Below are 57,671 nucleotides of genomic sequence, written 5' to 3' on the forward strand. Positions count from 1 at the left end.
CTGGGAAGCAGCCAGTTCCAAGCCTGGGCGATCATTCTCTTCCTTTCCGTTAATGAGCGGGTGATTTCCAACGAATACAATCGCTGTATCTGCCGCTTGCGCAGCGGCTATCGCCTCCGCCAAGCCATCCGATACCGACTCTATACGGAAAGTCGTATGGTTGGAGTCTGTGGCGCTAAGTGCAGGAGTTGCGGATTCCATCACCTTTAAGGAGCCTTCCGTTCCTGCGATCACTGGCTTACCGTTCCATGTGGTCCACAGATGCTCCCCTGTTTCCACAGGAGTCAGTCCAAAGACCTCTTTAACATACCAGCCATACGCTTCAGCAGCCGTCACGCGAAGCGTCTCCTCATCGCTCGTCACATAGGTACCCAGATGTTCATCATGCAGTGTCACGCTGCCATAGCCCCAATCTGTCATGGTCAATACCGTTGGCTCTCCATCCTGGGACAAGCGCATATCGCCAGAAGAATTAACTATGAGCTTCGCGCCATCAGTCGATGCTGTCAAGGTCACACGATCTTTGGCATCGGAGTACACGACACGTTCCTCCGCGCCCCTGCTTTCCAACTTGGCACGAATCGCCTCCAGCGGTGTAACCCGGTAAGGCAGCGTACCGGAATACCAGTCGCGGAACACCTCATTGCCATGCAAACCAATGACCGCTACTTTGCCACACTGGGCAGGGTTCAATGGCAAAAGTTCCTGCTCATTTTTGAGCAGTACGATCTGCTCCCTCGCCGCACGCAACGACAATGCACGGGCTTGCTCTGTCATTAAAGCCTCCTCCCCGATGGAGGCATAGGGATTGTCTGCCGCCGGATCAAATTCCCCCAAACGAAAACGAACACGGAACGTATGGAACAATGCCCGATCCAAGTCCTCTTCTTGTAGCGAGCCCTGCTCCAAAGCTTCTCGAATCGCCTGCTTGGAGAGCTCTGCATCATCGGTAATGCTGTCAATTCCAGCGCGAATAGATTCAGCCACGCCCGGCGTATGGGAATCGTAATATTGATGGTCGTTTACAATCCCCATCACATCACCCGCATCACTTACGACAAAGCCGTCCATTCCCCATTCGCCTCTGACAATATCGTTAACACCATGGTATAACGTAGCAGGCGTCCCGTTAATCAAGTTGTAAGAAGTCATCATCGACTGGGCTCCGCCCTCCGTAAAAGGCTTCTCAAATGCTCTTAGATAATATTCTCGCAGGTTTCGTGGGTCTATGCTGGAGGAGCCAATACCCCGGTCCACTTCATTATTGTTACCTAGAAAATGTTTTAACGTCGCAACCGCTTTCAAATATACCGGATGATCACCCTGTATCCCTTTGACTAACTCCTTCGACAATTCTCCCGTCAAATACGGGTCTTCGCCGTAGGCCTCCTCATTCCTTCCCCATCTTGGGTCACGCTCCATATCCACTGTAGGCGCCCACAGGGTAAGACCGTTCAATTTTGGATCACGACGATAGTAGACACGCGCCTCATCTGCAATAACAGAGCCGATCTGACGCATTAACTCCGTATCCCAAGTACAGGCCAAACCCACAGGCTGAGGAAATGAAGTGGCCTCCCCCAACCAGGCTATCCCGTGTGCTGCTTCCGTACCGTGCTTGTAAGCTGCAACTCCCAAACGGTCAATGGCCGGCTGGTATTGCAGCATAGATTCGATCTTTTCCTCTAAGGTTAGTCGCGACACGAGATCCCGTACACGCTCATCTAGTTGAATCTTCGGATCTTGAAATAAATATTCGATACCCGTTGTTTCATGACTCAAATCCGTCATCTCCTTAGCTTCATTAAGATGATAAAAAGTTATGCACGAAAGCGCTTTAATATATCATAACGAAAAAGGAGTACACCAGCAACAATACCGAAAACATCCTAAATTGGATGAAATACAAACCGCGGCATACGAGAAAAAAAGTTACAATTTCTTTTTCTTATATAAAGCTAAAAATGATATTTTTTGGTATAATCAGGATATATCATTGAAGGAGGAAGCGCTGATGAAAAATACCGGAATGACACGGCCTCTGGATCAGCTGGGGCGAATTGTACTCCCTAAGGAAATGCGCACCACTATGGATATCAATATCGGTGATTCGCTTGAATTCTTCGTAGATGAAGAAGGATTTGTATTAAGGAAATACACGGGTGTCTCCTGCAAATTTTGCGGCGCAGTGGATCATTTAACTTATTTTCGGGACAGCTTTATTTGCGCTGATTGCATCCAGTTATTAAAGAACGATGAACATGTACATGCCACAAGCAATGATGCCATCCAAGCTCAAGAACATACCAAATCGAACCAAGCCAACACTACCTGGCAGCCCAAGCATTCCAGAGTGCAACAAGGTGAAATGGTAAAAAAGCTCCGCAAGCTGATTCAGGAGCATCCGAACCTGCCACAAAAAGTGTATGCAGAAATGCTCGATATTTCCCAAGGCCGTGTGTCCCAACTGAAAAAGCTGCTCTAAACCTTCTAAAAATTTTTTTCCCAATATCATATACGATGTACTCGAAAACCTACTTATTTCACTGTAACTACAATGGCCAGGTGTAGAGTAAGGTGCATATCTGTGGATGTGTCCCTTATTCTATACCTGGCCTTTTCCTGCTTCTCGCCTCTATCAATGTGACAATAGTCACATACTCTCAATGTCTACGTATATACAATATATAGATCGAAATAATTGGTTATCACTAGATATCATCAATATGTTGTTTTTGTGAAAAATATATATTTTTTACTATATGGAGGGTTTTACGATGAAGGTGCTGGAGGAACATCAATTATACGACATCGGTGAGCGAGTCATTGGGGCACAAGATCTGGACATGCTGCGGGAGAATGCAAATTTAAATGGAGAATCGTTTAGCGGTAAAATGAGCAAGCTTGGCTCGGAATATGCCAAATGGTATGCGCGCCTGCGTGTACTTCCGCCTGAATTAACAGACGCGATTGACCATGGGTATGTATATGTTCACGATTTGGACCAATATGCGCTCGGAACTACAAATTGTATCTTTATCCCATTTGGTCGTTTACTACAAGACGGTTTCAATACAGGCAATGGCTCTGTACGCACACCACAAACAATTATGTCTGCTATGGCACTGGTCGCCATCATATTCCAGTCTCAACAAAATAGCCAATTTGGTGGTGTCTCTGCCAATAAAATAGATTGGGATCTAGCTCCATACGTTGCTCGTTCCTTCCGCAAACATCTGCGCAAAGGACTCCGGCTGTTCGAGGAAGAGCTAGACTCCCGTTGGTCTGACGACGAGCTGCATTTAGCCAATACTCACTTGCAAGAGGTCTGCCCTCGTTCATACTCATTTGCCTATGAGGAAACGGAAACAGAAACCCGGCAGGCCGCCGAGTCGCTCATTCATAACCTGAACACGATGAGCAGTCGGGCAGGGGGGCAAATTCCGTTCACTTCACTGAATTACGGGATGTGTACGTCTGCTGAAGGTCGGCTTGTTTCGCAATCGCTGCTGGAAGCCACGATTCGCGGACTGGGCAGCGGGGAAACTCCTATTTTCCCACAACATATTTTCCAATGTAAAAAAGGAGTCAACCAGGCAGAAGGCGATGTCAACTACGATTTGTTCTTAAAAGCGGTAGAATGCTCCAGCAAGCGGATGTATCCCAACTTTGTGAATGTGGATGCTACCTTCAATCTGCCCTATTACCGCGCAGATGACCCGGATACCATCATTGCCACGATGGGCTGCCGTACCCGTACCATTTCTGACCGTTTCGGCAGAAACCGCCAGAGCGGCAAGGGTAATCTCTCATTTAATACTATTAATCTGGTACGGCTCGGGATTGAATATGGTATTTGCACAGGCAAGCGTCTGACACCTGACCGTGACCGCTTTGACGCGAGACTGGAAGAGGTTATGCGAATTGCAGTAGACGGTCTAATCCACCGCTATCATATCCAGACCAGCCAGCCAGCCAAAGCCTCGGACTTTATGATGCGCGAAGGGGTATGGGAAGGCGGAAAAGAACTGGCACCTGATGAGAAGGTGGGAAGCGTCCTAAAGCACGGTACGCTTTCGATCGGATTTATCGGGCTGGCTGAGTGTATGAAAGCATTATACGGAAAACACCACGGAGAGGATGATTTTGTATACCGTGAAGCACAGCGAATCATCACCTCCATGCGCGTGTATTGTGATCGAATGAGTGAACATCACAATCTAAATATTACACTGTTCGCGACACCTGCCGAAGGGCTGTCGGGCAAGTTCACATTGCTGGATCAACGTGACTTCGGAGTTATTCCTGAAGTAAATGACCGGGAATATTACACGAATTCCTTTCATATTCCGGTGTATTACAAGCTCCCGGCTGCTCGTAAAATCAGCTTGGAGGCTCCGTTCCATAATCTATGTAATGCGGGTGCAATTTCATACATTGAGCTGGACGGTAATGCGCGGAATAACCCGGAGGCGTTTCTTAAAATTGTTCAATATGCGCTGCATCAGAACATTGGCTACTTCTCCATCAACCATCCGGTGGATCGTTGTACGGAATGCGGCTATGAAGGGATTATCGGGACAAGCTGTCCTCAATGCGGCACAGATGAGGAACACACGCATTTTCAGCGTTTACGTCGGGTAACCGGATATCTGACAGGTGATTATACCGTTCGTTTTAATGCTGCCAAGCAAGCGGAAGTTCGCGACCGGGTGAAGCATAAGTGAATTTGTGCGGCTATATTCCAGAATCTCTGAATGAAGGATACGGCCTGCGCACCGTCGTATTCATTAGTGGTTGCCGCCATGCCTGTCCCGGCTGCTTTAATCCAGCTTCGTGGAACTTCCGCGCAGGGGAGCCATTCACGCCCGAGCGTCAACAGGAGGTCATCCGTGATATCATGGATAATCCGCTGTTGGACGGATTGACTCTCTGCGGGGGAGACCCTTTTTTCTCAGCAGCAGAATGCTCGCAATTTGTACGTGACTTCCGCGCGGCTTGTCCCGACCGAACCGTCTGGGCCTACACAGGCTTTGTCTACGAAGATCTGTTCATGGATCAGGAGCGACAGGAGCTGGCGCTATTGTGTGACGTGATTGTAGATGGCCGTTTTGTTGAACAGCAAAAAGATCTGACCCTCCCCTTTCGGGGCAGCCGTAATCAGCGCCTGATAGATGTGAAAGCCAGTACTCAAGCAGGTTACACCGTTTCATTAGCTTAAAGGCGATGTTCTATTTAGCAAGATGCTATACCAAAGACAAGTCCCCCACGATGGGTTGGGCTTGTCTTTTTTGCATATAACTAACAGATTCCACTCCAGTTTCTATTACTGTTTCTATTGCACATCCTGTGAGTTTCACTTATGATGGTGAACAAGTATACGAGTGCATAATTATTCGTCATACCTTAATCTTATAGTTTGGAAATAGGTGTCTTTTCTATTCAGATCAGACTTAAAAGGGAAGCCGGTGCAAATCCGGGACGGTCCCGCCACTGTAAACGGGGAATGTTCAGCTGCTCATACACCCACTGGTCCACAGACCGGGAAGGGATGCTGAACGTCATGATCCGTAAGTCAGGAGACCTGCCTATTTTAACAACATCGCAGTACCTACGGAAGATAGGGAGGTGTTAAGAGCAGTCGCCGTATTTTTGAATTTTAATCGCGGAGGCATTCTTTCCCCTACTTATTTTTAGCCTTGGGGACAGAATGCCTTTTTTGGTACGTAAAAATAAACTGGCTACCACTTAGGAGGAAACCTACATGTCCATTAACGAACGATCTACATTGTCCGGTTTGACTAGCAGTAATCTGGGATATCCGCGTATCGGCGGGAACCGGGAATGGAAGAAAGCACTGGAGCGCTTCTGGCAGGGTAGTATTAACGAAAGTGAACTGCATAGTGAGATGAAAAGATTGCGTCTGGAGCATCTGAGCAAGCAACGTGACAAAGGGATTGATCGCATTCCTGTCGGAGACTTTTCCTATTACGATCATGTGCTGGATACATCTGTGATGTTCGGTCTCGTACCCGAACGGTTCAACTATCGTCCTACAGGTCCGGTTCCTCTGTCTGTGTATTTCGGGATGGCACGTGGGCAGAAGGGAGCTACCGCCAGCGAAATGACCAAATGGATGAATACCAATTACCACTACATCGTTCCCGAATTGGAAAATGCGGCTCCAGTGCTCACTGAAAATAAGCCCTTACTCGCTTATCGTGAAGCAAAGCAGGAGCTAGGTATTGACGGTAAACCGGTTCTCATCGGTCCCTACTCATTTGTTGTTTTATCCAAAGGCTATGATCGTAAGGATCTGGCCTCTATTATACGAACCTTCCTGCCTTTATACGCCCGAGTCCTGTCCGAACTAGCAGCAGAAGGCGTACAATGGGTCCAAATCGATGAACCTGTCCTGACCACCTCATTCCCAGTAGAGGATCTGGATATTATTCAGGAGGTCTATGAAGCTTTGACCCAAGCTGCTCCCTCCTTAAACATCATGCTGCAAACCTACTTTGGTAGCCTAGATCATTATGAGCGTCTGACTGAACTTCCGGTCCAGGGACTGGGTCTTGATTTTGTCTATGATGATGGCGAAAATCTCCAGCATATATCGCGACATGGCTTCCCCAAAGGGAAAACGCTGGGTGCTGGTGTCATTGATGGGCGCAATATATGGCGCAGCGACCTGAATGCCGTGGCTGCGCTGTTGGGCCAGTTAGCAGAACAAATCAATGCAGAACAGCTTATCGTGCAGCCATCGTGCAGTCTGCTGCATGTGCCGGTCAGTCTGGAAGCAGAGCACAAGCTGGACCGAGAGCTGGTGCATGCACTAGCCTTTGCCGATGAAAAGCTGGATGAAATCGCAGTCTTGACGGCTGCACTTGGTAAGCATGATCCATCCGCACTTGCCAAGCTTGAGCAAAGTGCGGAAGCGGTAGCCCGCTTCAACAGCTCAGCGGCAAGGGTACAGACAGCTGCCGATTTGGCCGACCTGTTGGCAAAGGAGCCACTATCACGCAGCGTTCCTTTCGCCGAGCGCCGCATAATTCAGCAAAATAGGCTGAAGTTGCCCCCACTGCCTACGACGACCATCGGCAGCTTCCCGCAAACTGCTGAGGTTCGCAAGGCCCGTCTGCACTATCGCAAAGGAGAATGGTCTGCCGAGCAATATCGGACATTCATCCAGCAGCAGATCAAGGAATGGATTGATATCCAAGAGGACATTGGCATAGATGTGCTTGTACATGGGGAATTTGAACGGACCGACATGGTTGAGTTTTTTGGCGAAAAACTAAAAGGCTTTGCTTTTACACAAAACGGATGGGTGCAATCCTACGGTTCCCGCTGTGTTAAACCGCCGATTATTTACGGAGATGTGTCATTCGATCAACCAATGACTGTGGAAGAGACGGCATTTGCCCAATCGTTAACCTCCAAGCCAGTTAAAGGAATGCTTACAGGCCCTGTGACCATTTTGAACTGGTCCTTTGAACGTAATGATATTCCACGCAGGCAAGTTGCTTTGCAATTAGCTCTGGCATTACGGGCAGAGGTAGAGGCACTCGAACAAGCGGGTATTAGCATGATTCAGGTGGATGAACCCGCAATTCGCGAAGGGCTCCCGTTGAAAAAAGAACAACAGCAGGACTATCTGGATTGGGCGGTTCAAGCCTTCCTTGTGACCACGGCCACTGTTGAACCTGCGACCCAAATCCATACACACATGTGCTATTCCGAATTCCAAGATATGATCCAGTCCATTTCAGACATGGATGCCGACGTGATTTCTATTGAAACCTCTCGTAGTCATGGTGAACTGATTGTTAGCTTTGAGGATCAGGTGTACAACAAAGGCATCGGTCTGGGCGTGTACGATATCCACAGCCCGCGTATTCCTGATGAATCAGAAATGCTAAGCATGATTCAGCGTGCCTTGCGCGTACTGCCAGCAGATTTGTTCTGGGTTAATCCAGACTGTGGGCTGAAAACCCGCACCAAGGAGGAATCTGTCGCCGCGTTGCGGCAAATGGTACAGGCGGCTCAAGCAGCCCGAGCCGTGCTGTCTGTATCCAACTAATATTTTTATCGTATCCAATCACGTTATTATATCCATCATATCCTATTCCCTTTTCGGTCTTTCTATTAGAGACCGGAAGGGAGTTATTTATTCCAAGTCATATAATGTATATAAACCTTGAATATGCTCGATTTTTAGCTGCTTCAGATGTATACCTAAGCCATGCTCTCGATCCCAGGAACAATTAAAATTCAAATATAGTTCATCCTTTTCCGATGAGTCGGAAATCAGTATAGATATAAGCTGCATTCGATCCAGCAATTGCTCTGGTCGCTCCACATAAGGCGCATATTCATTAGGGTTCTCTCCCCATGAGCTGTATGCCTTCCGATACTTTTCCACGATGTCTACATAATGATGGTATATGGACTCCAATACTTGAGGATGGATCGCTGACGAACATGCCATATACTTCTCCCATGTCTTTCTCTGAGGTTCCGTAGGTTCTTCTATAGCCTGTGCCTGTTCTTCAGAGTCGGCTCCCACGATAAATTCGACTTCTACCTCCGACGGATGCCCGCAAAAATCAAGATGTACCACACCACGCAGTACAACCTCCTCCGACACATCCCAAGTCTCATCATCCTGTTCCAATTCCCTATACCAGTGCTTCCAGTCCATCCTTTATCCACCTCTTTATAATAGGTAATCTTTAGCTCTATTGAACACTTTACAATCTATCATTTTAATGAATGAAATTAAAGTAACATTCTGTGGGTGTTTCCAGCCAGAAATCGAGGAATTTCCAAATAAAACTACTTTATTCTACAAGATTTGCTATTCGTGTAAGCCTTCAAGAAAGAAAACCGGCCCATTCTGACCCGAATATTTTATTATTAAAAATTTAGTACCTTGCATTAATCAGTACATGATGTTAAATTATACCTGACTACTGATTTATAATTAGTACCCGTGACAAATTATGCACAAACACACGTTTCTTCCCCTTATTCCGAACGACACCTATGAATTATGATTACATCAGGAAGGGAGCATCGCTCGTGAATGTGAACATCCAATTCAAAAAAGGGGTACTGGAACTATGCGTTCTAGTTCTAATTGGACGTAGAGACCGCTATGGCTACGAATTGGCTCAAGCCGTCTCCCGTCATATCGAAGTAGCAGAGGGAGCCCTATATCCACTGCTTCGCCGTCTGGTATCCGAGGGATACTGCACGACGTATTTACAGGAATCGACCGAGGGCCCGCCCCGTAAATATTACCGGCTGACCGATACCGGCAGCCATTATACAAGATTACTTACACGGGAATGGAATGATTTTGTCCATCATGTCGCAAGCCTACTGAAGGAAGGAGATCCTGATGAATAGAAAACAGTTTCTTACAGAGGTGGAGCAGCGCCTATCTCCTCTCCCTGCAGAGGTACGCCATGAGTTGCTTAGTGATTTGAGCCAGCATTTTGACTACGGCTTGGCCAATGGAAAAAGCGAAACTGAAATTGCCCATGAGTTGGGGAACCCAGAGGATATTGCCCGAGAAGCATTGGATGTTCCCAATGTAGGCTGGAACGCTTCCCCTCCACTTCGCCAAGGAAGCTTCGCACGCAATCTTTTTACTTTCTTAGGGCTGCTGTTTCTCAACTTGTTGATTTCCATCCCGATTCTAGCTACCCTATGGGCGGTATGGGCTTCATTAACCGCAGTGGCGGTCAGTTTCGTTGCAGCCCCTCTACTCGCCGTCACTGATTATGCGCTCAACAGCACCTTTTACCCAACCAAATTCTTCTTCTCCATCACGTTAACAGGTATGGGGCTATTGCTGCTGCCTGGGGTACGTTATCTCCTACTCCTTATGGTAAAGGGCACAGTGCGATACTGGAAATGGAATCAGACTACCCTGAGGGGAGCTTACTAACAACATGAATAAAAAGTGGTTTATTGCAGCTGGATTGTGCATTGTCATCGGTGTAGCCGGAATGGTGGTCTACGGTGCTCCATGGAATCAACAAGTAATGAAAGAAACAACAGCTATAAATAAAAAATGGACAGTCACACGTGGTCAGCTTCAAAACCTGAAAGTGGACAGTTCTGATGATGTTTCTATTTTGTTCACTCCTGGCTCTGGCGACCAAGGTACGATACGCATTAGCGGAGAAGTTCAGACAAAAGTAGCCGACCAGATTCATAATGCCCGAATTGAGAACGGTAAGCTTACCATTCAATCGAAGCCGGCCCCTTCCTTGTCATTCCTTTCGTTTACCCCTGATTTGGATCAAACGATTACTGTAGAGATGCCTGCTGGGGAAACACTAGCTGATCTGCAGGTAGATACACATTCAGGAAATGTAAAACTTCAAGATGCCTCCGTGGAGAATACTTCTATTACTGCTACCTCAGGCACTGCCGAGATTACAAACCTCCGAAGTACCCACCTGATCGCAAATCTAACATCCGGTAACTTTATAGCCAATCAGCTTACAGCAGATATGGAGCTAAAGCTTACTTCAGGAGATGTCACCATCCGCGATTATAGCGGTAACGGCCTTCTATCCCTAACCTCAGGGGAATCTAATATTACGCAACGCACCGTATCCAACTTGGAAGTGAATTCTGATTCCGGTGATGTAAATATTAAGCAGGCTCTCGATTTTAAAGGTGTCTATAATGTCCACTCTGACTCTGGAAGCATAAACACTCCCGAATCTGTGCCCGGCGCCGCGAGCGTGATTAAGGTCGAAACCACTTCAGGGGATATTGATATTTCCAAATAGGAGGCTACTACATAATGTCTCATCAGGCGAAGTTTGGTTCAAGGGGGTTAACCTAGTATAATGTAACCATGTGCTCAGATGCACAACCACGTTATATATTGATAAGGAGGAGACTGGATGGAACTTAAAAACAAAACAGCCATTATTACAGGAGCCAGCAAAGGAATTGGTAAGGCAATTGCCGAGACCTTGGCCAAGGAAGGCGTTAATCTGGGGTTAATCTCTCGCACATTGACCGACCTACAAAAGCTGCAGGATTCACTGGGAAGTACATACGGTGTGAAAGTGGTGAGTGCTGTTGCAGATATATCGGATCGTACACAGGCCGCTGCTGCTGTAGCTTCACTGGAGCATGAACTGGGTGCCGTCGATATTTTGATCAACAATGCAGGCATCGCCACCTTTGGCACAGTCGCAGATATGGACCCCGAAGAGTGGGAACGTATTATTCGCGTAAACCTGATGGGAACCTATTACGTCACACACGCTGCTCTTCCAAGCATGCTGGCGCAACAGAGCGGAAATATTATTAATATTTCCTCCACAGCAGGGGAACGAGGTTTTGCAACAGGCTCGGCATATTGCGCATCCAAATTTGCCTTGATGGGCTTCACGGAAGCACTGATGCAGGAAGTTCGCAAATCCAACATTCGGGTCACCGCGCTGACACCAAGCACGGTCAATACAGAATTGGCGGTAAATGCGGGATTGAATATTGGTGACGAGGACCGCATGCTTCAGCCGCAGGATTTGGCCGATCTGACATTAGCTGCATTGAAGCTGCCACCACGGGTTCAATTAAAAGTAGCCGGCATTTGGACAACCAACCCACAGTAATTCGACATGACATCTTAGATTCATTGGCTGCACCAAGCTCCGGCAGACGTAATTGTTCGTCATGCCGGAGCTTTTTTAGGATAGCTATACCAAAACAAACTGTAATATAAGCGCTTTGTACTTCCAACATACATAATACAATTCCTGCAACCATAAGCGCATTCCAAGAAAGGGGAAAAATGATGAAGAATACAGGAATGACACGACCACTGGACCATTTGGGACGCATTGTGCTACCCAAAGAACTGCGCACTTCTATGAATATTAATATTGGAGATGCCCTCGATTTTTTTATTACACCAGAGGGACTGATGATTCGTAAGTATACGGGGGTTTCTTGTTATTTTTGTGGTGCCGTTGATCATCTAAGCTATTTCAGAGATCATCTGATATGCAAGAGTTGTATTGAAAACCTGAAGAGTGATAATCCCTCCAGTCATTTGAGTGAAGCACGTCCTGCCCAGCCGAAGAAAAGAAGGAGCTACAGAAATCAGAATGAGCTTCTGAATAAACTAAAGCAGCTCATGGAGGAGTATCCTAATGTCTCTCAAAAGGAATTAGCCGAAATGCTGGAATTATCTCAAGGACGCGTGTCACAGCTTAAAAAGCTACTCCTTTGAATCTTTCCGTCCACCTCGTTTGTTAAAATAATAAAAAAAGAGCCTGACGGCTCTGGGATCATTCATTATTACGCAATGTCAGACTGCTCCATAATCGGGACTCGATAGGCAAGCAGGGACTCGTCTATTACAGCAGAAATAAACGTTGCTTCTATTTCAGGCACCAGTCTAAGCGCATAGTTCCATGCGTTTTCCTCAATTTGCAGCGCAAGCCGTTGCCGGGTCCCGCTCCTGTTCTCTTGCTCCATCGCATCGGAGAGACGCTCTAATTCAGTATCGGCGGCGTGCCCGATCTCATGCGCAAGCACAACCGTAAAATATTCCTCAACTCGATCTGCGCTGCCGAACATCTGTAAACATTGTGTTTCGATAACATCCGTATACATGGTAATGGCATGAGCATGCATGGCATATTTGCCCCCAATCAGCCGTTCACCAGGAAAACGTTTCTCCAGCTTCACTGTTACGCCTATAGCAGCTCGTTCCAAAAGCTCAGCGACAATGCGCTCTGCCTGATCTCTCTCCAACTTAGCTTCGCTCCTCAAACCAAGATATATAAAGTTATATTTACGATATAACTTATGAAATTATGAATGTACTCATACAATACACAGTACGATATTATACCTTTTTACAAAGGAGAATACCATGCCGGAAGATTATTATTTAGGCTGGGGAACGCTTGCCCTTATTAATGCTGGCTTGGCACAGTCCAAAAATCGGAGCAGGCTTAACTGGTTTATGCTCTCACTGCTCATAGGGCCGATCGCGACCCTATTGATCGTTGTATGGGATAAACCGGAGTCCTGATCCAGCAATCAGTCTCCCGTTAGATTATCCAGAATGAAAAGGACAGCCTTGCGGCTTCTGCGGCAGCGCTACATCTGTTGTTGGTTTAGCCTGTCTCGTCATATAGGGTTTTTCCTGAACTCCGAAATTCGGCTTCACAAGCCGATTATCATAAGAACTATGAAAAATATGCGTGGTTGCTGGGGATAATGGTGGGATCAGCCACGTCCAATTACCTGTCAGCGCGCGACCAGCCTTGGCTTCCCGTTCCTCAAACAACTTGAATTGTGCCGCTGCGGTATGATGGTCGACAATGCTAACCCCCGCTTTTTTAAAAGAATGCAGCACAGCAATGTTCAACTCTACCAGCGCCCGATCACGCCAAAGCGTTGTTTCACTCGTCGTATCCAGCCCCATCAGTTTGGCCACCTGTGGCAACATATTATAACGGAAGGTATCCGCAAAATTACGGGCACCGATTTCTGTCCCCATATACCAGCCGTTAAACGGAGCTGCTGTATAGATGATACCGCCAATCTCCAGTGTCATATCCGAAATCATAGGCACAGCATACCAGCGCAATCCCAGAGAAGCTATACTCGAAAGTTCCGGATGCTCAATGGGCACCTCCATCACCAAATGTTCAGGAATATCAAAGAGCTCGGGAGGCTGACCCCCCGCTTCCACAACCAGCGGCAATACATCAAAAGCAGTCATCGCTCCTTGCCACCCCATATCCCTACAAGCATTGGTGAAATCCACCGAGATTGGGTCTCCGATGACCCCTTGATCCGTTTCATATCCAGCGTAACGAATGAGTTGATGGTTCCAGATACGAATATTCGGCTGTCCCGGCTGGGAGGCGCGAAATACAGTAAGCGTTGGCTTAATTTTACCGCCGTTCGTTCCTATACGGATATGCTCCAATAGCTCGTGAACTACTTGCGTCGCATCTGACGCTCCACGTGCATCCCTGACCAATAGCTTGTCCCAAAACAATCGCCCGATACAACGATTGCTATTCCGCCAAGCCATAAGTGCCCCGTGTTCCAGCTCTTCATAAGTATGATCGTATGTTCCAGTAGTCTCTATGTCGTGACGAATATGAAGAAGCCGGGCTTCCGCATCATCGCGGCTTCGACCCAGCTCCTCATAACATGTATATATAAACTGCTCCGCTTCATGCAAAAGCTGTTGTTTCACTTCCATAACCTACACCCCATCCCGGCAGCTCACTTCCTTATGAGCCTGTGGTCTTCCATGCTTCTTTGTCATTATACTCCAGTAGCAGGTCGGAACCAACGGGATGTATATCTTGTTCACCTGATCTCCATATCCGTGGAAAACACTCCCAGAAACTTATCCCAGATATGCGCTAAGCATCCAGATATGTTTATCCATTTCTTCTCTCAAGCCATTCAGAAGATCCTCTGTCGCTTTGTCCTGTGCCGCTTCTGCCGCTTCCATACCATTAGCCAGTTCAATAGTAATCGTTTTAAAATCGGCTACAACGGACTTCACCATATCTTCAGCTGTCTGCTCGCCTGCGGACTCCTGAATAGCTGACAGTTGCAAATGCTCCTTCAAGGTCGCAGCAGGACGGCCGCCAATAGCCAACAAACGTTCAGCAATCGTATCTAGATTAGCTGTTGCTTCATTGTAAAGCTCCTCGAATTTAGCATGCAGTGTGAAGAATTTAGGTCCTTTTACATACCAGTGGAAATAATGCAGTTTTGTGTACAATACAGACCAAGTAGCCACGTGTCGGTTCAATGCCTTGTGCAGTTCTTGAATTGCCTCTTGTGTAGGTGCGTTCGTATGATTTAATGTACTCATGTGTAAAATCCCCTCTCGTTATGATTCATAGTATAGTTGAGTGATGCTTGATACTCGCTAGCAGTAGTGTCTGATTTTCTTCTAAATCCCATGCGTAAAGCTAAAAAATATTTAGCGATTAATTTAGACTTAATCTAAATCCTGTTTTAATTATAACACTATGTTACTGTTTTTCAAGCACTTTATTAGAGTTTAATCATGAAGATTATGTGAAGTTGCCAATTGATTAATATTCATCAAGTACTCCCAACGCATCATAAATAGGTTACAACAATAAGCCTCTACAAGATGTTAATTTTGTCTGTTGAATAATGAAAAGAGCCGACCCGCAATGGATCAGCTCTACTTTTATTCTTATATTTCAGAAGGTTCCACGATTAAGGATACAACTTTGCCTGCATTTACATCAATCAAGCCATGATCGGTAATTTTCAAAGCCGGGCTAACTGGCAAAGAATGAGTACTGAGCGACATGATTGGATTGTAATGGCGATAGCCCAGTGACAGTAAGGCTGAACGCAGTTCCTTCACATGGGCAGCAACCATTTCTAGCGGTCCTTCTGTTAAAATTCCGCCCACCGTTAACGGTAAATGGGACAGCACCTTGCCATTTTCAACTACGCAAAAGCCCCCTTGGCTGGATAAAACCGTATTCGCGGCCAATATCATATCTTGCTTGTTATGCCCCACGACCAACAAGTTATGGTTATCGTGCGAATAGGTGGTTGCCACTGCCCCGCGTTTAATCGTATCTCCCCCGATCAAACCGTAAGCACGGTTGCCGTTCTTGCCATACCGCTCAAACGTAGCAATGAGTCCATGTTCACCATGTTCCCATACCAGTTCACCCTGCTCTACTTGTGCAGGTGCAATCCGCTCGCTTGTAAAAGTAGATCCATCCTTGACCATCATAATACGGCATGGATGTGCGCCATCAGCTACATCCAACTTTACAGTAAAGTCCTGCTCCGTAAGCGGATTGAGCTTCACACTTTGATAAAAGTGGGCGGGAAAGCAACTTTTTACCGGTGCCTGATGGTATTCCTCGAATTTATCGAATACCTTGAGTCCGTCCTTATAGACTTGCTCTACATCAAATTGCTCCAGATCCGATAGCAGCACGAAGTCGGCTATTTTCCCTGGCGCAATGGTCCCGCGGTCATGCATACGCATCCGGGCAGCAGGAGTATACGTCGCTGCATAAATCGCATCCTCAGGCTTCATTCCCATCCCGATCGCTTTACTTACGATGTGGTTCAGATGCCCTCGCTCTACGAAAGAGTCCGGCATCACATCATCCGTTACGAAGCAAAAATGTTGTGCCACGTCTTCCTGAATGAGATAGTCCATCACCTCAGGGGTCATGGATTTTTCCTGGATCTCAATAAACATCCCGGCGGCCATTCTGGCCTTCATACCCTCAATGCTTTGGTGGGTATGGTCTGAGCCTATTCCTGCATAGATCAACTGATGCAGATCCAGATCAAGCAACTGCGGCGTATGGCCTTCAATGATCAGCTCTGGGTAGTGCTCACGAACGTGGCGTAAGATGCGGTTCGTCTTGCTCTCCGGATCACGAATGACATCCACATAATTCATAATTTCACCCAGACAGATCATCTCACCTGTTTGCAACAAAGCATCAATTTCAGGGATGTCAATTTCACCCCCTGAGGTTTCCAAAGGCGTCGCTGGAACAGAGCTAGGAATCCCGTAAAACATATCAGCCACGCAATCTTTGCTGGCCTCCATCATTTCCTGAATGCCTTCCAGTCCGAAAACATTCGCCATTTCGTGCGGTTCTGGTACAATCGTCGTGACCCCATTGCGAATGAGTCCATAGGAAAAGGTTGCTGGTGTCACCATTGTGCTTTCGATATGCAGATGGATGTCGATTAGGCCGGGAATCATATATTTCCCGTGCCCCTCCACAATTTCAGCAGCCTCAAAAGACTCCAGACCGCGCTGACCGATATACATAAACTTGCCGTCAAGTATAGCCACATTGCCTTCCTCGAACGTCTTGTAGTAACTGTTATACACCTTAACTTGTAAAATCATTTTGTCTGCACGCATGATGTATCTCCTTCATCGAACCCGCTGATTATTGGACCAGCACCATTTTGTCTGCCGGAAAATGCAGGGTAACCCGTTGACCACTCAAGTAAGGCGTATCCATTTCCTGATTAGCCGTAAAGTTTCCTTTCGCTGTCTCTACCACATACTGATAGCTGCGTCCTAGGTACGTACTTACCTTAATGACACCGGGAAGCTCATTTTCTCCTGTCTCGTTGCCTTCTGTTCGAATGACCAAATCATCCGGGCGAATAGCGCCTTGGCGAGCACCCGGTTGGACTGTACCCTGATTACGCACTACGCTAAACGAAAGGTCGCTTGTATTCAGTCGAATACGTTCCCCTTCTTCAGTGCGCTCGTCAAAGCTTAGAAAATTATTAAACCCAATAAAGCGGGCGACAAATTCGGTCGTCGGATATTTAAAAATGGTCGATGGAGCATCTAATTGCTCGATGTTCCCCTTATTCATAATCGCAACCTGGTCAGAAATCGAAAAACATTCCTCCTGATCGTGCGATACATATACGGTAGTGATGCCCAGTTCCTGTTGAATACGGCGGATTTCTACGCGCATATTCACACGCAGGTTAGCATCTAAGTTACTCAGAGGTTCATCAAACAACAGCAGATCGGGTTCAATCACAAGCGCTCGTGCAATCGCCACACGTTGACGCTGCCCGCCTGATAATTCGCCAGGGAAACGTTTTTCAAATCCCTCCAGGCTCACCGTATCCAGCATAGTCATAACGCGTCGTTTTACATCATCTTCTTTTACTTTACGCAAGCGTAAACCAAAGGCTACATTATCAAAAACTGACAAATGCGGGAAAAGCGCATAACTTTGAAATACAAAACCGAAGTTCCGTTTATTCACTGGAACCCGGGTATAATCCTTATCACCAAACAGAAATGTTCCTTGTTTAGCTTCGAGAAATCCTGCAATAAGACGAAGTGTAGTCGTTTTGCCACAACCACTCGGTCCGAGCAACGAGAGCAATTGCCCCCGTTCGAGCTGCAAATCGAAATCCTGCAAGATCAGTTGGTTGTCATAAGCGACCGAAACGCGATCCAGAGTAAGCAGTGCCATAAGGTTGAAGCCTCCATTACCTTTTAGTGAAGTAAGACAATCCCATCAGTCGTTCAATCAAGAACATCAGGATACCCGTTAAAATCATCAGCATAACCGAGATCGCTGCAATCGTCGGGTCAAAGTAATTCTCGACGTAAGTCAGCATTTGAATAGGCAGGGTGCTGAAGCCCGGTCCTGTCATGAAGACGGAAATGTCGACATTGTTGAATGATTCCAGAAAGGCAATCAGGATAGCCGCAATAATACCTGAGCGGATGTTGGGTAGAACCACCTTGAAAAAGGTTTCCAGCCGTCCAGCTCCCAAACTAAGCGCTGCTTCCTCAATCGCAAAATCAAAGTTAGACAAACTGGATGCAATGACTCTAATAATGAACGGCAGCATAATCACCGTATGTCCGATCAAAAGTCCAGCGTATACCGGCAAATGGTACACAATGATCAAATAACGCAGCAGTGTAAAACCAAGCACAATACCTGGTATAAGCAACGGGGAAAGGAACAAGGCATTCAGCGCATCCTTCCCGCGAAAGGAAAACCGACTAAGTGCATACGCGGCTGGCATACCGATGAGCAGTGCCAAGATATTGCCCAGCAGAGAGACGACAATCGATGTTTTGAATGTGGACATAAACAAATCCACTTCAAAAATATTTTCATACCAGCGCAAGGAAAAGCCCTGCGGAGGAAATTTTAATACCGTGCCCGGCTCGAAAGAAGTGACCGATATGATCAACAGCGGACCGAGCAGAAAGATGAAGACCAGCAGGCTAAAGAAGCCTAGTCCGTAATGTTTCTCCCGCATATCCACCTACCCCTTCGGATTGAGTTTATGGGCCGCCTTATTTAAGAGACCGACCACGATAAATGTAATAGCAATCATAATTGTTGCGATAACAGAAGCTAAAAACCAGTCGTTAAGCGTCATCGCATTTTGATACAAAAATGTAGCGATAACCCGCTGTTTTCCTCCCAGCAGTGCTGGGGTCGTATAAGCTGTCAGGCTGCCCACGAAAACAAGAATGCTTCCAATGATCAGACCCGGAACAGACAGCGGGAATACAATTTTACGAAATGCGCTGAATCTGGAAGCTCCAAGACTCTGCGCAGCATGGACAAGGTCACCGTCGATATTTTCAAGCACACCAATCAGTGAGATGATCATCAGCGGCAAAAACAAATGAACCAGACCAATAATCATCGCTGCCGGAGTGTACAAAATATTCAGCGGCTCATCGACGAGTCCTAAACTGATTAGCACATTGTTTAATAAGCCCTTGCGGCCCAAAATAACCATCCAGCTGAATGAACGCACCACCGGACTCGTCAACAAGGGAAAGATAGCCAGCGCCAACAAAATCCCTTTACGACGCGGGGCCTTTCGTGAAATATAGTAAGCCGTCGGAAAACCGAGCAATACGCATACGAGAGTCGTTACGACACTGACCTCCAGCGTAGTCAGCAATATTTTCAGAAAATAAGGGTCCTTGAAGAAATGGAGATAGCCTTCTAAGGTGAATGAGCTGTTCTGTACGAAGGTCGAACCGATCGTCAACACAATCGGAATGACCATGAACACCGCCAGAAAAAGCAGACCTGGCAGCAGCAGCCAATACAAGTATGTTTTCTTCATGGGTAGCTCCTTGCGGTTATCAAAATGTTAATCCTTGTTCAGGACCTGGATAAACAGCTCCAGAAAAGCTTTGCTGTCTACCTGTTCGCACACATTCATATTGGGACTATGATTGAGGCGGTTCTGTACATCGCCTACCGTTTGTCCGTCACATATGCGACTGGAGGTTTCCACGTCGACATATAACAGCGAGGTATCAACTATCCTCGAATTCAATGCCACACCTACGGCAAGCGGGTCATGAAGCGCACACGCTTTTACGCCGTTGCGTTCTTCATAACGCTTGGTATACACGGCCGTGCTTTCAGCTACATAATTACGAATCTCTGGACGGGTCAGACGAGCAATATGATCGGCAGTCAGCAGCGCCTTCCGTGTTACATCCAGCCCCACTTGTATCAATCGTCCAAATCCTGCGTGAAATACGATCCGTGCGGCTTCAGGATCCGCATACATGTTATACTCCGCTACAGGTGTGATATTGCCGCATCCGTGAATAACGCCGCCCATAAAAATGACCTCATGGACGTGATCCGTCAGATCGGGACACTTCAGCAGCGCCAACGCCAGATTGGTGAGCGGTCCGGTGCAAACCAGCGTTACTTCCCCCGAGTGAGCCATCACAGTCTCAATGATAATATCTGGTGCGAAACCTTCGGATGCAGAGATGGCTGGGACTATTCCGCTCAATGCGCCTCCGATGCCGTCTTCTCCATGAACACGGTGCTCGTGCAGGCCTTTGCGTATTAATGGAGCCTCTGCCCCCCGATAGACCGGAATATCCGGTCTATCCAGCAGGTTGAGGATTTTGCATGTATTCAGTGTTGCTTGCTTAAGTGAAACATTACCGCATACTGTAGTAATCGCTTGGATATCCAGCTGACCACTTTTGGCCGCAAGTAAAATACCCAACGCATCATCAATGCCTGTATCTACATCTAATATGATCTTTTTCATTATTGTGCAACTTCCCGGTTCCAGCGATCTGTCCATGCCTTGATATGATCGTTAACGAATTTCATATCCAGCTTGGTCAGCTTATTCACTACATCTGCACCGTACGTAATTCCCTCTGTATCCGCACCAGACAGTACCACCTGTGTATTCACCGGAGAATCAACCTTTGCTTTGGCAGATTTTTCTTGAACTTCCTTGCTCAGCTGCCAGTTGATAAATTCCTCAGCCAGTTCCTTCTGGTCAGACCCTTTTACTACATTAACTGTGTTCATTACTGCGTAGGCACCCTCGTTTGGGGCCACGAATTTCGCCCCTGGCACAGCTGCCTGCAAATCTTTGAAGTACATTTCCATAATCGGACCGCCCGCAATTTCCTGCTGGCTAAACATATTTACGAACTCAGACGTTTTACTATAAAACTTAACAATATTCGGACTCAGCTCTTTCAGTTTCCCAAAGGCTTGGTCTTCATTAAATTCCTTGCTACCCGCTACCTTGGAGGCCGCATCCACCATCATCGGCCCAGCCGTTGCCGTAATATTCGGCAGAGTCACGTTTCCTTTGAATTCAGTGCCCCACAGATCAGCCCAGGAGGTCACATCTTTTTTCACCAGCTCCGGATTATAGGCAATACCGAGGCGTCCAACTGTATAAGCAGGTCCATATTCCTCACCCAGCGGTGCTTTGGCAATATCATAAATTTGGTTCAAATTCGGCACTTTACTGCGATCCAACTTCTCGAATAGCCCTTGTTGAATCCCCTGTTGGGCATAATAATCAGACAGATAAATCAGATCGACATCCGTGCTGCCTTGACTGATTTTGTTCAATCGCTCCGCATTATTTCCGATTTCTACAACAATATCAACGTTATGCTCCTTTTCAAAAGGCGCGTACACTTCTTTATTAAAAAAGTCCTCGGAGAAGCCCCATGTGGAAATAACTAGTTTCTTTTTCCCATCAGCTGAGCCATCTTTTCCATCTGCCTGACCACCAGTAGCATTGCTGCCGCAACCTGCCAGTACCACAGATGCCAAGGTCACAGCCATAAATCCTTTAAACCACTTTTTCATATGAAACTCCCCCTGTTTTTTATTCTGCACACCTTATGACACAAAAAAGAAAAGTACTCTTGTAAAACAAGAATACTTTTCTTCGTAAACAAAGAATAAGTTGATCCCGCTGCGCGTTATAACAGGTTCTCCCCTCAGATAGATCCGAAGCGAAAAGCCGAATATCCAATTTTATTAGGATTCTTTCAGTATGATGTTCGTAATGGCCCACTGCGTTGCTGAATCATAATCGCGCAGTAAAGCTTCTATATCGAGCTCCATATCCTCAATCAGCTTCTCGCGAAGTCTCTTCTTGTACAGCATGGACATTCGGAAATCCACTTCCAGCTTCAAGCCGGGGGCTTCCACTTCCAATGCCGCCGAGCGTGGAGAACGCCGGTGCTTCGCTACAAAGGTAACAATGTTGTTCTCAACGGTGGCCCGCAACAGCGTGGTCCCGAAGCCGAACAGTTCCTTTGAAACTTCATTGTAAATCTGGCACATCCGCTTCTTGCTTTCGTTACTGTCGAGCAGCGTCATGAACCCACCCTCATCAGCATATTACGTACAATCAATCTTTCAACACGATAGATTATACATAAATATGCGATAAATAGCAAACTAAAATCCCTGATTCAATAGTATACATCGCGAAAAAGCGAACAATATGTCGAACTTTGTAGCTTTAGAACATTTTTTACACTTACCGACTTCAAAAATCTCGGTTTAGATCCATCCTACCAAAGGGCTGATAACAACGAAAGGAAATAAGTAGCTATTTCCATTGATCAGATGAAACCTACAACTGTAGCCCATACAACAATGCTCCAAAATAGCAGCAACTTCAAGCTACAGACTCCAAAGATGCTATTTTCGCATTTCGGGAGATATTTTTTCTTCTACTATATATGTAGTTTTTATGTACACACCATTAAACCGTACCCCGCAGAAGTCCCCTAGCGATAGTACGGTTCTTTTAAGTTATGTAGCTGGCACAACAACATAAAGTTAGCTATGATATACGCCTAATCACCATTGTGCTGCTCGTTTGCGCTTTTCTTCCCGCCGATCAGCTTCTTCCATTTTGCGAATATAACGTTTCAACTGCTCTTTATGCTCATCCAACTCGTGTATCCGTAATGTGGTTCCTTGGAGGAACGCCTCCATTTTGCGTGTTAATTCAGCAGCTGATTCACCCCGCCAGTCTTGCAAACGACTATATATAGTTTTCATCTGTTGCTCCTGATGCTGAAGTCTTTGCTTTAGCTGCTCGCACTGCTGTACAGCCCTCCGCAGATCCCCCAGGCTCAAAGATATTCTGCTCAACTCTTTCGCCTCCCGTTGTGTTCTTCCAGCTGCTCTTTCTTATTGATCCACCATCGTAAATTCCTGACCCTTGCGATCGATGTACTCTGCTATCTCTGTAATCGATTCCTGATACCAGCGATTAATTCGATCCAGTGTCGCCGTAGCACTATGCGCAAGCGGGGTCAAAGACTGACTTTCACTTGTTCCGATATGAGCCTGAAATAACTGAATGGACGCACGGGTATCACTAGAAAATCCATGCAAGCTAGAGCGCATCTGATTAGCCGCATGCTTTAGCTCTTCAGGTGTTAATTGAATTGTACCCCCATTTTTGTTGCCTACAAAATAAGCTCCACCATTAGCGCGGCCATTTTGTTGGCCTGCTCCCATCAAATTCACACCTAGGGCATTAGCAGCAAACTGACCGAAGGCACCCAGTTGTCCACCGTAGCGTTCGACCAAATCGCCCATGACTTGCTTGAGCTCTGCCTGCGCAGCCAGCATTTGCTCGTACGCTTGGACCCGCGGATTTCCTTCTACCAATTGTCCATCCATGGTGTACAGCGGATTGCTAATATTTCCACTTCCATCAAATGTGAAATGATCCATGCTATGCGTCGCTTCACCCAATACCGAATTATAGAACTTCGTAATTGCATCTTGCTGCATCATGGGCAACGTAATTGGGACATAAACAATGGGAGTCCATTTGGGTCCCAAAAAAAAGTTGGCCCATTTATTTTCTCTTTCGACTGGTAATGAAACAGGAACAGTGATTTTGGCTGCATTAGCTGTCTTATAATCATTGTCTATAAAGTAGGTTGTACCCACATGTGGTTTTGCATCTTTAACCCCTGAACCGATGGTATCCTTCGGATTGACATAGGCAACATTCGTCTTTTGAAAATCGCCGTTTTCCACCTTCTTTTGAAGATCATCCGATAAAAGATGGACAATGCTTGGTGCATTATAACTGACTGAAGACAGCCCGTTCCGTACCGCCACATACTCTGCCTCCGCTCCTCCCAGAGAATGGCCTGTGGTAGATATTTCAGCAGAGGGGTATTCCTTTTTTACGACATCATATAGATTTTGGGCTTGTGTGAATTGATTATTCTGGTACTTTTCCTCATATTGAAGAAATGCACTTTGTACTTGTGGTGAGAGTTTAGCCACCTCTGCCTTATTATTTTCATAATAATGATGGACTTCTTCCAACGTTTTTGCGCGTCCTCCGACGACATCGCTGATGTCCGTCCCCCAGTCCATCGCTACGCTCCACTTGGGCCGATCTGGAGGTTCTGTCCCCCTATAACCGATGATCACCTGATTGGTTTTTTCGTTATGGAATACCGTCGCATCGAATCCAGAACCGTTTGTGTCATGCAGCATAGCACCTTCAGGTTCAACAATCTTCCAGTCAGGAAGAATTCTGCTCTTAGCATCTTTAGCAGTCAAATCCCGGTCATACACTCTATCTGCAATGGTCCAATATGTTTTGTCGTTAATGTAGGTCAAGTTATTCCCACCTTGTCTATTGTGTAAATATATTATAGAGTTATGAAAAAAGGTGATTACCAGAAAAGGAGAATTGTAACTTGAACAGAAAAATCCAACTGATTCTGGCACTTATTTTAATTATTATGTATTTAGGAGGTTGTTCCAGCTTGTCCGACAAAGAGAAAAAAGAATTAGTAGACGTCGCCACTCCGATCGGCGTGGAATTTATTAAAGAACACTATAATGCTGATTTCATACTAAAAGATTATGTTGTGGACGATCCGGCTATCCACTCAAGAATATATCTGTATGGGTACATTAAAGGTCACGAAGACAGCAAAATTACTATTTATTACAGTTATAAAACCAAAGAAGTAATCGACGTCTCTGGGCCAGATTGGTTTATCGACAGCGAAGTTCCCAAATACAAGACCCCTTCTTCCTGAGAAGGGCTATTATAAATGTTAACGTCTAATTTTTCCCAAATTAAGAAGTAGTATAATTATAGTGCATCCTATTTACGAGTGATATAGTCGAGAGGAAAAATAAGTATAAAGTCATTGAATTCAGTATTTCTGGTCATAGTACATAGCTTGGGCGGAATAGGTCTTTGTAACTGTATGTTAGGTGAAAGTTGCACAGATGTACATAGAAATAAGGCTCCTAAGGAGCCTTGTTTACTCGTTGCCTGACACATTTACCGTTTTTCACTTTGAGCGAGAGGCTGATTTATATAAATAAAAGGATATTCGCCTTTGCTTATTTTACGTTTCCATTCTTGAACCATATCTTCCTGGGTCGGCGTTTTCTCATTCACGATTGCTCCTGTAGTTACTTTAGCCATGCTTTTCCCCTCCCTTGGTGGTTTTATTTACTGCGTCTTTATCTTTTCTCCAGTCATTTTGATGTTTCCGTCCATTTCGACCAAACTCGTTTTACATTTTAAACCAATGGCATCTTTGGCTGTGACTTGTATGGTGTTACCCGCATTGAGTACTAGGTTTCCATCAGCCTTAACACGGATGTCCTTTTTACTCCGCAATTCGATGCCGTGGTCATCTAGCAGTCGAATCACTACTTCATCGTCGTTCCCCGTGATTAAAATTTCATTTTTCTCAAATATAATGGCTTTGCGGTACTTGGTCATAAAGATCTTCGTGGACGGGTCCTTAATAAAGTCGCCCCCTTTGGATCTCTTGCGGATTGAATGAGTTACGATGGCGTCCTTTTCTTTAGCGGTCGGAAAGTAAATGTCTACAAAGTCAAACAACTCCGGCATACAGTACCATCCTGTATTTCCTTCCGATGTATAAAATGTAGCCGTTGGAAACGCGTAGGTTTCCTTTACGTTCGGCTTGACCTTGTCCATTTCGTAAAAGAAAACCTTCACATGATCCTGCTCGATTCCAATGACCTTAGACTTCAACGAGATGCCACGAATGCTCTCATTTACAATCAAATCCTGCTTCATTCCATCCGCTGTAGTCAGCACATACTCATGCCACAAAGCACTATGACGTATAAACGCCACAGACTGCAGGACGTATAAAGTTTTCCCTTTAAATTTAACCTCAGCCCCAATTTGCAGTAGGACATCTTTGGCTCCTGTCGTTTGCACTTTATAATACAAAAGGTTGTCGTCCTTGCCGGAACCTGGTTTGGTTTTTCTGGTCATGGAGTAGTTATACTGTTTCAGCTCGCCTTGATTCGCACCATCCGGTAATCCAAAATAAAACTGAGGTTTTTCTCCAATCGGATCAGGTATCAGTCCCCAACCGAGTCGAGACGCTATACGCTTCAAAAACGACCAGTCTGTTTCGTCGAATTGCATCGTAAATTCCTGTAAAAGCTGATCTTTTAAGCGGCTCGTACAATTGGCTTTGGGATAGGATTTGAGCACATGCTCGAGCAATACTTGCAGCTTCATCTTTACATTTTGAAAAGTTTGTCTATGAAGCACTTCATCCAGCTGGCTTGTATAGGATAGAGCTTCGACGACCAAATGGGCTACATTGGACACCAACTTGATTCTAAACTGCGCGACTAATCCTCGAAATAATACAATCTGTTTATGATCATCATTCACATAAGATACAACTAACTTCGCCCCTGCTTCCATATGATCTGCATATTCTTCCATTTGGGCACCCGTTAACACACCTGTCAAAAAGACTTTCACATGCTCATTCATTTTCTGTACAACTTTAACTTTCGGGTTTTTAAGAGATAAAACCGTCCCGTTATACTTGATGATTGGATATCCCATGTTACCGCTCCCTTTTGTCGGTTAATTTACGTTTATCCGTTGTTTGCTTACATATTGAACGACATCTTGAATGGTTTGATTATGGCCTGTTTGATTAATATTCTTATCCAATTTAGGAAGAGTAGTGTATGTGTTATCCTTTCTCTGAAAATAAATCCCCGCGACAGGCAGTGTCTCTATTCCGTGTGCATTAACTCCGGTGATATAATCAGCAATAATAACAATATCCGTACGTCCATCCTGATTCAAATCCTTAAAACTTACTGCTTTGATCCTATCAATCATTTTACCGTTGTTACCATAAAATTCGGGGAATTCGTACAGGATCTTGTTTTCCACATTTTTGTCACTGTTAACTTCCAAAAAAAACTTTGCTTGAATCAGATCATTCATATCCTCATCTTTTAAAGTGGATATAAACTTTACTTCTCCCCATCCATTAAGAGGGGTGGTAAATGATTGTTCTCTCTGAATAGTATATGGTTCTAGATCAGGATCGGGCTGAGCATCCTCTTCTACGTAATCACCACTACGTTGCTGCTTAACGGATTTTTCCATGTTATACTCAATAAAAATATTATTTACTTTCTCTGTTTTAGTATCCCAATTAATACTCAAATGTTGGCCATCTTTGGAGTAAATAACATTACCATTTTTAACAATACTTGGTTGTCCGTAAAGTTGTAGTACTTTGCTAAGTGTATCACCAATCTTCAATCCTCTTTTGGTTTTAAACTTGGGATTCTCCAAGCTCACAGCTACTAGATAACTTTCACCATCCACCAATTCCTCCCCTTCAAGTTCAATTTTAGATAAGACTACAAAATCAATTTCTGGATCTTCATATTTAGGATAAGACAAGCTCCATCTTCTATATGTTCCATTTCCACTAACATATCCCCGATTGAAGTTATCGTATCCTTCACCATAACCCCACTTATGGATAAGTTCTTTAATATCCGTATTTTTATCAATCTTGTGCGACCGATATGAGACTTCAAAGTCGTCGTCCTGAAGGAGTTTAGGATCGGCAGATACAACATTTTTGGCTTTGTCTAATTTTTTATCTGGATAGTAGCCAGTGTCTTCTTGCTTAACTTTGGTGGTAGCTGTTTCCCCACTATTAAAATCATGGATAGACGAAGAACTACATGCAGTTAACGCCAATATCATTACAAGCATTATAATGAGATAACCGTAGCCTTGCCTGTACATATCTTTTCCTCGTTTCTCATTATAGTTATCGTTTACCAACGATTGTCCACTCTCCGTTACGTTTTTTTTTGCTATCGTTACCATTTTGCACAGGTTTAAAATTAACATTAGGAAGCTTAATACCTTCGGATGCAGCAATTTTCTGAGCCACACTTTTATCGAGACTCAACAGATATTGTTCATAGTTAGAAGCTTCATTCCCACTAAATAAATTGTAAACTTCCTGCACATGTTCACCCCAATGGTTATCACTAGCATATTCCCCGCAATCAACTTGCTTTGATTTCATTCTAATGATTGGTGTGATCCAATTACAATATTGAAAAACGTTTCCTTTACCCGTAATCCCACTCAATTTATTGTTTTTTACTACGGCCTTTCTGAATTCCTGACCATAGTATATATAGCCCAATATTTTCCCAAATATTAAGCTATTGGCTTTCATCAAATCTTTAGCATAATTAGTTTCAGCACCATGTTCACCATCGGCTGCCCTATTTGTACTGCTAGTATTAAAACTGCCTGTTCCTTCTTGAATAATAATTGCTAACAAAAAACGGGGATCAATCTGAATGTCATACATTTCTTGTATCTTTTTTGTAGCTTCCCACAAACCGTGTATCTTTTCCTGATTCCATTGCATTTTAGTGAATTTTAATGAGCGTCTTTTAAATGTTTTTTCAGCTTTAGAACTACCGTTATACTGGAATTCAGCAGGTATCCATTTTCCAGCCGGAGTCTTTACGTTCGTTTTTATAGGTTCATCTTTCGATTCAGTGGTAATGGGTACTTCTGGTGGTGCTTTAGTACTCGTATCGATCAAACCTAGCTTCTCGCGAATTGCTCGTCCAGCCTTCTCAGCAGCCAGCTTTTCCCTGATATCTCCGCTTGCCTCCGCAGTCATCCAACGAACGGTTTCTTTTTGCATCTGTTCTTGAGCCCACTTGGGGAATGTGGCCATTTCACGTAATTTGCTTCGCAGCCCCTCTGCTAGCTTTTGTGCTTTACGCATGCCAACCTCATCACCGTTGGCTTGAGCAATGTACCAGTCCTCTTTGTATTTACGCAGCCAGGACTGGGCCCAGTCGGGGTAATTCAGTTTCTGTTTCTTCTGTTCTGCCACCAGATCAAAAGCCTGTGCTTTTCTGTGTGCATTAGCGGTTGTTAAAGCTTTCAACATAGGGGTTGCACCAAACGTTGGTTCTTTCCACTTCATATGCCTTCTCCTTTGTTAGGGATGCTAGAAGAATCGTATCTCCGACATACAGGTATCGTGATATTTGGTTCCTCGCTCTACGGCCTCAATCGATATTTTTACAAATGAAGTATGAATGGGCTTATCAAGAAATTCGTTTCTTATAAAATCATTATCTACCATTATGGTCTGTCCATTTGAAAACTCCAGTTTCATTCGTTTAACTCTATTATTTGCTTGGAAAGCATTAGATGACTTAGCTAAACCATTGATAAGCTCAAACCCCTTTAGTTCTTGCATAGAGCCGAAATCAATTCTGATCCACTCCCCGATCCCGTCTCCCTTAACTCCTTCACACCAGGCTGTTCTCGCATCTCCATCCATGATGTTACGGGCAGCATAGGAGTTCCCCGCCTGATCTGGAAGTGTAGATGAAGCAACAATTCTCTGTGCCGGAATGTTTTTCCGATATTTCATCAAATCCGTTGTAGTTTGTATCCATTGTGTAGGGGACACGTTATAGCCTATCCTGTGGAACACATTGGAGTATTTTATAGGCAGACCTGTTTGGATGTCTCGTTGTTGGATTTCACCCTTCAAGTTCAAATAAGCAACCCTGTGGTTATCCGAGGTTATAACAGGAGAGTCTGTGGCTTTCATTAGTAACTTCTTCTCCCCAGTCCTGATATTGAGCACATAAGCCTTATCATTATCGTTTGAATAAAGGACCATTTGATCGTTATACAGCCACTGTTCAATCTGTATGCCGTCTAATCCTGACTTGATTTGTTGGATTAGCTTGTTCTTGGACAAGTCATAGATCAATATATTATGGTTACTATCTACAAGGGCAAATTGGTTACTGTCAGGTGAGAACACGGGAAGAACGAGATAGTGACCATCGTATAAATGTCCTAATGCTTTCGTTTTCTGCATCTGATTTATATAATAAAAAAAGGCAGCATCCTCTGTGTAAACACATTTCCGCAAGTCAGGAGACATAACGGCGTAGTCCCTATTCGGCACCTTAAATTCAGTTATTTTCTTTGTGGTAGACAGATCAAAGATTTTGATCACTAAATAATTCAATTCGGTTGACTCTCTACATAAGGCAATACGCCTGCCATCATCCGAGAACCTATCCAGATACAACTCAGATTCAGGATACGCCTCACCTTCACTTGCATGTAATTTACCTATAATGTCGTCTAAATCAATATAGGTATTGCCTGTAGGATCATCCATGTCAGCTAAAAAATCCATAGGCATGTTTCCATTTTCCGCTTCAAACAACAACCAATTTACGGACTTTTTTGGTGGGGGAAGCTTCTTGGACTGAGAGACAGCAGCATGGGTTTCATCTCGCTCTGGTCCTACTTTTTGGCTCTCGTTCGATCGTATACAGCTACATAGCATGGAAAAGATTATGACTAATAACGCGATTTTACTTATCTGCATCATAGATTTTCCTCATTTTCTACAATTCATCACAATAACTTCAGCTCACCTATACATGTATTTGGGAAGTCCGCGCCTTTTTTCACTTCAAGGATAGTAATCTTAACGAAAGAAGTTCGTATAGGTTCATCGAACTTAAAACGTGTGTCATTGTTCTCAAGCACTGTCGACTGTCCGTCCGAGAAATCAAGTTTCATCCTCTGGATGGTATTCATGTCTATATACTTATTGTTAACCCACATAATTCCATCAATCATCTCTATACCTCTGACCTCTTGAGCTGAACCCAAGTCTAAAGTTACCGTTTCTCCTGCTCCGCCTGTCCTCGTTCCTTCACACCAAGGGGTTAAATTATTATCGTCCGTTAAATTGTTCACACTAAAAGAATAGTTACTCTGATTAGGAAGTGTGGAAGATGCCGTGATTTTTTTCACTTCGATCTTGTTGGCATACTTCATATAATTGATTTTTGTATCGATCCATTGTATGGGGACTACCCAGGTTCCTTCACCACTTACAATAGACGAAACATCTTCTTTTTTTCCACTAGCTACATCAATCATAAACATTTTCACAACCTCATCATCTGCCAGTACTATTTTTTTTTGATCTGGGGATAAAATAAATTCGCCTGCTCCTTCGCTGATTTTTCGTTTTTTTCCAGTCTGTATGTTTAATGAATAGATTTCTTCTAAGAACGTCTTTCCACCCTTAGAGATTGTTAAAATTAATTTATCCTCTTGATTCCATTGCAAAAGCGAAGCCTTAGAACTTACAAGTAAACGTTTTGCTCCACTAATACCGGACAGATTCAGCATAATGATACCCGGTTGGTCATTTTCCTCAAAACAGAATCTAGTGCCATCTGGAGAAAATAATCCTGAACTAATGATACTTAAATTTATTTTACGTTTCCCAAGGTCTATTTTTGTCGTTTTCCTCTTTACTGCATCATATAAATATACTTGCCCATTCGACTCATAAAGATATTTCCCTAAATCAGGGGAGACTACTGGGTAAGACGTTGGAGGCAACTCAAACTCGGACTCCTTTTTTCCCGAGTTCAAATCATATACCTCAAGAATGTGTTTTTGGTCCCCTTCTTCAATATCAGAGATTGTCCTTACAATCGCCATTCGACTTCCATCATTTGATACTCTACTGACAGTTACTTGGGAGCCGCGATATTTTATTCGTTCTTCCTTAGTTTGCATCGCATCTATCAAATCATCGATTCGTATATAGGTCTTTCCTGTTGGGTCATCCAAATTAGTCAAGAATTGAGTCGGGTAGGGATCTTCGTTCCCATTTAAAAGCCACCGTGCTTTTTTCTCAATAACGTTTCTAGTATCTTGGGTTACCCTATGTGATGATATTTCTTGGGGTTGAGAAGATGGGGAAACATCCCCTCTATTAACCCCACTATATGCTGATATAAGAGTTACGAAACTAACAATCAGTATGATTTTTATAAAATTCACTTTCTTACCACTTCCTCTTTCGTTCTCATTAAAGCCTACCTAGCTAAACAGGGCAGTACTATTTTCTCCTGAGAGAATCCTTGGAATAAAATATTATTATGCTTTTTAAACTATTGCTTATTTTTTTATTTATTAATTATTGAGCCATCATCTTGTATAATACGTCTAATTGCGATAACGTTTGAATATATAAGACCATAACCCTTTCCCCAATTAGTGTTTAATTTATCTATTGTTACATTGTGAGATGGCTTGCGGTCCCTTTTCATTTCGGCAAGAGTCTGTGCATTACCATGCTCGTGAATGAACTTTCCATCTCCCACATATATTCCTACATGATCCACTTTGAATTTGGTTTTTCCCCCACTCCCCCAATCAAATAAGATTAAGTCACCTAACTTCAGATTTTTATAATTTCCACTAGAGCGTAAATTTTGATGATCAATCTCTGTTCCCCGATGGATTTGATCACTTGTAGTACCGCCTATATGCACATCTAATATGGTCAAGTACACCGAGGAACTAAAATCAGAGCAGTCCATATATATAGGGGGATTATTAGGGTTTAGCTTCATCGTTCTAATTTTGGTATCCATACAATAAGGAATTTTGCCTAAAAACTTCTTGGCGAATTCTACAATGGCTTTCCTTTTCTCCTCGGCAGAACTGCTGGAAGGTGTAGGCTTCGTTTCCTCTTTCGACGGTTTATCAGGAGTAGTCGGCGTCTTCTTGCCCGGTTCCGTTTTCGTTGTTGGAGCTGCTGGCGTTGCAGCCTTATTAACCTTAGGCCATGGAAGAATTCCATTGGCTACTTGATGCAGGTATACGGCCAGTACATCCCGACCATAGCCCTTATTCTCCAGGCCGTATTTTTTCGCAAAATCATGCAGTGCGGCGTTAAGCTCTTTATCCCAATCGCCTGTAGTTGGTAGCTTGTACGAGAAGCTGTCTGGATACTTCTTGGCAAGCTTGTTCAAGTTCTCTCTGGCAAGCTGACTGTTCACCCCGTACTTACTCCGCAGAGCGGCCGCTTCCTTAGCAATAGCCTTTTGGTCGGCAACGGTCAGCTTATGGGCCGCATCTGCGTATTGCCCGGACAGTTCCTCCAGCCGATTCGCATCCAGATAGGATTTGGCTGAATGACCACGAATCAGCTCGTTGATTAGCACGTTGTCACGCAGTTGGTTGGCGAGAAGATGCATCTGCTTTTGCTTGGCCTTGTCGTTTGCACCATGCGCTTCCCACCATTGGGACGTGTATCCATGCATTTGCGCTCTGGCCCAGGCAGGCATACGATCTATTTCTGCCACCTGCTGACGCAATTGCTTGGCCTTGGCCGCTGCTTCCTTGGCCCCCTTTTTGTCCCCTGCTGCCACGGCCTTGTAGTAGTCGGCTTTGTACTGAAGCATCAAATCCTGTACCCATTGTGGATATCCCTTCCCCTTCAATTCTTGAATCAGGGATTGATAAGCTTTCAATTCGGCATCAGGCATCTGATTTTTCATGAACTTACTAGCCTTGATATGAAGTGTTCCATCGGTTCGGATATAGCCGGTTTTGCACGTCAGAGATATTTCGCGAGTAGCGGTCATCTGTACCTTTTTGCCATGCAGCACCAGGTCTGTATCGGCGTGAAAGGTAAGATCGTGATGACTGTACACGTGAATACCAGATGCAGGATTTAAGCGTACAAGTATCTTGTCTTTCTGGGTGGAGAGGGCCAATTCCTTATCATCGAATCTCGCCACTTTTTGTGATTTGGTATGAAGTAGCTTTCTGGATGGCTGGCTGATTTCATCTCCTGTGTAGTCTCTCTTACGCAGGGATTGAACTACACGAGCTTCCTTTTCTTTGTTGGATGGAAAATACAAATGGACATGATCCCCAAGCTCGGGCATGCAATGCCAGCCGATCCCATCACCGGTATACATAGTGGGGTAAGCAAACCAGCACCCTTCAGCTTTGGACTGCGTGGAATCTACGGACAAGTGAAGTTTAACGGATTCGTTTTCGCTATTTAATTCAATAACTTTCCCTTCAATAGAAGCACCTTTGATAAACTGATTATGTATAACCTCCCTCGGAATGCCCGCTTCTGGAACGAGAACGTAGTCATATGTCATAATGCCCTGCTTCATCTCTGCATGAATCTGATCAATAACCCAATGCTTTCGTCGAAACAAGACCACATCTCCAAGTTCAAAACGTTTCGTGTCCTCCACTTCAGCATACGTATACTGGGGGCCTGACTTTGTTTTTTGGAGGGAAAAGTTAATGCTGCTCAGTTCACCTTTCACCTGTTCTTTTGAGGTACCTAACCATAGCCGCGGAAATACGGATGTAATCTCGGCAATCAGTCCAGTGTGCAGATGAGAGGCCATCCTTTTCAGAAACTCCCAATCACTCTCCCTATACTGAATAGTAAAGCCGCCCAGCTTTTGGTTGCTGTCTGTCAGGTCAATAAAATCGCCGTGTGGATAGCTATCTATAAGCTCCCGAAACAATTGATAATACGTCAAGCTGCTGTTTTGAAACGAACGATTTTTCCGTTGTCGATCCAGCATATATGTAAAAGAGGCTGCCTCTATGTACATGTGATATACACCATTTTTGAATCCAATTCTAATATGGGTGACGATTCCTTTAAAGATGCTTACTGTGCCTCGATCTTCATCCATCTCGTATACCTCTAGCACATCCTCATCATGCGCTAAACCATCATATTTCGCATGATCTTCATCCGGTATGAGAGCAGTGATGTACACTTTGCCGTGCTCATTTACCTTCAGTGTCAATTGAACATCCAGTAGACGGACAATTTCATACGGCGCATTCACTCTAATATTTCCATAAGTCAGCACAGTTCCTGCCAGTCCCATCTTACTCCCTCCATTTGTCTTAACATGTGATGTTTCTACAATGAGTAGCTATTCCTGCCCATCTGACGTGAATGAAATTTTTCCGCACCACATGCATAGGTTCGTGGAGCAGCTCATCAGAGCCGGAGATTGATCTACGTATACATCCTTCTTTCCATTCAACCAAGGCATAGACACGCTGGGTATGCAGGGTTGCGGAATGATTCTTCCAGAATTGCCCTTGTTAGCAGAAGAAACTGTAGGATTGTGCATACTACGGCACATGCCGAAAGATGGGATATGCGTCTGCGGGTGAAAATCCTGAATATTCCCCTGCAATTTATCACCAATACTAATCCCCCTGTTAGCTGAAACACTAAACCTGCCCGAATGACTTCCATAGGTACACTGTATCTGTGCCCCGTCCACTACATAGCTCTCACTCATGATCGGACTCTCCTTTATATAGACGGCCTCTCCGTATCAACCTTTTGTAATTTCAAGCCAGCCAGATTAAACTTCAAAATACATTCAGCTACATCTAGGTCCACAATGATATGCTGATTGGCATGCTGAACCCTGAATATCTTATGATTCTCGACTGCATATTCATCTAAAATGATTTTCTTCAGTGTACCGTCCCTATGACATTCGCTAAGTGATGATAAACACATCAGGCTAGGCGGATGAGCCAGCCAATACCTCGTTTGCTGCATACGCTGCATATCAGCAAAAACAATCAGCTTCCAGCGTAATCCGGCTTGGTATATATCAAAGATTTCCTTTAGTTGCTCAGAAACAATGGCTACTGGTTGCTCTATAAAATCAATATAGTCCGCATCGCCTGATACATAACATTGCAAAATAGACTCTTCATCAGTACACAATGAGCGTTCTGCCCATTCCAACATTTGTCTACGATTTGTCTCTACTGGAAACATATACTCTGTAATACGATTATCCTGTTGAATCATGTAGTACTCCATAAGCTGTTGGATACACCACCTCACTGATTCCTTTATACTCTCCTATTCTTATTTCCAAATCGTTCTCGCATTTCAATGCTTGGAATTCAGGGAGTTGTACAGCCTGCTGTATAGCGTCTTTAGCTAATTTCAAAATGTATTGATGAAATTCCCACGCAGCCTGAAGGACATATCGCTCGACATCAGGCTGAATAACCTTATTCATATAAGGTTTTCGAAGCTGATTCAGTTCGTCCTCCAGTTCTGCCAACAAGCTGAACGCCCAGCCTGCATCATAGGTTCCATGCCAAGGTTGAGGGTCAAAGTACCAATCCTTACCATGCACCTCGATGACATAGTTATAATTGCGATCCATCAGATATGTGCGCCGCATAGAATAGGTAATATATCCGATTCTTATTTTGGCCATTTCTGCAGAATTCGCTTGCAAGCAGATCAATTGAAAGGACTGGATAAAAGAGAAGATGAGCTCTTCTTTTCTGTGCTCATACAAAGACGCCACCTGATGTAATTTCTGATTCAACACAGCTTCCCCATAGGTCTTGTGGAAGTGATCTAGGGCTTCCAGTCTATTCATAATTCCACCTCTGAACCTATTATATAGAATATTTACATGATTTTACTGGTTCTATTCTCCTATTTAATTACACTTTTTTCATATGATGAGATTGCAAACGAATGTATAAAAACCCAAAAAAATCATTTTATGATTTCATAAATGTGTACTCGCATACCCCATACCTCTTAGAAAAACTGTAGACTAGACCTAGGAGATGAAGGTTTGTGCAAATGAATAGGTAAATCGAAGTAGAAAGCTCGGTTTATAATGAAATAATCATGTATAATTAACGATACGCTCCAACAACACTTTCAGAGAACCAGGAATGGGGTACACAAACTACTAGAGTTTTGATAACCACCACTTTGCATCAGGATTGGAGACACATGACTACTTCACCTACAGGTTTTTATAATAGTATTCAAGAAGCTACCGCACACGTCATTGATGTGCTGAGTGATATTTTACATGTAAATACCATTTTTATTGCCGCTAATGATGGGGTTACCAATGTGATTTTAGATTCATTTAACCGGGAAGAGGTACTGGTTCGCAATGGTGAGGAGCTTCCTTTTGAGCTTAGCTATTGCAGTCTAGTGCTGAACCATTCCGCCGATTATCTCACCATTTCGGAAACGTCTACTCACCCGCACACATGTGGTTTAGATGTGACTAAAACCATTGGGAACCACTCATTTACAGGAATTCCTATTCGCATGAAAGATGGTCAGGCTTACGGAACCATTTGTGTTTTGGATGCGCCATCTGCCCATTTGACAGAAACGGAAATAAAGGCTCTTCAGGCTATGGCTGTATTTCTGGGTTATGTGGTAGAACTGGAAAAAGACAAGTTCGATGCTGAAGTCTCTTCTATGAACAAGCTGGATTTGATTTCTTCCCTGAGTAATAAAATTCGGTTTTCGCTCACTGAAATTTGGGGAGCCACGGATCTCATGCTGACCACGGAGTTAACAGAAGAACAACAGCAATATATGAGTATCATGGAGTCGAGCAGTCGCTCACTTTTGATGCTGCTGAATAATATTTTGGATTATAGCAATATTGAATCCAGACAGATTGATGATCTTGAGGACCCGTTTGACCTGAGAACGATGATGGAAAATGTGTTGAGCTTGTACACAGAAGTAGCTGTGCAACGGAATTTAGAATTGAAGCTGGATTGGAATCTTGCCAGTTCGCCTATTTTTATCGGGGATGAGGCTAAAATTCGGCGTATGCTGATTAATTTGGTGGATAATGCAGTGAAGTTTACAAGCACAGGATCAGTCATCTTATCTGCAACCACTCAATCTGTGACCGATGCGCCTGAGGTTGAATTGGAAGTACGGGTGAAGGATACCGGAATTGGTATATCTCCGAATAAGCTGAAATTGTGGCTTGAGCATGACCATGGGTACTCTCCCTCATATGACAATCCCGGCTTGGGTTGGCAGATTACCAAACAGCTGTTGAAACGAATGAATGGTAAAATGACAGGGATTAGCGAACCTGGTAGAGGGACGGAGATTACGCTCCAGTTTACCCTGAAAATATACCAGGAGTCAGCCTGAACAAACGGTAGGCTTGCGATCATATTGGGCCAATTAATAAAACCCGTGACGGATAGCGTCACGGGTTTTAGCTATGCATACGCACTAGGCAGTATGATCACTGTATGCCACACGTTTGTGGACAGTTGGACTTAGTAACGTTTGGGAGCAGCCTGCTTGGCCAAATCCGCCATATACGTAAAGAAGGCTTCCGGGTCTGTATCATATACCAGGTTCACAGGGCGTCCATCCGCCTGTTCCACCGTTCTGCCCTGACTTGGGCCTTCTGCGATAACACTGCAATGCACGGTCTTTTTCTTGACAATATCCGGGCGTCCTACAGATGCAGTGGTCAGTACATCCCACAGGTAATATGTTGAGTTGGTCTCGCTATACACGAGCGGAGGACATCCTGCGTAACAATTGCCCAGGAAATCAACGCCTTCATATCGGCGCTCGGCAGCCCAACGATTGCGTACGGCTGGAGTTAAAGGCACTTTGCTTGTGCTTTCCAGCGCTACCAGATCAATTGTGATGCCGCTTTGCCATACTCGATAGGCCGCTTCCGGGTCCCAGAACACATTCCACTCTGCGGTACCGTCATGCTCCGGCTCCTCCACATTCCCTTTTTCAAAGGTGCCGCCCATCCATACCAGCTTTTCAATCTTGGCTTCAATATCCGGTGCTTCATCCAGCGCCCGTGCCAGATCGGTTAGCGGTCCAGTGAATAGCAACAGCGTTTTACCTTCAGCTCCGCGTACCTTTTCAATTAGATGCTGATGAGCTGGCAGGGATGAAAGCGGTGCTTCCATTCGCCCCGATTCATTCAGCACAGGTAATGCATCTACATAGAAGGAATGTAAACGCCAAGCGGCAGGAAACGGATTTTTACCGCGTGAATTAGACTTGGCGACTTCAACAGGCCCTTTATTTTGTCCAAAACGATCAATAATTTTACGGCTGGCATCCGTCGCCGGCTCCAGGTAACCATCTGCTGGAATAACCGATACTCCGGTCAAATGAACCTGTTCCATCTGAAGCAGCATAAACAGGGATACTAGATCATCCACTCCACCATCATGATTAAAATAAACGTTTGTCTGACTCATCTGTCTCTTCCTTCCTTTATCCCCGTAAAACAGGCTTGTTCTTTTATCGGCAACCATCCTTCATTATGCCTGATCGCTACACAGGAGTAAATGTGTGATAGTACGTGCATCAGGGATTTTTTTATCTGCTCCATGCTTAAAAAAGGTAGAATTGTGTGTAATAACAGGGTAGAGGCATGGGTCCTAATCGGAAGCGTAGGAAGGAGAGATGCATATGACAGTCCGAACAATAGAAGAGTTGGAGCAGATCCGCAAAGAGTGTAAATCCATGGTGACGAAAAGGGCCGCAGCTTCAGGGGGAGCTGTATTGGTCCCCATTCCAGGGGCTGACGTTCTTGCTGATGTCGGCATTTTGATGCAGCTACTGCCTGCCATTAATGAAAAATTCGGATTATCTGAGCAGCAGTTGGAGGGTCTGGATGCAGAAACAAAGTCGATGGTGTATGGCTTTATCACTTCAATTGGCAGCAAGCTAATCGGACGACTCATCACCCGAGAAGCCATCGTGAAGATTTTGCAGAAAATGGGCATTCGCATCGCCACCAAGCAGGTTAGCAAGTTTGTCCCTCTACTGGGGCAAGGACTAGCCGCAGCGATTGGCTTTACTGCAATGCGGACCATTGGCAACCGGCATATTGATGAGTGCTACGAAGTGGCCAAACGCCTGCTGGAGCAGCAAACTGCCGCAGATACGGCACGCAACTGGACAGTACCACAGCAGCCTCTAGATCCCGTCGGAGTTGATCAGTTGCCAAATCAAAATCCGGCAGCAGCGATTCCGCTACTGCCGGCATCCCATAAAGAATAATTTTTCAGACTTAGTATTCTCCAATTCTCCAGCACGGGGTAACACAGGTCGAGACAGCCCCTGTATCTCCGTGCTTTTAACCATCTATCTTGGCTCCATAGGAGCGGGCCACTGCTACTGCCTGCTCGATATCTAGCTTGGCTCCGGTGATTTCCAAATCTTTAAAATTCACGCCATCCATCTTCGCACCGCGCAGGTCTGTTCCTTGAAGGTGGGCTTTATGCAGCCTTACCCGAGTAAGATCCGCCTCCCGCAAATCTGCCTTTTCCAGATGGCATTCGGATAAATCAGCTTCCTTGAAGCGTATTTTTCGCAAATCCTGTTTTCTTAAATCTGCATGACGTAAGTTCGTATAGGACCAGTCTCCGCCCGTAATCGTGATCCCATCCATATTTGCCCCTGCAAAGTCTGAACCTACCAGCTTACAGTTATCAAACCGGACTACAAACAGATTCGCGCTGGTGAATAGACAATTGGTAAAAGCGGACTCCTTGTAGTGAGATGCATTCAGGATGGCTCCGGTAAAATCACAGTCCACAAAGGTACAACCTTCTACAAGAGACTCATTCATCTCTACACCCCGAAAGCGACAACGGGTAAACTCGCAATTTCTCCACTCGCCTTCTCTGGCATCCATTGAGCCAAAATCACGGCCTTCATAGACCTCATCTGTATAAAAGAACATATTTCCCTCTCCTATTCCTTATCCCCGACATCAGGGATTCAGCTTTTCGGCAACGACCGCTCAAAACCGTTTTTCATTTTTCCAAGCAAACCCTTCATCATCTTATGATCCTGTGGCGTAAACTCAGACATGCATGACCGAATCAGCTTCGTATAATAAGGGACTATCTTACTTAATAGCTCTCGTCCTGCCTCTTTTATGCCGACAGTCACCATCCGTCCGTCACTCTCATGAGCCACACGTTCAATCATGCCATCTCGCTCTAATCCGTCGATCAACCCCGTCATGGTTCCACGCGTGACATCCGCTTTTTCCGCTAACTCCGATGGTGTCATGCGATGCGGCGCATGGCAATGCAACAGACTAAGAACAATAATCCGGCCCTGAGAAGCCCCCAACTTGGTCAAATCTGTATCCATTTCCTTGAAAATACCGTTAGCCAAGCGCGCAAATGTCACAAAAGTCTCTATATTATCTACTTCGGCATCCTCATGTCCAAAGCTACGCAGCACCCCGCGTATGGAATCATTATGAAAATTAAAATTCATAGTCCATCCATTCCTTCCTTAATCCCGCTTGTTCCGTCAAACGGTAGCTTTTCCATTCGTCTGGCAGCAAAGAAGCATATGGCTCCTTGGCAAAACGATCATCTACCAGGACCAGCAGCCCTTCGTCATGCTCTGTGCGAATAAGTCTGCCACCTGCCTGAAGAACCTTGTTCATCCCTGGATATACATACGCATAGTTGAAACCATTTCGTCCCTGTTCCGAAAAATAATCCCGCAGCACGTCCCGCTCCGCTCCAATTTGCGGCAAGCCGACGCCGACGACCACTACCCCGTTTAAGCGATCACCCGGTAAATCGACGCCTTCAGCAAACACACCCCCCAGTACGGCAAACCCAAGCAGGGTACGCTCTTGCCCAGGCTGGAAGGTGTCCAGGAACCGATCACGCTCCGGTTCGGTCATACCTGGACTTTGTACCAACGTATCTGCAGACACGTCCCGAAGCATGAACTCCTCATATACCTCACGCAGATACGGATAAGACGGGAAAAACACAAGGACGTTCCCTTTCCGCTCAGCAACCAATCCAGCCAGCATATCGGCAATCGCCCCTTTGGAACGCTCACGATCCCGATAACGGATGGAGAGCGGCAGCAGGCGTACATCCCATTGCTCCTGATGGAAAGGGGAAGGGACCTGTAACGTATAGTCTTCCTCGCTTGCTCCGAGCATGTCCCGGTAATAAGCAAGCGGTGTCAATGTCGCCGAAAAATATATAGTTGAGCGGTAGTTCTTTACAGCCTGTCCCAGCAAATGCGAAGGATCGAGACAAAACAGCTTGATCCTCACCTCACTGCGCCCCGCTTCAATATAAGTAATGTAACGTTCATCGTATAGAGCAGCGATTCGCAGCATATTTTGAGCGGTAAAATACGTATCCAGAAGCAATGCGTAGGCCGTCCCCTCACTGCTTGCGCGGCTTGTACTGCTCCCCGTCACCAGTTCACGTTCAGCAGCTTCCACAAAAGGCACTAACAGCTCTAGCACCCCTTGCGGTGCTGATGTTTCCACTGCTTTTCCTGTATCTGCATGCAGCTTGCGCAGCGTAATCATATGTGCGTTTACTGCACTCGCAGCCGCAGCAATCTCAGGGCTAAGCAACTTAAATTCTCTCTTCAGTTCCAAAAAAGAAGATTTAAGGATTTCCGCCGAAAACATGTCCCGACCGCGTTCCACCAGATTATGCGCCTCATCCACCAGCACAACACCTTTTCGCTTGTGCTCCTCCAGCAATCTTTTCAGAGAAATCCGTGGATCAAAAACATAATTATAATCACTGATTATACCATCCGAGGCATACGCCACATCTAGCGAAAATTCAAAGGGACATACCTTATGCTTGCGCGCATAATGCTCAATCACCGCCCGCGTCATTAACGTCTCATTCGCCAAAATATCGGACACCGCACCGTTAATCCGGTCGTAATAGCCCTCGCACATGCTGCATGCTCCTGCATCGCAATCATTTTCATCCTTGAAGCAAATTTTATCCTTCGCCGTCAACGTTACCACATGCATGTGCAGCCCTTGGGCCTGCATTCGGGCATATGCCTCTTCAGCTGCTGCCCGAGTGGTGGTACGCGCCGTTACATAATATACTCGCCTAGCCAGTCCTTCGCCGATCGCCTTAATCGCAGGATACAAAGTGGATACCGTTTTACCAATACCTGTGGGTGCTTTGGCAAACAGGTTAACCCCTTCGGCAATCGTCTTATACACCGAACCCGCTAGAGTTCGTTGACCTGAGCGATACGTGTCAAAAGGAAACTCCAACATAGCAATACTGGTATCCCTCTTCTCCGCATGTGCTCTCAGCAGGAATGCATACGGTGCATAACAAGCAATCATTTCCTGAGCGAAAGCCTCCAGCTCTGCAAAAGCTAGCATCCGTCTGAAGCGGCGAATATTTTCACTGTGTGCTTGTACATAAGTAAGTTGAACTTGCATGGAATGATGCTGTTCCTCACGAGCAATCATATAGGCATACAGAAATGCTTGTGCCCAGTGCACCGGCTGGCCGTCCCCCTGAATATCTTCGAGGGGCTGAGAGATTGATTTAATTTCATCAACCGTCCATACGCCATCCAGCTCAATCAGTCCGTCACAGCGGCCTTCAATGATAAACAATTCACCCTCATACAAAATTTCTGTACGTAAATGCACCTCTTTGCGGTCATGCTCCTTGTAACCTTTCTGGATAACCTGATGCACGCGAGTTCCTTCCTGCATACTGCTATTCGAACGAAAGCCGCTCTGAATGCTGCCACTTCGATGCACATATTCCACAAGTGGACGCACCGAAATGTGAATTGGTTCCTTCATACGATCACCCGTTCCGGTCATAGTCCTTACACTGTACCACGTAGATCAACGAAACGTAAGGGACATAAGAATCGTTTGTGGTCGATTGGTATTCATTCATATCTACTTTTTACCGAAATATAGAAACGAGGCCTTTTACTTTATTCCCACATACTACAACTCACATTACAGCAAAAAGGACAGGGACATGTTAAAAGAATTAATTAACAATTTTGCGTTATTAACGAGCTTCTTATTCTTTGGAAATTTATTTTCCCGGAAATATGAACGTTACCTGAAAAACCACGCACTTATTCATCGGGTAATGAACGGTTTAATGCTGGGTCTGTTTGGCATTCTGTTAATGATGACCGGTTTATGGATTCGTGGGCACTTTGTGGTTGATCTGCGCCAACTGGCGATTATCATATCTGTTTATATGGGGGGATCGGTATCCGGTCTGCTGACCACCCTGATCATAAGCCTGTACCGTATTTACATCACTGGAGGTTGGACGGATATTTCTTTGACTGCTACTGTCAATTGCTTCATGACATTAGTCGTTTCACTTATCTTTATTCGAGAAAAAAGGCTAACACTCAGCAAATGGATGTCAGCCGTGCTTGGAGCTGTTGTTGTGTCGCTGTTATCTACTTTCTTTGTGGCTAATCCTCCGAATTCGGAAACTATTATAATAATCACAACCGTTAAGATGCTTGGCGGCTTGTTCACTTATTTTATGATGTCCCATATCAAAAAAACAGAACGGGCTATTCATCTGCTGGAAGAAGCTGCAAACCGGGATCATTTAACCGGGTTATACAGTCCGCGTGCTTTTGATGCGCTGTTCGAAGAGGTACTTCATGCTTCCAAGACTACAAAAAAACCCTTCGGACTCGTGATGCTAGATATTGACCACTTTAAAAAAATTAATGATACGTATGGTCATTTGAACGGAGACACCGTCTTAAGCCAACTGGGAATTCTGTTAAACCGGGAATCTACAACAAGGGCATATCCCTCCCGTAAGGGCGGAGAGGAATTTGCAATTTTACTCGGAGATTGTGATACCGAAAAGGCGGCAAGCTTTGCTGAGAAGATTCGGAAAGCTGTGGAAAATGAATGTTTTCTCTTGAATGACGGAACCATAATCTCTTTAACCGTATCCATCGGAGCAGGCAGTTCTCCTGTCATTGCATCAAGGCACTTACTCGAAAAAGCAGACGAAGCATTATATGAAGCTAAACGGTCAGGACGCAATCGGGTAAAGTTGGCAAAACCATAATTATTAGTCGCTAAATGTCAGGAAAGCTGGATTAATGTTAATAAAAAGTGGTAAAATGGAAATAACATCGTTATCAAAAAAACTTCTGCCGCTAGTGGAGACATGCCTTACAATCGACATGGGGGGTGGGCTTTGTGAACCTCGAACAATTGGAAAAACTCATGGAAAAAGAACGCCGTGAACTGAATCGCATGGCTGACTTACACGGATTAAGAGATGAACGTGTATTGGACAAATCCTCCAGGCTTGACCGTATTATGGACAAGTACCTTCACACCAAGCGCGCAATCAACCAAACACACTCATAAAAGCAAGCTACTTCGCTGCCCCTCAGGGCAGCTTTTTTATGATGTAAGCCACTTCCGTCCTTCTCACCGACGACTTCCGCCATATTCTGTCCGCAACAATCGCTGTGTGAAGGATATCCACTCTCTGGCAGCAAAGGACAGATACCGATCGTTCCGCCAAATCATCCCCAAATGCCAAGGAATGACAGGGTCCACCAGCGGAAGAACACGCAAACGTTCGGAATCCAAATCCCGGCATATCGCCTCCGGCAATAACGCTACTCCCAGGTTGGCAGCAACCATTTCGCTAATCAAATCCCATTGAGAGCTTTCGTAGACTACACGCGGCTGAAAGCCGGCACGAACACATTCGGCAATGATACGGTCATGCAGCGTAAAATCCTCACGGAACAGCACAAACGCCTCCTCTGCTAACGCAGATAGCGGCACCTCCTTGCACTCAGCCAATGCATGCGTAGGATGAACGAGCAGATTCAGCTTTTCCTCCACAAATAGAAATGTCTCGAACATATCTCCAACCGGTGGCAGCACAATCACCCCGATATCCAGCGCGCCAGCTTCTACGTCCTGTTCCACTTTCTTCGCTCCATCCTCGAACAATTGAATCGTCACATCGGGAAAGGCCTTGTGAAATTCTCCAATGACACGCGGAAAAAAGCTCGATCCGACCATAGGAGGCAGACCAATGCGGATATGTCCTTTTTTCAGGTTCATCAAATCACTCAGTTCCGAGGACAGGCTCTGAAAGGACTTCACAATCGCTTGGGCCTGAAGCTCAATGACCTTGCCCGCATCCGTCAGTTCGATTTTTTTGCCAATCCGATCGAACAGAGTAACTCCCAATTCTTCTTCCAGGCTTTTAATCGTCTTACTGATCGTCGGCTGAGTAATAAACATGCTCTGGGCTGCCTTCGTAAAGCTGCGCAACCGCGCGACTTCCAGAAAATATTGCAAATGTCGGATATCCAAAGCTACACCTTCTTCCATAGACAAACGGAATAGACTTCATTCTTTATATGCATTTTACTCATGAAAGCTTGTGATGTAAAATTTCATTACAGTTTGAAAATAACGGATCTCGAAGATAGGAGACTTTATATATGAAAAGCTTCATACGCGGTGTCCTTCAGATCGCCGTCCTGATGGCCTTTTCGCTCATCCTGAACGCGGTGGTCTCCTGGCTCCACCTGCCTGTACCCGGTAGTATCATCGGTATGCTGATTCTCTTTATTCTGCTGCAAACGGGCGTGGTTCGACTAAGCTGGATCGAGGTTGGCGCTAACTGGTTGCTGGCCGAGCTGCTATTATTCTTTATTCCCTCCGCTGTTGGCGTTATGAATTATTGGCCGATGCTGGAACACGATGGCATGAGCATTATGCTGGTCGTGCTGCTCGGCACCTTCCTGGTGATGGCCTGCACAGGTATGATCGCCAGTCTGCTTGGTAAACGAAAGGAGCATAAATCATCATGACCGGTCTTCTATGTATTATATTAACACTTGCTATTTACTGGATGGCCAAACGCATGTACCGCACATTGCCCAAGGTGTATTTGTCCCCATTGCTCATTACACCTGTGGTTATCATTTTGATTTTGACGCTGACGGGTGTGAACTACCGTTCTTATAATTCAGGCGCTCATTTTCTATCCATGCTGCTACAGCCAGCTACGATTGCATTTGCTGTCCCTTTGTACCGATATTTCCCTGTGTTAAAAAAACACGCGGCCCAAATCGTGCTTAGTGTGTTATCTGGATCTGTCGTAGCCGTGCTGTCCTCTATGGCGCTCGCCAAGTGGATGCACCTGGACTCCTCGCTGCTAAGCAGCCTGATTCCTCGCTCCATTACGACACCTATTGCGATGAATGTATCGCAAACGATTGGCGGTAATCCGACGGTCACGGCTGTATTCGTTATTCTGACCGGATTGAGCGGTCTTATTATCGGCCCGATGATTGTCAAACTGTTTCGGATTGAAAATGAGGTTTCACGCGGGGTATTGCTTGGTACCGGTGCTCATGGTACGGGTACTTCCAAAGCGTTCGAGTTCAGTTCGTTGACAGGTACGATTTCCAGCATCTCGATGGTGCTCGCCGCTCTCTTTACCTTGGCGGCTGCCCCATTCCTGTTCCACCTGATGCTGTAAGCCATCTGTATACAATGAAGCAGCGATTCTCTTATGAATAGAGAATCGCTGCTTTTGTTTTGTAAGACCCTTTTTCGCTTAAAGCAGTGGTGAGAAACGAAACGATTGTAGAGAAGCGGAGCGGTAAAGGATACGCATCCCTCACGTTGTATCAGATGGCTTTAACAGCGCTGGGTTCCGCCTCTACCTCTACAGGTGTCACAGCTTCATACAGATAAGCATCCAGCTCAGTCGTATATTGGCGTTCTTGCTCGGCGCTCCAGCCTGCGTACTCGGACATCCATGCAATGACAGCCTGCTTCCAGCGCTTCACCTCGTCAATCTGAAAGAACAGTGCTCCAGTGCGACGTATGAAAAAGTCAGACGGTGTCACCGTCATTTCCTGTTCCATCGCGTACAATAGCGGAACACGCACTTCTATAGGCAACGCCGCTTCCGTCTCGGTGGCGTTCTTCATGCTCCGTGTCGCTATGGCGAACAGTCGCTCCACATTTGAGCCATAGCGAGCAGCCCATGCTCTGGCGGTTTCTGGCGACAGACCGAGCGCGGCACCCGCTGCGGCTTGCTTGCTCACGAAAGCGTCCCAACCCGCCGAACCGCCTACATTGCCGCCCGAAATCGGGATATGCCTCGTGCGGCATGCCCGAAAGCTTTGCCCATGCAAGCGGCCCAGCCCCCGCACCGCGCGATCCACGACGAGTTCGGACATTTTCCGGTAGCCTGTCAGCTTGCCGCCTGCAATCGTGATCAGACCTGAACGGGATTCCCAAATTTCGTCCTTACGTGAAATTTCTGAAGGGCTTTTACCATCTTCATAAATGAGCGGGCGTACCCCTGCCCAACTGGATTCCACATCTGCAACCGTCAGCTTCACATCCGGGAACATCCCGTTGATCGCTTGAAGCACATACGCCCGGTCTTCGGCGGTCATCCGGGGATGCGACGTATCCCCCTCATATACCGTATCGGTCGTACCTGCATAGGTTTTGCCATCACGCGGGATCGCGAATACCATGCGTCCATCCGGTGTATCGAAGTACACTGCCTGTTGAAGCGGGAAGCGCCCAGCATCGAATACCAGGTGGATACCCTTCGTCAGGCGAAGCACCTTGCCCTCTTTGGAGCGATCCATTTCCCGCAATGTATCTACCCATGGCCCGGCAGCGTTAATGACCAGCGAAGCCCTGATCTCGTATGGCTTTCCCGTGATCCGATCGGTTACACTGGCGCCGCTTATTCGTCCGCTGTCATACAGCAGCTTGTCAGCCTTGGCATAGTTCACGGCCAGCGCCCCTCGTGTAACGGCTTCCTTCATCACCTCAATCGTTAGGCGAGCATCATCTGTGCGGTACTCCACATAACTACCGCTTCCCTTCAGTCCTTCTCTCTTCAGCAAAGGCTCGCGCTCCAGCGTAGCCTGGATGTCCAGCATGCGGCGACGCTCACTACGCTTCACGCCAGCGAGGAAGTCATACACCAGCAGACCAATCGAGGTGGTGAATGCATTAAATGTGCCACCCTGGTGAAAAGGAAGCAACATACGCTCCGGAATGGTCACATGAGGGCCATTTTCAAATACGATAGCTCGTTCCTTCCCGACCTCGGCTACCATCTTAACCTCAAATTGCTTCAAATAACGAAGACCGCCATGCACCAGCTTGGTAGAACGACTGGATGTCCCTGCTGCAAAATCCTGCATTTCCACCAGAGCCGTCTTCAAACCACGATCCGCAGCGTCCAGCGCAATTCCCGCCCCTGTAATGCCGCCACCAATTATTAAAATATCAAAATGCTCACGCCCCATACGTTCCAAAACAGCCGTTCTCTCCTGTGCAGCAAATCCCTGTTCTCCCATCATCTATCCCTCCAATTTCGTACATGTCTGCTTTGCCATCTGACACCGAATCACCAAAAGATACAAAAAAAGACCACGAACATCGCTGCGGCGGATGCCGAGCGGTTCATGGTCTCTCCAAGTCTCCTGACGAGTATTAACTTATCTATATCGTAGCATACACAGTACACGATGAAAAGGGGAATCTGCCTGTTGTCAGCTGACTGCCTACTGTCGTAAAACCACCTTTACTTGAACGCCATCGCGGCATGGACTGCCTTTTTCCAGCCGCCATATCGTTCAGCCCGCACTTCTTCACTCATGGTCGGAGTGAAGGTTCGGTCACTCTGAGCATATCCCCGGACTTCATCCAAACTGTCCCAGAAGCCGACTGCCAGCCCTGCCAAATACGCCGCCCCCAGTGCCGTTGTCTCGTTCACAGCAGGTCGTTCCACGGGCAGATCGAGAATATCGCTCTGGAACTGCATCAGGAACTCGTTCATCACTGCGCCCCCATCTACACGCAATGAGCGCACAGGTACACCCGATTCGCTCGCCATGGCGGTTAGAACATCTTTGGTCTGGTAGGCCAGCGATTCCAGTACCGCTCGTATAAAATGCTCCTTGGATGTTCCCCGTGTTAAGCCAAAGGTCGCGCCGCGCACATCACTGTCCCAATACGGGCTGCCAAGACCCACAAAGGCTGGGACAAAATATACACCCTCCGTTGAGGTCACCCGCGCCGCATACGCTTCACTGTCTTTGGCCTCGCGGAACATACGCAGCCCGTCACGCAGCCACTGAATAGCAGACCCGGCTACAAAAATGCTGCCCTCCAACGCATACTTCACCTGACCGTTCAACCCCCATGCAATGGTCGTAATCAGTCCATGCTTTGATTCACAGGGTTCATCTCCGGTATTCATCAGCATAAAGCAGCCCGTACCGTATGTATTTTTAATCATGCCTTTGTCAAAGCAGCCCTGACCGAACAAAGCTGCTTGCTGATCGCCCGCCGCTCCGGCAATGGGAATTTCCTGTCCAAAAAAATGATAATCCACCGTATTCGCATATATTTCGGAGGATGACCTCACCTCCGGCAGCATAGACGCAGGAACGCCGAGAATATCCAGCAGCTCCTCATCCCATTTCAGCTCATAAATGTTGTACATTAGCGTACGAGCAGCGTTGGAATAGTCCGTTACATGCGCTTTACCGCCAGACAGTCTCCAGATCAGCCAGGTATCGATTGTACCGAACAACAGCTCTCCGCGTTCCGCCTGGGCTCGCGCTCCTTCAACGTTGTCGAGTATCCATTTGACTTTGGTACCCGAAAAGTAGGGATCAATGAGCAGCCCTGTTTTGCTATGAAAAGTTTGATCAAGTCCACGGCCTTTCAAGTCCTCGCAAATCCCGGCCGTTTGCCGTGACTGCCATACCAGCGCATGATATACCGGCAGGCCTGTATGTTTATCCCACACCACCACAGTTTCCCGTTGATTGGTAATGCCAATTCCAGCAATTTGACCGGCTTTTACACCTGATTCCGACAGACAAGAGGCGATGACGGCCAAAATAGAGCTCCATATTTCATTCGCGTTGTGCTCTACCCATCCCGGCTGGGGAAAATACTGCGGAAACTCCCGTTGTGCCTTGTACACCACTTTCCCCTGCCGATCAAACAAGATGGCCCGCGAACTAGTTGTGCCCTGATCCAAGGCAAGAATGTACTGTTCCATCATTTTTCAGTCTCCTTGCTGATTATGTAGGTCGCCCACTTGATTCAAATAGAAGCTATCGCTTATAGTGCTCAAACAGTTGTTTATTGGAGGTGGTAACTGCTGTAGCTCCCGCTGCCAACGCCGCCTCCACATCCTCAGGGGTACGAATAAGTCCGCCAGCCAAAATGGGAATCCCTGTACGTTCACTGACCTCCGCAATCATCGGTGGCACAACACCAGGCAGCACCTCAATATAATCGGGGCGCGTTTTTTCCACCAGTGCGTAGCTTTTTTCCAGCGCAATCGTATCCAGCAGGAACACTCGCTGTACAGCAAAAATTCCCTTTTTTTTGGCGGTTGCAATCACCCCGGAACGGGTCGAGATAATCCCAAATGGCTTAATCTCCTGACACAAATACTCAGCGGCATACTCGTCATTCTTCAAACCCTGCACCAGGTCGGCATGCAGAAGCATCTGCTTGTTGCGGCTCCTTGCCATCTGGTACAAGTTGCGCAACTGCGCTACATGCGTATCCAGAAAAACAGCATACTCATAAGAGCTGTCCAAAATATCCTCCAACTGCTTCATGTGCTTAGCTGCAGGTAAAATGCGTTGTCCCTGAAATGGCATGGATATCCTCCTTAGGCCGAATGGCGGTCAAATTCGTTCAAATTTTATATTATCACTCTGGTCGACGAACGTGAAGCGGTTCCATAAGAATATCCCTTTACACTCCATATATTCCTTTATTTATAAACCACATCCATGGATCATCTCATGTTCTTTTTTTGTACTTTTTGGTTGTCCGTATGTCTATTACTTTTTCAGAGAATTCGCATAGATTGATATTAATCTTTCAAAGAATGGAGTGAATAGAATGGGTTTTTATGTTCGTAACAGTACGTCTAACCCTATTTCAGTTGCCGTTGGATACTATGATTCTGGTTGTAGTCCTATCACCTATGCTAAGAGAGGGTGGTACCGTATAGAACCCGGTAGACGCGCATTTCTTGTAGCTGGATCAGCCGCAAACCAAACGTTTTATGTCTACGGACATGACAGTTTTGGTAATTCGTGGGGCGGTGATTTCTACACAGATGTTCCTAGAGAGGCTTTCACAAGATGCTGGATAGCAAGTTGCCAGGGCCAGGGCTGTAGAAGCGTGGGGTTCGAGGAGATCAATGTTGGCAATTTTGAAAACTACACTCTAAACCTTGTAGATAGTACCCAAAGTGCATCTAAGTCAAGACGTACTCTAGTGGCGAAAAAAAGAAAAACCAATTTAAAATTAGGGAAGTTCAGCTTTATAAAATCACCTGGAAAATTAGGTAAGTTAGGCAAGAATAGAAAACCGCTATATGGTAAACGCAAATAGAATTAAATAAACAGAACCAAAAGAAGCACCTCCCGCCATGAGCTGGGAGGCGCTTCCTTACATACTAACTGTGTATTATTAGCCCCCAAACCCTTGGCGCAGCCACGAGGTAGCAAGCGTGATCGCACCGCGCTTGGCCGCGGTTTCCGACAATGGGTTCAACATCACAAAATCGTGTATGATGCCCTGAAAGCGTACAGCGGTTACATCTACCCCAGCTTCACGCAGCTTGTTCGCATAAGCCTCCCCTTCATCACGCAACACATCAGCCTCGCCTGTAATAACCAGCGCACGTGGTAGCCCTTTGAGCTGATCCGTGGTAGCACGTAACGGGGACGCCGTGATCTGCGCCCGTTCGTTAGGATCTGTCGTATATTGATCCCAGAACCATTGCATCCCTTCACGGCTCAGGAAATACCCTGTGGCGAACTCATGGTACGATTCCGTATCAAAAGAAGCGTCCGTCACCGGATAGAACAGCAACTGTTGCCGAATGGCAGGGCCACTGCGTTCTTTGGCCAGCAGAGTTACAGCTGCAGTCATGTTACCACCGACACTATCTCCGGCGATCGTTAGCGTATCGGGCTTCAGCCCATGCTCGCGCCCATGCTGTGCCACCCATTGAACGACCGCGTAAATTTCCTCAATCGCCGTCGGATATTTAGCTTCAGGTGACAAGCTGTATTCAGGGAATACAACAGCTGCCTGTGAGCCTACTGCCAATTCACGAATCAGACGGTCATGCGTATGAGCATTACCGAATACCCAGCCTGCTCCGTGGATATATACAATCACCGGGAGATCACCTGTCACCTGTTGGGGGCGAACAATTCTGACCTTCACCTCACCGCCAGGGCCACCTGGAATCGACAGATCCTCCAGATCTGCGGCAGGTTTATCTGCTGGACCGGATTGAACCTCATTGACCGTTTCACGTCCTTTTTCAGGACCCAAATCATACAGAAACGGAGGCTTGGCATTATCGTCTGCGAATTTTTGCGCTGCGGGCTCCAGCTGTACTTTTTTACTCATATCGTTTCACTCTTCCTTTCTTATTTGCGGTCTACATGTATTCAATATGGTTTACATTTATTCATTCAGTATCACCTTATATTTAAACGAGTTCCTCTCTTTCCAATCGGAGGACTCTATTTTGCCCAAAGAAGAGCTTGACTTTTATTTTATGTTGTAACTATAATGGTTACATATTAAAGTTCAAGTATGAACATCATACAACGCATGAATTAAGCCAATAAATCATCCAAATTATTTTTTAGGAGGCTATTCTATTATGAAAATTGCAGTTATTGGTGCAGGCGGTAAAGCAGGAAGTAATATCGTAAAAGAAGCATTAGACAGAGGGCATGAAGTAACCGCCATCGTCCGTGACCCAGCTAAAGTAACGGATAATCGTGCAACTGTAGTACAAAAAGACGTTTTTGACCTGAAAACAGATGATCTGAAAGGTTTTGACGCCGTTGTTAATGCTTTTGCCGCTCCGTTCGGACAAGAGCATCTGCATGTAGATGCAGGTAACGTGCTAATTGAGGCTCTCCGCAATGTATCCGGTACTCGCCTGATTGTCGTAGGTGGTGCAGGCAGCTTGTTTACGGATGAATCTCAGACACTCTTGGTCAAGGATACTCCCGACTTCCCTGATTTTGTATATCCAACAGCTCATAACCAAGGGAAGAACCTGGACATTCTACGCGGTACCAGCGACCTGAACTGGACGTTTATTAGTCCTTCCGCGGAATTTGCTCTCGGCCAACGTACAGGCTCTTACCAAGTGGGCAAAGACACACTACTGGTTAATTCCAAAGGTGCAAGCTATGTCAGCTATGAAGATTATGCAGTTGCCGTAGTAGACGAAATTGAAAAACCACAACATTTGAATCAACGTTTCACCGTCGTATCCGAGTCCTAATTCTACGACCGAACCGAACATTCCAACATAAAAAGACCCTTCGATCACTTTCCATCCTGCTTGGAAAATGAATCAGAAGGGTCTTACTGTATGTCTGGTTCGTCCAATCTTCTACTGTTTAACTCGGCTTACAGTCTTCCTGTCACTAAAACTTAGCTTAAGAATTGGAGGTGCAGCCAAAGTCGTCAAAATAACGGCAATGATGACTGATGTAAAATACTGTTGTGCCAGCAGGCCTGTTTGCAGCCCGGTGGCTGCGATAATAAGCGCAACTTCTCCGCGAGATATCATGCCAGAACCAATCGCAAGCGAGGAACGGGTATTAAAACCTGTCAGCCGCGCGCCGATGCCTCCTCCGACCAACTTCGTCACCAGTGCTATCAGGGTCAAAACAACAACAAACCCAAGCTGCTGCCCCACTCCCTCAAAAGATACATTTAAGCCAATGCTGACAAAAAATACTGGCACAAAGATGGAATAAGCGATGGGCTCCACCTTTTCTTCTACGACAGGCTTAAAGCTTGTTTGCGAAATGGCAATCCCGGCAGCAAAAGCTCCGATAATGCCCGCCATACCCATCAAATCTGCAAAATACGCAAAACCGAAGCAAATGACCAACGCAGCAGTAATCACAGCTTCGGTCACTTTGAGGGGGGCAAGTATTTTCATAATCCATGGAACAACGAACCAGCCACCCAAAATAGCTACTACGAAGAAAACTAGCTTTTTGCCAACAAGAAGTCCCAGCGAAGTTTCTCCGCCCATACCGAATATACTCATCATGACCGCAAGCAGCACCACGACAAGCACATCATCCAGCACTGCCGCACCCAAAATGGTCGAGCCTTCTCGGGTATTTAGCTTGTTCATATCCTTGAGCACTTGCACTGTAATGCTTACGGAAGTAGCACTCAAGACAATCCCCAAAAACCATCCTTCATGCACGGAAAATCCAAAGGCTTCACCAACGCCAAAACCACAGAGTAACGGCAAAATAATACCCCCGACAGCCACTGCTACCGCAGGCTTCCAGTTGCGCCGAAGCTGATCCAGATCCGTCTCCAGCCCGGCAATGAACATCAACAGCAACACGCCGATTTCAGACATGTCATGAATCAGCGAATCATTTTGTACCCATCCCAAAACTGCCGGGCCCAGCACGATACCAGCGATCAGCTTCCCCAATACCGCAGGTTGACCGAGCTTAACCGATAAATGACCGGCTACTTTTGTAAACAATAGAATCAAAAGAAGATACAATATAAATTGCATAGGTTTATAACCTCCTTTTATTTAATCCTTGAACTCATTTGCGCATCATCTACAATTGAAGAAAACGGATAATCATAAAATGCAGAACAATCGTCCAAAATATGTGTCTGACCTTAACAGACCACAACTCGCAAAATAAAAAGGGAAACCCTACATACAGCACAGGTTCCCCTAAAAAGACATAAAGGAGCCTTGGTGACAGGCTCCTCCGATAATTCATATATTCATTTGATGTTGTCGGTCATCCTTGCGCAAACAAGTAACTTTATCATTTAATTATATCTCTTCTTTAAACCCCTGTAAACGTCATTGAGTCAACTTTTTGTTTTTTCCACATACCGGGCACAGTATTCATGCTGCAGCATACTCATCAGAATCGAATCATGGTATTCATAATTGTAAAATAAAGCATCCCGCTGCACACCTTCACGTTGAAAGCCTACTTTTTCATAGCAACGGATGGCCCGTTCATTAAAATCAAATACATTCAGCTCAATCCGATGCAGGTTACAAATACCGAATCCATAGCCTAGCATGAGCACAAGCGCTTCGGTGCCGTAGCCTTTGCCTTGATCCCCATGCTCATTGATCGCAATACGGATATTGGCGCTGTGATTCAGGCTATCCATATCCTGTAGCGCAATATCCCCGATGACACGATCATCTTCCTGAAGTGCAATGAGCAGCAGCAGGCTTGAGGAATCCTGTCCTTTAGCTTCTATATAACGAGCAATTTGCTCTTTGGTAAAGCTTCGCTGTGTGCCCGTCAGCCTCCGCACTTCCTGATGAAACAACGTATTATAATACAGCTCGGTGTCCTCCACGTTAATGGGACGCAAGTACACTCGTGATCCTTCAAGCAGTCGTGCCACTGGCGTTACGGACGAATAATTTTCAGTCAACATGATCTCTCCTATGCTAAAAATATTGATGCTACAATAATATAAATTTCTTAAATGGAAGCAAACGATTACGCTAGATCGACATTTTGTTCAGTCGAAGGGGGAGGATCAGCAAGAGACTCGCGCCAAATTACAGATTGAAGCAGAAGTCCTGCCAAACCCAGGATTCCAACAGACATCCCGATCCAGACAAAAGCCGTTCCTGCCCCTGCTATTCGGATCAATACTCCCCCGGTAAGCGGCGAAATGACCATGATCGCTCCAATCACGGTACTTTGAATACCGAAGACACGCCCCACCATATCAGCAGGGGTTTTGGCTTGTAATATGTAATTCTGGGTGATAATGTACAGACCATTCCCCACACCTAGCATAGCCCCGATCGTAAGCAGTACGGGTAGTCCTGTCCCGGGCTGCGCCCAGCCTAAAGCGGCAATCGCTCCGCCAATCAGCACATAGCCTCCACCGAGTCCCCAGCCTGCGCTTATACGATTCAAGCGATTAAGCACAAGCATACAACCAACAGCGCCAGCACCTATGGCGGAAACCAGCCAGCCAAGCAGCGATTCGTTGCCCGGAGCGAGCACTCTCAGCAACGTAGGGAACTGGTAGTCGATCATAAGAATGGCGATCAAGCCGAACAGCCCGAATATGAGCGTATGCAAAAGCATTCGACTGCGCCAGAGGAACGCCCAACCCTCCCGCCACTGGCTGAAAAAACGGGATACGTGAGCAGGCTCTCCCTGCATCTTGGCATCATCAGCCCCATGCGCTGTAACCGATGTCGACTTTCCTAGCTGCTCGTCAGCACCAGCAACCGCTTGCTGGTCTGTGCTGGCCAGCGCCGGACCGATTCCGCGCAGCGGCCATAGCAAGAGGCCGGAGCAGAGGCGCAGCAGTGCATTCAGGATAATGCATGCTTGCGGGGACAGCACAGTCAAGGTCATGGCGCCCAGCAATGGTCCCGCCACTTTGGAGGCCTGATTGACCAGGCCATTCAGTGAGGTTGCACGGAATAGGTCGCCACTGGCGACTACTGTACGAGTCAAACCTTGCTGTGACGGCATTTGGAATACGCCAGCCGCCGCGCGCAAGCCGAGCAAAGGCAACAGCCACACCGGACCAGGGACGGCGAGAATCGTCAGCGTCAATAAGGCGACAGCTACATCGCAGCCGATCATCAGTCGGGCCTTATGTACCCGGTCGGCTAACGTGCCTGCAATGGAACCGAGCAGCAGACCCGGTAGCGCCATAACTACCGGAATCAGCGCAATCAGCATGGGATCGGCTTCCCAGCGGTAAGCTACAAGCACCTGAATGGCGATAGCATCAAACCAATCACCAAAGGAAGCA

Annotated in this window: 55 protein-coding genes and 1 riboswitch (2 of these 56 running past the window's edge); of the genes, 19 read left to right on the top strand and 36 right to left on the bottom strand. The window is 45.9% G+C overall.

What is annotated here, in order from left to right; all coding sequences use genetic code 11:
* A protein-coding gene (locus ACUC6J_RS23170; RefSeq protein ID WP_447249478.1) for a glycoside hydrolase family 3 C-terminal domain-containing protein crosses the window boundary here: on the bottom strand, positions 1-1,782 show its 5' portion. It extends 1,140 nt beyond the left edge of the window; the window shows 1,782 of its 2,922 coding nt (coding positions 1-1,782); it begins with the start codon at positions 1,780-1,782; the stop codon falls past the left edge of the window.
* Positions 1,783-2,014: 232 nt separating this feature from the next.
* Between ACUC6J_RS23170 and ACUC6J_RS23175 the strand changes: the two genes are divergently transcribed.
* The 4 genes from ACUC6J_RS23175 to metE all read left to right on the top strand — a co-directional run bounded on the left by ACUC6J_RS23175 (position 2,015) and on the right by metE (position 8,083).
* Complete coding sequence (locus ACUC6J_RS23175) at positions 2,015-2,485, top strand: AbrB/MazE/SpoVT family DNA-binding domain-containing protein (RefSeq protein ID WP_017428580.1); 471 nt, start codon at positions 2,015-2,017, stop codon at positions 2,483-2,485.
* A 292-nt stretch (positions 2,486-2,777) separates the two neighbouring features.
* Positions 2,778-4,727 carry an anaerobic ribonucleoside triphosphate reductase gene (locus tag ACUC6J_RS23180; protein WP_123797756.1) on the top strand — a complete coding sequence of 650 codons (1,950 nt, stop codon included), beginning with the start codon at positions 2,778-2,780 and terminating at the stop codon, positions 4,725-4,727.
* The gene (nrdG, locus tag ACUC6J_RS23185) at positions 4,724-5,221 is read left to right on the top strand and encodes an anaerobic ribonucleoside-triphosphate reductase activating protein (protein ID WP_447249479.1); all 498 of its coding nucleotides are present in this window, start codon (positions 4,724-4,726) and stop codon (positions 5,219-5,221) included. Before ACUC6J_RS23180 ends, nrdG begins: the two co-directional genes overlap by 4 nt.
* Before the next feature lie 189 nt (positions 5,222-5,410).
* Positions 5,411-5,606: riboswitch (cobalamin riboswitch) on the top strand.
* Positions 5,607-5,764: 158 nt separating this feature from the next.
* Positions 5,765-8,083, top strand: coding sequence for a 5-methyltetrahydropteroyltriglutamate--homocysteine S-methyltransferase (gene metE, locus ACUC6J_RS23190; protein WP_447249480.1), 2,319 nt, complete (start codon positions 5,765-5,767; stop codon positions 8,081-8,083).
* A gap of 87 nt (positions 8,084-8,170) precedes the next feature.
* Here the strand turns inward: metE and ACUC6J_RS23195 are convergent, their stop codons facing one another.
* The gene (locus ACUC6J_RS23195) at positions 8,171-8,704 is read right to left on the bottom strand and encodes a DUF6985 domain-containing protein (protein WP_447249481.1); all 534 of its coding nucleotides are present in this window, start codon (positions 8,702-8,704) and stop codon (positions 8,171-8,173) included.
* 380 nt (positions 8,705-9,084) lie between these two features.
* Here ACUC6J_RS23195 and ACUC6J_RS23200 point away from each other — a divergent pair, with 380 nt between their 5' ends.
* The 5 genes from ACUC6J_RS23200 (at position 9,085) to ACUC6J_RS23220 (ending at position 12,271) form a co-directional block, all read left to right on the top strand.
* The gene (locus tag ACUC6J_RS23200; protein ID WP_016822768.1) at positions 9,085-9,414 is read left to right on the top strand and encodes a PadR family transcriptional regulator; all 330 of its coding nucleotides are present in this window, start codon (positions 9,085-9,087) and stop codon (positions 9,412-9,414) included.
* Complete coding sequence (locus ACUC6J_RS23205) at positions 9,407-9,958, top strand: DUF1700 domain-containing protein (RefSeq protein WP_017428577.1); 552 nt, start codon at positions 9,407-9,409, stop codon at positions 9,956-9,958. Before ACUC6J_RS23200 ends, ACUC6J_RS23205 begins: the two co-directional genes overlap by 8 nt.
* Positions 9,959-9,962: 4 nt before the next feature.
* Positions 9,963-10,814 carry a DUF4097 family beta strand repeat-containing protein gene (locus ACUC6J_RS23210; RefSeq protein WP_447249482.1) on the top strand — a complete coding sequence of 284 codons (852 nt, stop codon included), beginning with the start codon at positions 9,963-9,965 and terminating at the stop codon, positions 10,812-10,814.
* 117 nt (positions 10,815-10,931) lie between these two features.
* On the top strand, positions 10,932-11,651 hold the full coding sequence (locus tag ACUC6J_RS23215; protein WP_016822765.1) for a 3-ketoacyl-ACP reductase: 720 nt from the start codon (positions 10,932-10,934) through the stop codon (positions 11,649-11,651).
* Between the two features lie 182 nt (positions 11,652-11,833).
* Entirely contained in the window at positions 11,834-12,271 is a 438-nt protein-coding gene (locus tag ACUC6J_RS23220; protein WP_447249483.1) for an AbrB/MazE/SpoVT family DNA-binding domain-containing protein, read from the top strand.
* A gap of 68 nt (positions 12,272-12,339) precedes the next feature.
* Here ACUC6J_RS23220 and ACUC6J_RS23225 read toward each other — a convergent pair whose 3' ends face one another.
* Positions 12,340-12,798, bottom strand: a complete 459-nt coding sequence (locus ACUC6J_RS23225) for a hypothetical protein (protein ID WP_447249484.1) — start codon at positions 12,796-12,798, stop codon at positions 12,340-12,342.
* Positions 12,799-12,919: 121 nt separating this feature from the next.
* On the opposite strand from ACUC6J_RS23225, the gene ACUC6J_RS23230 reads away from it, so the two are divergent.
* Positions 12,920-13,081, top strand: a complete 162-nt coding sequence (locus ACUC6J_RS23230; protein ID WP_447249485.1) for a hypothetical protein — start codon at positions 12,920-12,922, stop codon at positions 13,079-13,081.
* A gap of 24 nt (positions 13,082-13,105) precedes the next feature.
* On the opposite strand, the gene ACUC6J_RS23235 is transcribed toward ACUC6J_RS23230, so the two are convergent.
* The 11 genes from ACUC6J_RS23235 to ACUC6J_RS23285 all read right to left on the bottom strand — a co-directional run bounded on the left by ACUC6J_RS23235 (position 13,106) and on the right by ACUC6J_RS23285 (position 24,527).
* On the bottom strand, positions 13,106-14,269 hold the full coding sequence (locus ACUC6J_RS23235) for a nitric oxide synthase oxygenase (RefSeq protein ID WP_447249486.1): 1,164 nt from the start codon (positions 14,267-14,269) through the stop codon (positions 13,106-13,108).
* A 150-nt stretch (positions 14,270-14,419) separates the two neighbouring features.
* Positions 14,420-14,896, bottom strand: coding sequence for a Dps family protein (locus ACUC6J_RS23240; protein ID WP_016822762.1), 477 nt, complete (start codon positions 14,894-14,896; stop codon positions 14,420-14,422).
* Positions 14,897-15,250: 354 nt separating this feature from the next.
* Positions 15,251-16,972, bottom strand: a complete 1,722-nt coding sequence (locus tag ACUC6J_RS23245; protein ID WP_017428615.1) for an adenine deaminase C-terminal domain-containing protein — start codon at positions 16,970-16,972, stop codon at positions 15,251-15,253.
* Positions 16,973-17,000: 28 nt separating this feature from the next.
* On the bottom strand, positions 17,001-18,059 hold the full coding sequence (locus ACUC6J_RS23250; protein WP_447249487.1) for an ABC transporter ATP-binding protein: 1,059 nt from the start codon (positions 18,057-18,059) through the stop codon (positions 17,001-17,003).
* A gap of 16 nt (positions 18,060-18,075) precedes the next feature.
* Positions 18,076-18,864 carry an ABC transporter permease gene (locus ACUC6J_RS23255; RefSeq protein ID WP_013312456.1) on the bottom strand — a complete coding sequence of 263 codons (789 nt, stop codon included), beginning with the start codon at positions 18,862-18,864 and terminating at the stop codon, positions 18,076-18,078.
* A gap of 6 nt (positions 18,865-18,870) precedes the next feature.
* Complete coding sequence (locus ACUC6J_RS23260) at positions 18,871-19,692, bottom strand: ABC transporter permease (protein ID WP_447249488.1); 822 nt, start codon at positions 19,690-19,692, stop codon at positions 18,871-18,873.
* Positions 19,693-19,719: 27 nt separating this feature from the next.
* Positions 19,720-20,649, bottom strand: coding sequence for a nucleoside hydrolase (locus ACUC6J_RS23265; RefSeq protein ID WP_025366079.1), 930 nt, complete (start codon positions 20,647-20,649; stop codon positions 19,720-19,722).
* Positions 20,649-21,722, bottom strand: a complete 1,074-nt coding sequence (locus tag ACUC6J_RS23270; protein ID WP_017428619.1) for an ABC transporter substrate-binding protein — start codon at positions 21,720-21,722, stop codon at positions 20,649-20,651. The genes ACUC6J_RS23265 and ACUC6J_RS23270 overlap by 1 nt, the downstream gene beginning before the upstream one ends.
* Before the next feature lie 174 nt (positions 21,723-21,896).
* A complete protein-coding gene (locus ACUC6J_RS23275; protein WP_013373571.1) occupies positions 21,897-22,241 on the bottom strand; it encodes a hypothetical protein in 345 nt (114 codons plus the stop codon).
* 489 nt (positions 22,242-22,730) lie between these two features.
* Complete coding sequence (locus ACUC6J_RS23280; protein WP_017428620.1) at positions 22,731-23,027, bottom strand: WXG100 family type VII secretion target; 297 nt, start codon at positions 23,025-23,027, stop codon at positions 22,731-22,733.
* 39 nt (positions 23,028-23,066) lie between these two features.
* A complete protein-coding gene (locus ACUC6J_RS23285; protein ID WP_447249489.1) occupies positions 23,067-24,527 on the bottom strand; it encodes a lipase family protein in 1,461 nt (486 codons plus the stop codon).
* Positions 24,528-24,607: 80 nt separating this feature from the next.
* On the opposite strand from ACUC6J_RS23285, the gene ACUC6J_RS23290 reads away from it, so the two are divergent.
* Complete coding sequence (locus tag ACUC6J_RS23290) at positions 24,608-24,955, top strand: hypothetical protein (RefSeq protein WP_016822754.1); 348 nt, start codon at positions 24,608-24,610, stop codon at positions 24,953-24,955.
* A gap of 251 nt (positions 24,956-25,206) precedes the next feature.
* Here ACUC6J_RS23290 and ACUC6J_RS23295 read toward each other — a convergent pair whose 3' ends face one another.
* The 10 genes from ACUC6J_RS23295 to ACUC6J_RS23340 all read right to left on the bottom strand — a co-directional run bounded on the left by ACUC6J_RS23295 (position 25,207) and on the right by ACUC6J_RS23340 (position 36,545).
* Entirely contained in the window at positions 25,207-25,353 is a 147-nt protein-coding gene (locus ACUC6J_RS23295) for a hypothetical protein (protein WP_016822753.1), read from the bottom strand.
* Positions 25,354-25,380: 27 nt separating this feature from the next.
* Entirely contained in the window at positions 25,381-26,775 is a 1,395-nt protein-coding gene (locus ACUC6J_RS23300) for a hypothetical protein (protein ID WP_447249490.1), read from the bottom strand.
* 21 nt (positions 26,776-26,796) lie between these two features.
* Positions 26,797-27,990 (bottom strand): hypothetical protein, encoded by a 1,194-nt coding sequence (locus ACUC6J_RS23305; protein WP_447249491.1) that lies wholly within the window; start codon positions 27,988-27,990, stop codon positions 26,797-26,799.
* A 25-nt stretch (positions 27,991-28,015) separates the two neighbouring features.
* On the bottom strand, positions 28,016-29,206 hold the full coding sequence (locus tag ACUC6J_RS23310; protein ID WP_016822748.1) for a hypothetical protein: 1,191 nt from the start codon (positions 29,204-29,206) through the stop codon (positions 28,016-28,018).
* Positions 29,207-29,230: 24 nt separating this feature from the next.
* The gene (locus ACUC6J_RS23315) at positions 29,231-30,646 is read right to left on the bottom strand and encodes an NADase-type glycan-binding domain-containing protein (protein WP_016822747.1); all 1,416 of its coding nucleotides are present in this window, start codon (positions 30,644-30,646) and stop codon (positions 29,231-29,233) included.
* A gap of 26 nt (positions 30,647-30,672) precedes the next feature.
* A complete protein-coding gene (locus ACUC6J_RS23320) occupies positions 30,673-32,124 on the bottom strand; it encodes an NADase-type glycan-binding domain-containing protein (protein ID WP_447249492.1) in 1,452 nt (483 codons plus the stop codon).
* 125 nt (positions 32,125-32,249) lie between these two features.
* The gene (locus ACUC6J_RS23325; RefSeq protein ID WP_447249493.1) at positions 32,250-35,003 is read right to left on the bottom strand and encodes an NlpC/P60 family protein; all 2,754 of its coding nucleotides are present in this window, start codon (positions 35,001-35,003) and stop codon (positions 32,250-32,252) included.
* A 48-nt stretch (positions 35,004-35,051) separates the two neighbouring features.
* Positions 35,052-35,429 carry a DUF4280 domain-containing protein gene (locus ACUC6J_RS23330; protein ID WP_017428631.1) on the bottom strand — a complete coding sequence of 126 codons (378 nt, stop codon included), beginning with the start codon at positions 35,427-35,429 and terminating at the stop codon, positions 35,052-35,054.
* A gap of 14 nt (positions 35,430-35,443) precedes the next feature.
* Complete coding sequence (locus ACUC6J_RS23335; RefSeq protein ID WP_447249494.1) at positions 35,444-35,956, bottom strand: hypothetical protein; 513 nt, start codon at positions 35,954-35,956, stop codon at positions 35,444-35,446.
* Entirely contained in the window at positions 35,940-36,545 is a 606-nt protein-coding gene (locus ACUC6J_RS23340; protein ID WP_016822742.1) for a hypothetical protein, read from the bottom strand. Before ACUC6J_RS23340 ends, ACUC6J_RS23335 begins: the two co-directional genes overlap by 17 nt.
* 368 nt (positions 36,546-36,913) lie before the next feature.
* Here ACUC6J_RS23340 and ACUC6J_RS23345 point away from each other — a divergent pair, with 368 nt between their 5' ends.
* Positions 36,914-38,098, top strand: coding sequence for a GAF domain-containing sensor histidine kinase (locus ACUC6J_RS23345; protein WP_039276440.1), 1,185 nt, complete (start codon positions 36,914-36,916; stop codon positions 38,096-38,098).
* Positions 38,099-38,229: 131 nt separating this feature from the next.
* On the opposite strand, the gene ACUC6J_RS23350 is transcribed toward ACUC6J_RS23345, so the two are convergent.
* A complete protein-coding gene (locus ACUC6J_RS23350; protein ID WP_013373589.1) occupies positions 38,230-39,186 on the bottom strand; it encodes a nucleoside hydrolase in 957 nt (318 codons plus the stop codon).
* A gap of 214 nt (positions 39,187-39,400) precedes the next feature.
* Here ACUC6J_RS23350 and ACUC6J_RS23355 point away from each other — a divergent pair, with 214 nt between their 5' ends.
* A complete protein-coding gene (locus tag ACUC6J_RS23355) occupies positions 39,401-39,994 on the top strand; it encodes a hypothetical protein (RefSeq protein WP_017428635.1) in 594 nt (197 codons plus the stop codon).
* Between the two features lie 76 nt (positions 39,995-40,070).
* Here ACUC6J_RS23355 and ACUC6J_RS23360 read toward each other — a convergent pair whose 3' ends face one another.
* The 3 genes from ACUC6J_RS23360 to ACUC6J_RS23370 are packed head-to-tail and all read right to left on the bottom strand — an operon-like array spanning position 40,071 to position 43,589.
* Positions 40,071-40,679: a pentapeptide repeat-containing protein gene (locus ACUC6J_RS23360; protein ID WP_447249495.1), complete on the bottom strand. Its 609-nt coding sequence runs from the start codon at positions 40,677-40,679 to the stop codon at positions 40,071-40,073.
* Between the two features lie 38 nt (positions 40,680-40,717).
* Complete coding sequence (locus ACUC6J_RS23365) at positions 40,718-41,227, bottom strand: MarR family winged helix-turn-helix transcriptional regulator (RefSeq protein ID WP_447249496.1); 510 nt, start codon at positions 41,225-41,227, stop codon at positions 40,718-40,720.
* Positions 41,217-43,589 (bottom strand): ATP-dependent DNA helicase, encoded by a 2,373-nt coding sequence (locus ACUC6J_RS23370; protein ID WP_447249497.1) that lies wholly within the window; start codon positions 43,587-43,589, stop codon positions 41,217-41,219. Before ACUC6J_RS23370 ends, ACUC6J_RS23365 begins: the two co-directional genes overlap by 11 nt.
* A 166-nt stretch (positions 43,590-43,755) precedes the next feature.
* Between ACUC6J_RS23370 and ACUC6J_RS23375 the strand changes: the two genes are divergently transcribed.
* Positions 43,756-44,832, top strand: coding sequence for a diguanylate cyclase (locus ACUC6J_RS23375; protein WP_016822735.1), 1,077 nt, complete (start codon positions 43,756-43,758; stop codon positions 44,830-44,832).
* 134 nt (positions 44,833-44,966) lie between these two features.
* Entirely contained in the window at positions 44,967-45,140 is a 174-nt protein-coding gene (locus tag ACUC6J_RS23380; RefSeq protein WP_013373596.1) for an aspartyl-phosphate phosphatase Spo0E family protein, read from the top strand.
* A gap of 63 nt (positions 45,141-45,203) precedes the next feature.
* Here the strand turns inward: ACUC6J_RS23380 and cidR are convergent, their stop codons facing one another.
* Positions 45,204-46,109 carry a cidABC operon transcriptional activator CidR gene (gene cidR, locus ACUC6J_RS23385; protein ID WP_025366094.1) on the bottom strand — a complete coding sequence of 302 codons (906 nt, stop codon included), beginning with the start codon at positions 46,107-46,109 and terminating at the stop codon, positions 45,204-45,206.
* A gap of 131 nt (positions 46,110-46,240) precedes the next feature.
* On the opposite strand from cidR, the gene ACUC6J_RS23390 reads away from it, so the two are divergent.
* Together ACUC6J_RS23390 and ACUC6J_RS23395 are read left to right on the top strand one after the other, a co-directional pair.
* Complete coding sequence (locus tag ACUC6J_RS23390; RefSeq protein WP_016822733.1) at positions 46,241-46,612, top strand: CidA/LrgA family protein; 372 nt, start codon at positions 46,241-46,243, stop codon at positions 46,610-46,612.
* Positions 46,609-47,286, top strand: a complete 678-nt coding sequence (locus ACUC6J_RS23395) for a CidB/LrgB family autolysis modulator (RefSeq protein ID WP_016822732.1) — start codon at positions 46,609-46,611, stop codon at positions 47,284-47,286. The genes ACUC6J_RS23390 and ACUC6J_RS23395 overlap by 4 nt, the downstream gene beginning before the upstream one ends.
* A gap of 151 nt (positions 47,287-47,437) precedes the next feature.
* Here the strand turns inward: ACUC6J_RS23395 and ACUC6J_RS23400 are convergent, their stop codons facing one another.
* The 3 genes from ACUC6J_RS23400 to ACUC6J_RS23410 form a co-directional block, all read right to left on the bottom strand.
* A complete protein-coding gene (locus tag ACUC6J_RS23400) occupies positions 47,438-49,141 on the bottom strand; it encodes a glycerol-3-phosphate dehydrogenase/oxidase (protein WP_049828225.1) in 1,704 nt (567 codons plus the stop codon).
* Positions 49,142-49,368: 227 nt separating this feature from the next.
* Positions 49,369-50,859 carry a glycerol kinase GlpK gene (glpK, locus tag ACUC6J_RS23405; protein WP_026065518.1) on the bottom strand — a complete coding sequence of 497 codons (1,491 nt, stop codon included), beginning with the start codon at positions 50,857-50,859 and terminating at the stop codon, positions 49,369-49,371.
* A gap of 55 nt (positions 50,860-50,914) precedes the next feature.
* A complete protein-coding gene (locus tag ACUC6J_RS23410) occupies positions 50,915-51,472 on the bottom strand; it encodes a glycerol-3-phosphate responsive antiterminator (RefSeq protein ID WP_016822729.1) in 558 nt (185 codons plus the stop codon).
* A 247-nt stretch (positions 51,473-51,719) separates the two neighbouring features.
* Here ACUC6J_RS23410 and ACUC6J_RS23415 point away from each other — a divergent pair, with 247 nt between their 5' ends.
* Positions 51,720-52,217: a DUF1036 domain-containing protein gene (locus ACUC6J_RS23415; protein WP_045244703.1), complete on the top strand. Its 498-nt coding sequence runs from the start codon at positions 51,720-51,722 to the stop codon at positions 52,215-52,217.
* Between the two features lie 78 nt (positions 52,218-52,295).
* Here the strand turns inward: ACUC6J_RS23415 and ACUC6J_RS23420 are convergent, their stop codons facing one another.
* Positions 52,296-53,249 (bottom strand): alpha/beta hydrolase, encoded by a 954-nt coding sequence (locus ACUC6J_RS23420; RefSeq protein WP_025366098.1) that lies wholly within the window; start codon positions 53,247-53,249, stop codon positions 52,296-52,298.
* A 259-nt stretch (positions 53,250-53,508) separates the two neighbouring features.
* Here ACUC6J_RS23420 and ACUC6J_RS23425 point away from each other — a divergent pair, with 259 nt between their 5' ends.
* On the top strand, positions 53,509-54,144 hold the full coding sequence (locus ACUC6J_RS23425; RefSeq protein WP_045244705.1) for an NAD(P)-dependent oxidoreductase: 636 nt from the start codon (positions 53,509-53,511) through the stop codon (positions 54,142-54,144).
* Positions 54,145-54,255: 111 nt separating this feature from the next.
* Here the strand turns inward: ACUC6J_RS23425 and ACUC6J_RS23430 are convergent, their stop codons facing one another.
* The 3 genes from ACUC6J_RS23430 to ACUC6J_RS23440 all read right to left on the bottom strand — a co-directional run.
* Positions 54,256-55,416 (bottom strand): cation:proton antiporter, encoded by a 1,161-nt coding sequence (locus tag ACUC6J_RS23430; RefSeq protein ID WP_447249498.1) that lies wholly within the window; start codon positions 55,414-55,416, stop codon positions 54,256-54,258.
* Positions 55,417-55,730: 314 nt separating this feature from the next.
* Positions 55,731-56,321, bottom strand: coding sequence for a GNAT family N-acetyltransferase (locus ACUC6J_RS23435; RefSeq protein ID WP_447249499.1), 591 nt, complete (start codon positions 56,319-56,321; stop codon positions 55,731-55,733).
* A 65-nt stretch (positions 56,322-56,386) separates the two neighbouring features.
* Positions 56,387-57,671, bottom strand: the 3' portion of a protein-coding gene (locus ACUC6J_RS23440; protein ID WP_330720741.1) for an MFS transporter. 83 nt of this gene lie beyond the right edge of the window; 1,285 of the gene's 1,368 nt are visible here — the last part of the coding sequence; its start codon lies off the right edge, out of view — the gene reads right to left on this strand; the stop codon is at positions 56,387-56,389.

The sequence above is a fragment of the Paenibacillus sp. JJ1683 genome (genome assembly GCF_053006485.1).

Bases quoted from the DNA above. Each gene is read 5' to 3' on its own strand.
- ACUC6J_RS23305 (WP_447249491.1), bottom strand. From the start codon at position 27,990: ATGTACAGGCAAGGCTACGGTTATCTCATTATAATGCTTGTAATGATA.
- ACUC6J_RS23295 (WP_016822753.1), bottom strand. From the start codon at position 25,353: ATGGCTAAAGTAACTACAGGAGCAATCGTGAATGAGAAAACGCCGACC.
- ACUC6J_RS23275 (WP_013373571.1), bottom strand. From the start codon at position 22,241: ATGACGCTGCTCGACAGTAACGAAAGCAAGAAGCGGATGTGCCAGATT.
- ACUC6J_RS23180 (WP_123797756.1), top strand. From the start codon at position 2,778: ATGAAGGTGCTGGAGGAACATCAATTATACGACATCGGTGAGCGAGTC.
- ACUC6J_RS23345 (WP_039276440.1), top strand. From the start codon at position 36,914: ATGACTACTTCACCTACAGGTTTTTATAATAGTATTCAAGAAGCTACC.
- ACUC6J_RS23360 (WP_447249495.1), bottom strand. From the start codon at position 40,679: ATGTTCTTTTATACAGATGAGGTCTATGAAGGCCGTGATTTTGGCTCA.
- ACUC6J_RS23300 (WP_447249490.1), bottom strand. From the start codon at position 26,775: ATGGGATATCCAATCATCAAGTATAACGGGACGGTTTTATCTCTTAAA.
- ACUC6J_RS23260 (WP_447249488.1), bottom strand. From the start codon at position 19,692: ATGAAGAAAACATACTTGTATTGGCTGCTGCTGCCAGGTCTGCTTTTT.
- ACUC6J_RS23245 (WP_017428615.1), bottom strand. From the start codon at position 16,972: ATGCGTGCAGACAAAATGATTTTACAAGTTAAGGTGTATAACAGTTAC.
- ACUC6J_RS23230 (WP_447249485.1), top strand. From the start codon at position 12,920: ATGCCGGAAGATTATTATTTAGGCTGGGGAACGCTTGCCCTTATTAAT.
- glpK (WP_026065518.1), bottom strand. From the start codon at position 50,859: ATGGAACAGTACATTCTTGCCTTGGATCAGGGCACAACTAGTTCGCGG.
- ACUC6J_RS23330 (WP_017428631.1), bottom strand. From the start codon at position 35,429: ATGAGTGAGAGCTATGTAGTGGACGGGGCACAGATACAGTGTACCTAT.
- ACUC6J_RS23325 (WP_447249493.1), bottom strand. From the start codon at position 35,003: ATGGGACTGGCAGGAACTGTGCTGACTTATGGAAATATTAGAGTGAAT.
- ACUC6J_RS23350 (WP_013373589.1), bottom strand. From the start codon at position 39,186: ATGAGTCAGACAAACGTTTATTTTAATCATGATGGTGGAGTGGATGAT.
- ACUC6J_RS23430 (WP_447249498.1), bottom strand. From the start codon at position 55,416: ATGCAATTTATATTGTATCTTCTTTTGATTCTATTGTTTACAAAAGTA.
- metE (WP_447249480.1), top strand. From the start codon at position 5,765: ATGTCCATTAACGAACGATCTACATTGTCCGGTTTGACTAGCAGTAAT.
- ACUC6J_RS23400 (WP_049828225.1), bottom strand. From the start codon at position 49,141: ATGGGAGAACAGGGATTTGCTGCACAGGAGAGAACGGCTGTTTTGGAA.
- ACUC6J_RS23335 (WP_447249494.1), bottom strand. From the start codon at position 35,956: ATGATTCAACAGGATAATCGTATTACAGAGTATATGTTTCCAGTAGAG.
- ACUC6J_RS23375 (WP_016822735.1), top strand. From the start codon at position 43,756: ATGTTAAAAGAATTAATTAACAATTTTGCGTTATTAACGAGCTTCTTA.
- ACUC6J_RS23215 (WP_016822765.1), top strand. From the start codon at position 10,932: ATGGAACTTAAAAACAAAACAGCCATTATTACAGGAGCCAGCAAAGGA.
- ACUC6J_RS23310 (WP_016822748.1), bottom strand. From the start codon at position 29,206: ATGAAGTGGAAAGAACCAACGTTTGGTGCAACCCCTATGTTGAAAGCT.
- ACUC6J_RS23390 (WP_016822733.1), top strand. From the start codon at position 46,241: ATGAAAAGCTTCATACGCGGTGTCCTTCAGATCGCCGTCCTGATGGCC.
- ACUC6J_RS23175 (WP_017428580.1), top strand. From the start codon at position 2,015: ATGAAAAATACCGGAATGACACGGCCTCTGGATCAGCTGGGGCGAATT.
- ACUC6J_RS23270 (WP_017428619.1), bottom strand. From the start codon at position 21,722: ATGAAAAAGTGGTTTAAAGGATTTATGGCTGTGACCTTGGCATCTGTG.
- ACUC6J_RS23370 (WP_447249497.1), bottom strand. From the start codon at position 43,589: ATGACCGGAACGGGTGATCGTATGAAGGAACCAATTCACATTTCGGTG.
- ACUC6J_RS23410 (WP_016822729.1), bottom strand. From the start codon at position 51,472: ATGCCATTTCAGGGACAACGCATTTTACCTGCAGCTAAGCACATGAAG.
- ACUC6J_RS23220 (WP_447249483.1), top strand. From the start codon at position 11,834: ATGAAGAATACAGGAATGACACGACCACTGGACCATTTGGGACGCATT.
- ACUC6J_RS23435 (WP_447249499.1), bottom strand. From the start codon at position 56,321: ATGTTGACTGAAAATTATTCGTCCGTAACGCCAGTGGCACGACTGCTT.
- ACUC6J_RS23195 (WP_447249481.1), bottom strand. From the start codon at position 8,704: ATGGACTGGAAGCACTGGTATAGGGAATTGGAACAGGATGATGAGACT.
- ACUC6J_RS23420 (WP_025366098.1), bottom strand. From the start codon at position 53,249: ATGAGTAAAAAAGTACAGCTGGAGCCCGCAGCGCAAAAATTCGCAGAC.
- ACUC6J_RS23415 (WP_045244703.1), top strand. From the start codon at position 51,720: ATGGGTTTTTATGTTCGTAACAGTACGTCTAACCCTATTTCAGTTGCC.
- ACUC6J_RS23395 (WP_016822732.1), top strand. From the start codon at position 46,609: ATGACCGGTCTTCTATGTATTATATTAACACTTGCTATTTACTGGATG.
- ACUC6J_RS23235 (WP_447249486.1), bottom strand. From the start codon at position 14,269: ATGGAAGTGAAACAACAGCTTTTGCATGAAGCGGAGCAGTTTATATAT.
- ACUC6J_RS23205 (WP_017428577.1), top strand. From the start codon at position 9,407: ATGAATAGAAAACAGTTTCTTACAGAGGTGGAGCAGCGCCTATCTCCT.
- ACUC6J_RS23210 (WP_447249482.1), top strand. From the start codon at position 9,963: ATGAATAAAAAGTGGTTTATTGCAGCTGGATTGTGCATTGTCATCGGT.
- ACUC6J_RS23250 (WP_447249487.1), bottom strand. From the start codon at position 18,059: ATGGCACTGCTTACTCTGGATCGCGTTTCGGTCGCTTATGACAACCAA.
- ACUC6J_RS23365 (WP_447249496.1), bottom strand. From the start codon at position 41,227: ATGAATTTTAATTTTCATAATGATTCCATACGCGGGGTGCTGCGTAGC.
- ACUC6J_RS23425 (WP_045244705.1), top strand. From the start codon at position 53,509: ATGAAAATTGCAGTTATTGGTGCAGGCGGTAAAGCAGGAAGTAATATC.
- ACUC6J_RS23355 (WP_017428635.1), top strand. From the start codon at position 39,401: ATGACAGTCCGAACAATAGAAGAGTTGGAGCAGATCCGCAAAGAGTGT.
- ACUC6J_RS23255 (WP_013312456.1), bottom strand. From the start codon at position 18,864: ATGCGGGAGAAACATTACGGACTAGGCTTCTTTAGCCTGCTGGTCTTC.
- ACUC6J_RS23240 (WP_016822762.1), bottom strand. From the start codon at position 14,896: ATGAGTACATTAAATCATACGAACGCACCTACACAAGAGGCAATTCAA.
- ACUC6J_RS23265 (WP_025366079.1), bottom strand. From the start codon at position 20,649: ATGAAAAAGATCATATTAGATGTAGATACAGGCATTGATGATGCGTTG.
- ACUC6J_RS23315 (WP_016822747.1), bottom strand. From the start codon at position 30,646: ATGATGCAGATAAGTAAAATCGCGTTATTAGTCATAATCTTTTCCATG.
- ACUC6J_RS23340 (WP_016822742.1), bottom strand. From the start codon at position 36,545: ATGAATAGACTGGAAGCCCTAGATCACTTCCACAAGACCTATGGGGAA.